The 42288-nt window shown below is 42.8% G+C and carries 41 protein-coding genes and 1 pseudogene; 27 read left to right on the top strand and 15 right to left on the bottom strand.

Going from position 1 to position 42288, the window contains the following annotated elements:
- Positions 1 to 158: 158 nt before the first annotated feature.
- The 3 genes from O9300_RS09090 to cpcB all read right to left on the bottom strand — a co-directional run bounded on the left by O9300_RS09090 (position 159) and on the right by cpcB (position 2167).
- Positions 159 to 974, bottom strand: a complete 816-nt coding sequence (locus O9300_RS09090) for a phycobilisome linker polypeptide (protein ID WP_287971350.1) — start codon at positions 972 to 974, stop codon at positions 159 to 161.
- Between the two features lie 119 nt (positions 975 to 1093).
- A complete protein-coding gene (cpcA, locus tag O9300_RS09085) occupies positions 1094 to 1582 on the bottom strand; it encodes a C-phycocyanin subunit alpha (RefSeq protein ID WP_287971348.1) in 489 nt (162 codons plus the stop codon).
- Positions 1583 to 1648: 66 nt separating this feature from the next.
- Positions 1649 to 2167 carry a C-phycocyanin subunit beta gene (gene cpcB, locus O9300_RS09080; protein WP_002771747.1) on the bottom strand — a complete coding sequence of 173 codons (519 nt, stop codon included), beginning with the start codon at positions 2165 to 2167 and terminating at the stop codon, positions 1649 to 1651.
- A gap of 706 nt (positions 2168 to 2873) precedes the next feature.
- Between cpcB and O9300_RS09075 the strand changes: the two genes are divergently transcribed.
- From O9300_RS09075 to psb34, 13 genes and pseudogenes are all read left to right on the top strand, one after another.
- Positions 2874 to 4097 carry a M20 metallopeptidase family protein gene (locus tag O9300_RS09075; RefSeq protein ID WP_287971346.1) on the top strand — a complete coding sequence of 408 codons (1224 nt, stop codon included), beginning with the start codon at positions 2874 to 2876 and terminating at the stop codon, positions 4095 to 4097.
- Positions 4098 to 4176: 79 nt separating this feature from the next.
- Positions 4177 to 5064 (top strand): acetylglutamate kinase, encoded by an 888-nt coding sequence (gene argB / locus O9300_RS09070; protein WP_287971344.1) that lies wholly within the window; start codon positions 4177 to 4179, stop codon positions 5062 to 5064.
- 168 nt (positions 5065 to 5232) lie between these two features.
- Complete coding sequence (locus O9300_RS09065; protein ID WP_002759020.1) at positions 5233 to 5454, top strand: DUF4327 family protein; 222 nt, start codon at positions 5233 to 5235, stop codon at positions 5452 to 5454.
- Between the two features lie 43 nt (positions 5455 to 5497).
- The gene (locus O9300_RS09060; RefSeq protein WP_287971341.1) at positions 5498 to 6718 is read left to right on the top strand and encodes an efflux RND transporter periplasmic adaptor subunit; all 1221 of its coding nucleotides are present in this window, start codon (positions 5498 to 5500) and stop codon (positions 6716 to 6718) included.
- 4 nt (positions 6719 to 6722) lie between these two features.
- Positions 6723 to 6900 (top strand): annotated as a pseudogene (locus O9300_RS09055) (type II toxin-antitoxin system HicB family antitoxin); the annotation flags it as partial.
- Positions 6901 to 7366: 466 nt separating this feature from the next.
- Complete coding sequence (locus O9300_RS09050; RefSeq protein WP_002796683.1) at positions 7367 to 7876, top strand: hypothetical protein; 510 nt, start codon at positions 7367 to 7369, stop codon at positions 7874 to 7876.
- Between the two features lie 71 nt (positions 7877 to 7947).
- Complete coding sequence (locus O9300_RS09045) at positions 7948 to 8727, top strand: photosystem II electron transport protein, Sll1252 family (RefSeq protein ID WP_061430251.1); 780 nt, start codon at positions 7948 to 7950, stop codon at positions 8725 to 8727.
- A gap of 43 nt (positions 8728 to 8770) precedes the next feature.
- The gene (locus tag O9300_RS09040) at positions 8771 to 10819 is read left to right on the top strand and encodes a DNA phosphorothioation-associated putative methyltransferase (RefSeq protein ID WP_287971338.1); all 2049 of its coding nucleotides are present in this window, start codon (positions 8771 to 8773) and stop codon (positions 10817 to 10819) included.
- A gap of 34 nt (positions 10820 to 10853) precedes the next feature.
- On the top strand, positions 10854 to 11474 hold the full coding sequence (locus tag O9300_RS09035; RefSeq protein ID WP_287731909.1) for a Uma2 family endonuclease: 621 nt from the start codon (positions 10854 to 10856) through the stop codon (positions 11472 to 11474).
- Positions 11475 to 11496: 22 nt separating this feature from the next.
- Complete coding sequence (locus tag O9300_RS09030) at positions 11497 to 12810, top strand: dolichyl-phosphate-mannose--protein mannosyltransferase (protein WP_287731929.1); 1314 nt, start codon at positions 11497 to 11499, stop codon at positions 12808 to 12810.
- Positions 12811 to 12870: 60 nt separating this feature from the next.
- On the top strand, positions 12871 to 13881 hold the full coding sequence (trpS, locus tag O9300_RS09025; RefSeq protein ID WP_287731931.1) for a tryptophan--tRNA ligase: 1011 nt from the start codon (positions 12871 to 12873) through the stop codon (positions 13879 to 13881).
- Between the two features lie 235 nt (positions 13882 to 14116).
- Positions 14117 to 15166 (top strand): DNA-methyltransferase, encoded by a 1050-nt coding sequence (locus O9300_RS09020; RefSeq protein ID WP_287971336.1) that lies wholly within the window; start codon positions 14117 to 14119, stop codon positions 15164 to 15166.
- 355 nt (positions 15167 to 15521) lie between these two features.
- Positions 15522 to 15701 carry a photosystem II assembly protein Psb34 gene (psb34, locus tag O9300_RS09015; protein WP_002732326.1) on the top strand — a complete coding sequence of 60 codons (180 nt, stop codon included), beginning with the start codon at positions 15522 to 15524 and terminating at the stop codon, positions 15699 to 15701.
- Positions 15702 to 15775: 74 nt separating this feature from the next.
- Here psb34 and O9300_RS09010 read toward each other — a convergent pair whose 3' ends face one another.
- Positions 15776 to 16558 carry a tetratricopeptide repeat protein gene (locus O9300_RS09010; RefSeq protein ID WP_287971333.1) on the bottom strand — a complete coding sequence of 261 codons (783 nt, stop codon included), beginning with the start codon at positions 16556 to 16558 and terminating at the stop codon, positions 15776 to 15778.
- A 62-nt stretch (positions 16559 to 16620) separates the two neighbouring features.
- Between O9300_RS09010 and psbP the strand changes: the two genes are divergently transcribed.
- The 4 genes from psbP (at position 16621) to ureG (ending at position 19518) form a co-directional block, all read left to right on the top strand.
- A complete protein-coding gene (psbP, locus tag O9300_RS09005) occupies positions 16621 to 17169 on the top strand; it encodes a photosystem II reaction center PsbP (RefSeq protein WP_190358493.1) in 549 nt (182 codons plus the stop codon).
- 467 nt (positions 17170 to 17636) lie between these two features.
- Complete coding sequence (locus tag O9300_RS09000) at positions 17637 to 18008, top strand: hypothetical protein (protein ID WP_287971353.1); 372 nt, start codon at positions 17637 to 17639, stop codon at positions 18006 to 18008.
- A 153-nt stretch (positions 18009 to 18161) separates the two neighbouring features.
- Entirely contained in the window at positions 18162 to 18749 is a 588-nt protein-coding gene (locus O9300_RS08995; RefSeq protein ID WP_190722393.1) for a Maf family protein, read from the top strand.
- 175 nt (positions 18750 to 18924) lie between these two features.
- Complete coding sequence (ureG, locus tag O9300_RS08990; RefSeq protein WP_287971330.1) at positions 18925 to 19518, top strand: urease accessory protein UreG; 594 nt, start codon at positions 18925 to 18927, stop codon at positions 19516 to 19518.
- A 9-nt stretch (positions 19519 to 19527) separates the two neighbouring features.
- Here the strand turns inward: ureG and O9300_RS08985 are convergent, their stop codons facing one another.
- From O9300_RS08985 to O9300_RS08975, 3 genes are all read right to left on the bottom strand, one after another.
- Complete coding sequence (locus tag O9300_RS08985; RefSeq protein ID WP_287971328.1) at positions 19528 to 20253, bottom strand: WecB/TagA/CpsF family glycosyltransferase; 726 nt, start codon at positions 20251 to 20253, stop codon at positions 19528 to 19530.
- 27 nt (positions 20254 to 20280) lie between these two features.
- Complete coding sequence (locus O9300_RS08980; RefSeq protein WP_287971326.1) at positions 20281 to 21696, bottom strand: ABC transporter substrate-binding protein; 1416 nt, start codon at positions 21694 to 21696, stop codon at positions 20281 to 20283.
- Between the two features lie 192 nt (positions 21697 to 21888).
- Complete coding sequence (locus O9300_RS08975; protein ID WP_287971324.1) at positions 21889 to 23490, bottom strand: B12-binding domain-containing radical SAM protein; 1602 nt, start codon at positions 23488 to 23490, stop codon at positions 21889 to 21891.
- Between the two features lie 500 nt (positions 23491 to 23990).
- Between O9300_RS08975 and O9300_RS08970 the strand changes: the two genes are divergently transcribed.
- Together O9300_RS08970 and O9300_RS08965 are read left to right on the top strand one after the other, a co-directional pair.
- Positions 23991 to 24167 carry a DUF4089 domain-containing protein gene (locus O9300_RS08970; RefSeq protein WP_002740449.1) on the top strand — a complete coding sequence of 59 codons (177 nt, stop codon included), beginning with the start codon at positions 23991 to 23993 and terminating at the stop codon, positions 24165 to 24167.
- Complete coding sequence (locus O9300_RS08965) at positions 24164 to 25495, top strand: AtzE family amidohydrolase (protein ID WP_287971321.1); 1332 nt, start codon at positions 24164 to 24166, stop codon at positions 25493 to 25495. The genes O9300_RS08970 and O9300_RS08965 overlap by 4 nt, the downstream gene beginning before the upstream one ends.
- 326 nt (positions 25496 to 25821) lie before the next feature.
- On the opposite strand, the gene O9300_RS08960 is transcribed toward O9300_RS08965, so the two are convergent.
- On the bottom strand, positions 25822 to 26991 hold the full coding sequence (locus O9300_RS08960) for a glycosyltransferase family protein (RefSeq protein WP_287739110.1): 1170 nt from the start codon (positions 26989 to 26991) through the stop codon (positions 25822 to 25824).
- A gap of 165 nt (positions 26992 to 27156) precedes the next feature.
- Between O9300_RS08960 and O9300_RS08955 the strand changes: the two genes are divergently transcribed.
- Positions 27157 to 28434: a glycosyltransferase gene (locus O9300_RS08955; protein ID WP_287971319.1), complete on the top strand. Its 1278-nt coding sequence runs from the start codon at positions 27157 to 27159 to the stop codon at positions 28432 to 28434.
- Positions 28421 to 29212 (top strand): MOSC domain-containing protein, encoded by a 792-nt coding sequence (locus tag O9300_RS08950; RefSeq protein WP_012265559.1) that lies wholly within the window; start codon positions 28421 to 28423, stop codon positions 29210 to 29212. The genes O9300_RS08955 and O9300_RS08950 overlap by 14 nt, the downstream gene beginning before the upstream one ends.
- An 82-nt stretch (positions 29213 to 29294) precedes the next feature.
- On the opposite strand, the gene O9300_RS08945 is transcribed toward O9300_RS08950, so the two are convergent.
- Positions 29295 to 29768: a hypothetical protein gene (locus O9300_RS08945; protein WP_287971316.1), complete on the bottom strand. Its 474-nt coding sequence runs from the start codon at positions 29766 to 29768 to the stop codon at positions 29295 to 29297.
- A 23-nt stretch (positions 29769 to 29791) separates the two neighbouring features.
- Complete coding sequence (locus O9300_RS08940) at positions 29792 to 30715, bottom strand: hypothetical protein (RefSeq protein ID WP_079207924.1); 924 nt, start codon at positions 30713 to 30715, stop codon at positions 29792 to 29794.
- Between the two features lie 219 nt (positions 30716 to 30934).
- On the opposite strand from O9300_RS08940, the gene O9300_RS08935 reads away from it, so the two are divergent.
- The 5 genes from O9300_RS08935 (at position 30935) to O9300_RS08915 (ending at position 36712) form a co-directional block, all read left to right on the top strand.
- Positions 30935 to 31996 carry an Mrp/NBP35 family ATP-binding protein gene (locus O9300_RS08935; RefSeq protein ID WP_002758983.1) on the top strand — a complete coding sequence of 354 codons (1062 nt, stop codon included), beginning with the start codon at positions 30935 to 30937 and terminating at the stop codon, positions 31994 to 31996.
- Between the two features lie 245 nt (positions 31997 to 32241).
- Positions 32242 to 33522, top strand: a complete 1281-nt coding sequence (rodA, locus tag O9300_RS08930) for a rod shape-determining protein RodA (RefSeq protein WP_287971315.1) — start codon at positions 32242 to 32244, stop codon at positions 33520 to 33522.
- A gap of 751 nt (positions 33523 to 34273) precedes the next feature.
- The gene (locus O9300_RS08925) at positions 34274 to 34426 is read left to right on the top strand and encodes a microviridin/marinostatin family tricyclic proteinase inhibitor (protein WP_071825016.1); all 153 of its coding nucleotides are present in this window, start codon (positions 34274 to 34276) and stop codon (positions 34424 to 34426) included.
- A 277-nt stretch (positions 34427 to 34703) separates the two neighbouring features.
- Complete coding sequence (locus O9300_RS08920) at positions 34704 to 35684, top strand: MvdC family ATP-grasp ribosomal peptide maturase (RefSeq protein WP_287971314.1); 981 nt, start codon at positions 34704 to 34706, stop codon at positions 35682 to 35684.
- A gap of 53 nt (positions 35685 to 35737) precedes the next feature.
- Positions 35738 to 36712 (top strand): MvdD family ATP-grasp ribosomal peptide maturase, encoded by a 975-nt coding sequence (locus tag O9300_RS08915; RefSeq protein WP_287971313.1) that lies wholly within the window; start codon positions 35738 to 35740, stop codon positions 36710 to 36712.
- Here O9300_RS08915 and O9300_RS08910 read toward each other — a convergent pair.
- The 5 genes from O9300_RS08910 to O9300_RS08890 form a co-directional block, all read right to left on the bottom strand.
- Positions 36707 to 36910: a hypothetical protein gene (locus tag O9300_RS08910; RefSeq protein ID WP_287971312.1), complete on the bottom strand. Its 204-nt coding sequence runs from the start codon at positions 36908 to 36910 to the stop codon at positions 36707 to 36709. The genes O9300_RS08915 and O9300_RS08910 overlap by 6 nt on opposite strands.
- A gap of 12 nt (positions 36911 to 36922) precedes the next feature.
- Entirely contained in the window at positions 36923 to 37456 is a 534-nt protein-coding gene (locus tag O9300_RS08905) for a GNAT family N-acetyltransferase (RefSeq protein WP_147073053.1), read from the bottom strand.
- A 172-nt stretch (positions 37457 to 37628) separates the two neighbouring features.
- Positions 37629 to 39692, bottom strand: a complete 2064-nt coding sequence (locus tag O9300_RS08900) for an ABC transporter ATP-binding protein/permease (RefSeq protein WP_287971311.1) — start codon at positions 39690 to 39692, stop codon at positions 37629 to 37631.
- Between the two features lie 233 nt (positions 39693 to 39925).
- Complete coding sequence (locus O9300_RS08895; protein WP_287971309.1) at positions 39926 to 40180, bottom strand: DUF7219 family protein; 255 nt, start codon at positions 40178 to 40180, stop codon at positions 39926 to 39928.
- 96 nt (positions 40181 to 40276) lie between these two features.
- On the bottom strand, positions 40277 to 41221 hold the full coding sequence (locus O9300_RS08890) for an NAD(P)/FAD-dependent oxidoreductase (protein ID WP_287971307.1): 945 nt from the start codon (positions 41219 to 41221) through the stop codon (positions 40277 to 40279).
- Between the two features lie 97 nt (positions 41222 to 41318).
- On the opposite strand from O9300_RS08890, the gene O9300_RS08885 reads away from it, so the two are divergent.
- A complete protein-coding gene (locus tag O9300_RS08885; protein WP_287971306.1) occupies positions 41319 to 42146 on the top strand; it encodes a YaaW family protein in 828 nt (275 codons plus the stop codon).
- The last annotated feature ends 142 nt before the right edge of the window (positions 42147 to 42288 follow it).

The raw sequence follows: 42288 nt of genomic DNA, 5'->3' as shown, positions 1-42288 counted from the left end.
TCTGAAATGGAGCGAAAGTCTGTGGACTTTGTGTAAGACAGTACATGGTTTTTTAACCGTGGTATGCAACGGTGGTTGAAGCAGAAACTTAAATCGTGAGGTTTAGGAATCGCCGCCCTAAAAGTGCGGCGAGGATGTCAATTTCTGACCGCTCAAAGCTAGGCGAGGATCAGTTCGATTACCTGGCCGCCTTGACGGTTGATTTCTTGCAATTTGTTCGATAGTTGCTCGTAGGCAACGAGATACTCGCTCACACTGCGACGCACACGGGTTTGTCGTCCCGCTTTTGCGCCACTCACCACGCGCAAGCGATAGAATTTGCCCCGATCGCCCCCAGCTAATCCGGTTAAGGATTGACCAGTTCCGTTAATATAAACGGGGGAAGCACTGTTATAGGCTAGTTCCCTGGTCAGTTTTCCCTCTTTTAACGGTGCGCGATCGCTGGTCGCATAACCGCGATAGACTTGGAACAGCCGACTAAAACCGACGGTTTTCTGACCCGTCTGGGTAGCGAAACCGCGATAGTAGGGGACAATGTTCTCACCGAAATGTTGGTTGTATTCGGGGGAATCGAAATAGGAATTAATTTCTGCTTCGTAACCCTGTTGATTGTAGAGATCGGTGTGGAAAGCGATCTCAGCTTGATCGTCGGGAGCGCGACCGAGCAGGTGTTTATAATTCAACTCGATAAAGCGATTTTGGGGATTGCTGTGGAAAAATTTCTGCCGATATAATTCTGATTGAGCGATCGCCCGAACAAAATCCCTGACGCTAATGGAACGATTGCGTAGGAGGGATTCTAGGCTGATCAGGCGCTCGCTGGACATCAGATGCTCGTTGCCCAAGATCTGTCGATAGGCCCCGCGGATCACCACTTCTACCTGTTCATCACTGTCGGTGGAGCGTAATTCCAAGCGGGGGGAACCGTTGTAGGGTTCAAATCCCAGTCTTTGGGCCGCTATCAAGCTAGTCATCGTCGATCCTCCTGAAACTAACCTTTAATGGATATAACAAGGTCTGGAAGAACAGGTGATTGCTAACCCTTTTGCTAACAACCTCCTGTCTTTCCAGACCAGCAGTTTTTTCGATCGGACTAGCTGAGAGCGTTGATAGCGTAGTCGATATAGGAGTTGGCTTCTACCGCAGGGTCGCCACTTAAACCATGGTTGGCTTTGATGTATTTGAGAGCTTCGATGTACCAGCTAGGAGACAGGTCGAAGGTGCGGTTGATTTCGTCGATACCAGCGATGAGGTACTCGTCCATCGGACCGGTTCCACCAGCAACTAAGCAGTAGGTCACCATGCGGAGGTAGTAACCGATGTCACGAGCGCATTTGTCTTTACCGCGTTGATCCGCCGCAAAGTTAGCCCCTTGCATTTGGGTGGTGTAGGGGTACTTGTTGTACACTGCTTGAGCGGCACCGGAGATTAAAGAATTAGCTCTTTCGGTTAAAGCTTTAGCGGCGGTGAGGCTGGCAGAAGCTTGACGAAAACGACCGAAAGCAACTTGGATTTCGGTGCTGCTTAAGAAACGACCTTGAGAATCAGCGGCTGCTACGGCTTCGGTAAGGGGGGTTTTCATTGTTTGGTATCTCCCAATAATCTTGCAATAAGTTTCCTACGGTTCAATTGAGACTAGCCCCAGGGACTAGGCGACAGCAGCGGCGGCGCGGTCGAAGTAGCTGGCAATTTCAGACATTAAAGCACTGCAATCGCCAGGGGTGACACCGTTGCGATCGTTAGCGATGGACAACGCAGCTTCTTTCATTTTGCTTACGCCAGCAGCTACGGAAGCTCCGGGTACTCCTAAAGCTACATAGGTTTCGCGCAGACCATTTAAGCAACGATCATCGAGAACACTGCCGTCGCCAGAGAAGGTAGCGTAGGTAACATAACGCAAGATGATTTCCATGTCGCGTAAGCAAGCGGCCATACGACGGCTGGTGTAGGCATTACCACCGGGGGTGATCAGTTGGGGCTGTTCAGCGAACAGGCTACGAGCGGCGTTGGCAACGATGGTGGAAGCGTTACTGGTGATCCGGTTAACAGAGTCCATCCGTTTGTTGCTGTCGGCAACCATGGCGCTCAGAGCGTCTAGTTGGGAAGAGCTTAAATATTCGCCGCGAGCATCAGCTTGGGATACTACCCGGGTGAATGCGTCAAACATTGTGACAATCTCCTAAATTTAAATGGGATTTGCTTGCAATTAAAAGGTTTTCCCTCTTAAGGGATTTCACGGTGAGCCTGGACGAGCCTTGACCGTGATTGTTGCGACCTACTTTAAGAAACCTGAAAAAACTTCATGGCTCTCTCATAAATCACCTAAGGAGGTTAAACAAGTATCCAGCTTAACTTTTGTCTGTTATCTTGGCCCCTCAAATTAAATTTATACACTGCTGTCGAAACTTTGTTTGTTACATATTATTAAGTTTTTTGCTGTCTTTTTGTAACAGTCACTTAACAATAACTCGATCGAGTTGGTCATCAATTCCTGACCATGGCTCAAAGCCTCTCACCGTCGGGAAATCAGAGACAGCAAGGCTTTAAGGGTATAAAGGGCAGCAAGATAAAAACTTTAAGTTTTTTTTAATATTTCCCCGCTTTCCCTTCCCCTATTACCCAAGAATTGCCCTTTCCAGCCCTCCAATTACGATGAAGTTTTGTAAAGAAGGGAGAGGGGAAGTGGGGTGTGGGGTGTGGGGTGTAGGGTGTGGGGTGTGGGGTGTGGGGTGTGGGGTGTGGGGAAGTAGGGTGTGGGAAGTATAAATAAAAATAATCTCCTGACGACCGACGACCGACGACCGACGACCGACGACCGACGACCGACGTTAAACTAGAAATCGGTGCTCAAAAAATCTAGCCGTCCGAACCCGATGATTTCCTCCTTTCCCGTTCCTAATAGCTTAAATTGCCCTCAAATTCGCCTTGCCATTCGTTCCCTGCAGCCGCAATTAGTCCACTGGCGCCGACAAATACACCAAAAACCAGAACTAGGCTTTCAAGAACATCTCACCGCCTCCTTAATCAGTCAAACCCTGACTAAATACGGAATTGACCATCAAACCGGCATCGCCGGCACCGGAATTGTCGCCACCATCGAAGGCAGTCAACCGGGGCCGGTTTTAGCCCTGCGGGCCGATATGGATGCACTACCGATCGCCGAAGAAAACCAAGTCCCCTATCGTTCCCAACATCGGGGCCAAATGCACGCCTGTGGTCACGATGGCCACACAGCGATCGCCCTCGGCACGGCAGTTTACATAGCACAAAACCGTCACGATGTCAAGGGGACAGTAAAAATTATTTTCCAACCCGCCGAAGAGGGGCCGGGGGGGGCGAAACCGATGATCGAAGCGGGAGTGCTGAAAAATCCCGACGTGGACGGAATTATCGGGCTGCATCTCTGGAATAATCTGCCTTTAGGGACAGTGGGCGTGAAAAATGGTCCCTTAATGGCGGCGGTGGAATGTTTCGATCTCCAGATTCAAGGCCGGGGCGGCCACGGGGCAATTCCCCATCAAACCGTCGATTCACTACTGGTGGCGGCCCAAATCGTCAACGCCTTGCAAACCATCGTCGCCCGCAACCTCAACCCCCTCGATGCTGCCGTGGTGACTGTGGGTAAATTAGCAGCGGGAACCGCTAGAAACGTGATCGCCGATAGTGCTAATCTCAGTGGGACGGTGCGCTATTTCAATCCCCAGTTAGGGGGCTATTTCCGACAACGGATGGAAGAAATTATCGCGGGCATCTGTCAAAGTCAGGGGGCTAGTTATCAATTCGATTACTGGCAATTGTATCCCCCGGTAATCAATCATGATCAGATGGCGGAATTAGTGGAATCAATCGCCGAACAAGTGGTGGAAACCCCGGCTGGAATCGTTCCCGAATGTCAAACCATGGGAGGGGAAGATATGTCATTCTTTTTACAGGAAGTACCGGGCTGTTATTTCTTCTTGGGGTCTGCCAATCCCGAATTAGGATTAGCCTATCCCCACCATCATCCCCGCTTTGATTTTGATGAATCTGTGTTAGCGATGGGAGTCGAGATTTTTGTCCGTTGCGTCGAAAAATTCTGCAACTCTAGGACTTTCTAGAAATCCGTTCAAGGTGAACAGTTTTTGTCAAACCTGAAACCGCTAAACTGATCACTGAATCAGACGAGTAAAAAAACGCATGAATAATAATATCCAGGAAAACGATGCCCAACGGGTGAAAATCCTCAGCGAGGCCCTACCCTATATACAAGAATTTCGCGGTCGTACCGTAGTGGTTAAATACGGTGGTGCGGCCATGAATAACAGCGATATCAAAGACACGGTCATGCGAGATATCGTTTTTCTCTCCTGTGTGGGGGTTCGTCCCGTTATTGTCCACGGCGGCGGTCCAGAAATCAATAGTTGGCTGGATAAATTAGGCATTGAACCCCAATTTAAAGACGGTTTACGCGTCACCGATGCCGACACCATGGATGTGGTAGAAATGGTGCTGGTGGGACGCGTCAATAAAGAAATTGTTGCCCTGATCAATCAAGCCGGCGGTAAAGCGGTAGGATTATGCGGTAAGGATGGCAATCTGATCACTGCTCGTCCCGTGGGTAAAGAGGGCATTGGTTTTGTTGGAGAAGTCAGCAGTGTCGATACTAGCGTCGTCGAATCCTTGGTCAATAGTGGCTATATTCCCGTGATTTCCAGTGTGGCCGCCGATGAAACCGGCCAAGCTCATAATATCAATGCCGATACGGTAGCCGGAGAAATAGCGGCGGCTTTAGGGGCAGCTAAACTGATTTTGATGACCGATACAGCCGGAATTTTAGAGAATTACAAGGATCCTTCCACTTTATTGGCTAAATTAGATATCCAACAGGCCCGGGAGTTGATTCAAAAAGGCATCGTTGCCGGCGGGATGATTCCCAAAGTTGGCTGCTGCGTGCGATCGCTAGCCCAGGGAGTTCAGGCTGCTCATATTATCGATGGTCGTCTTCCCCACGCCCTTTTACTGGAAATTTTCACCGATCGAGGCATCGGTTCCATGATTGTGGCCTCCGGTTATACTAATCTATAGTAGTAATTACCGTACTTTTGGTTAAAAAGACTTGCCTAAAACCAGAGATCTGGTGTACAAGTAAGTTAATAAATGCGCTTCTCGCTCCTTTGTAATGGCAAAAGTCTTAGTCTTGAGTTAGTTTAGCCGGGAAGCGCAAAATCCGAAGTTTTCATAGCAATTGAATTTATGACCAAACAAGCTGTAGCTCACCCGATGGTGAAGTTTCAACGCAAGGTTAGCAAGTGGATAGATGCAAAAGTAGTCAAACCTAGCGATAGTATCTGGAAACTGGCTCTTTTATACGGAGATGAGTGGGGATACTGGAAGCAAGAGTTGCTCGATTTCGGTTTCTCCATGCAAGACCCTCTCAGCGAAGTGGTAGCGGTAGAAGCTTGGGACGAGGAATAAGCGACCATCGACTCAAAAGCCGCTTTCTACCAAGATTATCGCCATGGGATCGACTCCGATTATCCTTTCCGCTCTGGTTATCTTATCCTTAAGCGCGAGTTGTTCTCCCGGGACCGAAACCCAACCACCGCCACCGGCGGCCCGTACTACTACCGTCAACGTCACCAGGGCTAAACCAGCAACCATCGAACGCAATCTCGATTACACAGGAACCACCCGACCTTTAAAAGTCGTTTCTCTGCGATCGCAAGCCACGGGTCAGTTACTCAATCTCCTCGTCGATGTGGGAGATGAGGTGCAATTAGGGCAAATCCTCGCCCGTGTTGATGATCGTCTCCTCGCCACCGTTGTCCTGCAAGAAAAAGCCGCCTTGTCGGCCTTAGAAGCGGAATTAGCCCGGGCGAGAATTGAAGTCAGTAACGCTGAAATTGAAGTGGAGCGCCTACAACTACAATACCAACAGACCAAAAATGATGCCGAGCGCCTGCAAAAATTAGCCCTAGAAGGGGCGATTCCCCTGCAACAGGGCGAAACAGCCCAAACCACGGCGGCAGTAGCTTTAAAAGCCGTTAATAGCGGGCGATCAAGAATTAAAGTCGAGGAGCAGGTAGTGGCGGCAATTATCGGGAGAATTGCCGCCCAAAAATCGGTCATCGCTCAGGAACAACAACGTCAGGCCTACGCTATTCTTAAATCACCCGCGACGGGGATAGTTATCGAAAAACTGAAAGAGCCGGGGGATTTAGTCAGTATCGGCGATGAAGTCCTCAAAATTGGCGATTTTCAACAGGTCAAGGTGGTAGTATTATTATCGGAATTGGATTTAAAAACGATTAATTTAGGACAAAAGGTTAATGTCAGCCTTGATGCTTTCGGTGATAGAAATTTTTCCGGTCGCATCACCAGGATTTTTCCCCTCAGCCAAGGCACGGCCCGGCGGATTCCCGTGGAGATTGCTCTACCCAATGGGGATGGTTTAATCAAAGGGGGATTATTGGCCCGGGTACGGTTTAATAATAATTCTGCCCCTCAGGTGATTGTTCCCGAAACAGCAATTGTCGGTCAAGGGGAATCCTCGGCAATTTTCGTCCTTTCCGAGTCTAACTCGCAAGTGGAAAAACGTCCCGTTCGTCTCGGTCAAGCGCTTGACGGTCAAGTAGAAATTATCACTGGACTCGAACCGGGGGAGCGTTTCGTCGTTAATAGTAGTAAACCTTTGCAAAATGGTGAAAAAGTCCGGGTCAGTATCCTCAGTAATCCTTGAGTAAACCATTGGAGATACCTTTGAAGAGGTTCAGGAAAATATTAAAGAAGCGATTGAACTTTACCTTGAAGTTTTGCAAGAACGCGGGGAAACCATTCCAGAACCCACAACTAAAGTCGGTGGTTGGAGTGGCTGCAGGAGGGTTCTTGCCGACTACCCAAAAACTGCTGGGGTTTCACTGACGAAGAACAAGGGCGACCTGATCAGCTACGATTGACAGGGCAATCGCACGGGTTGTCTTGCTCTTTTTTCTCACAAATTTAATTTTCGCACAGGTCTAAGTAGGGAGGCACAATTATTTGTAGGATGGGTTAGCGGTAGCGTAACATGAGCAGGCGTTGGGTTTCATGCTTCAACCCAACCTACGTTCATCTTATATTTAATTCCACCCACCCACTTAATTGGTCTATAGTAGTGATTGTGGCTGTCCTTCTAGGTTGAGCCAAAATGGGGGGGTTCTTTTTGGCGCCAAAAATGTCCTTAAAGATGATAACCATCTCCCTTGATCTTTAGGGTCAATTATTGCCAGAAATAACCAAAATAAAGTAATTTCTTGCCATCCCCTTGCATATTTTCTCGATCGAGCGGCTTTTCAGTCCCGAAAATCCTTACAATAGGAGATGAAGATAGCCTGAAAAGTTGGAGAATATGAATTATCTCATTGCCGTGTTAGCTGATCGCATAGAAGCAGAAGAAGCTGCCGTTGCCCTCGAAAAAGCGGGAATTCCCCAATCTCAAGTGACCATTCTCGGTCGCGGCTATAAAAGTGCCGATGAGTTCGGTTTGATCGATCCCTTCCAACAGGCCAAAAAACGGGCTACTCTCATGGCTTTTTGGCTAATTCCCTTCGGTTTTGCCGGTGGCTACCTTTTTAACCTGATTACGGGATTGCATACCTTTGATTGGGCCGGAGAACCGGGGAATCATATTGTTGGCGGCATTGCTGGGGCGATTGGGGGGGCGATGGGTAGTATTTTCGTCGGTGGTGGCGTGGGTTTGTCGTCCGGCAGTGGCGATGCACTTCCCTATCGCAATCGTCTCGGCGCCGGAAAATATATTATTGTCGTGCAGGGTTCCGAAAACTTGAAAAATCAAGCGACTCTTATCCTCCGTCAATTTAACCCCGAAAATCTGCAAGGATACGCCCTAGAACAGTGAACGGTTATCGGGAATAAGTTATCGGTCATTTGATTTTTTCCTAAGAATTTTTGATTAATTACCAGAAAACAATGTCACCAAGAGAAGAATTACTAAAGGGTGTCGAGAATCGCGAGGAGATAGCGAAAGTTATTGATAAAGCCGAACAAGCGATCAAGACTTGGGAAGTGACGGTGACAGACTTTCTTTCTCCCGCGGTTTTAGCGGAAGTAGAACGGGTTTTTCAGCGTTTAACCGATGTGTCAATGCAAAAATGGGGCGGTTATCCCCAAGCAGAAAGACAGCGCCTCGGTATTGCTAGAGTTGATCTACCTTTGACAGTAACAGATATTCCCCTATCTGCCCTTGATATTGCCGGTAATTTTCTTTTTGATACCGCTAACCACCGGGATTTTTTAGGGGCGATGTTGGGGACGGGTATCGTCCGGGAAAAAGTCGGCGATATAATCGTTTTAGGTGAGCGAGGAGCGCAGGCGATTGTAGTGCCTGAATTGGCAGATTTTTTATGTGCTAATTTACTACAAGTGCGTTCAGTTCCCGTGAAAACTAGCCCGATTCCTTTGACGGAATTAAAAGTTAGACCACCGCAAAAAAAAGAAATTAATACGGTGGAAGCTTCCTTGCGTTTAGATGCGATCGCCTCGGCGGGTTTTGGCATTTCTCGCAGTAAAATGGCCGAAGCAATTAGCGCTGGGGATGTGCGAGTTAACTGGAAAGATATCAGTCAATCTAGTTATAATGTTAAAACCGGTGATTTGATTTCTTTTCGGGGAAAAGGTCGTCTAGAAGTGGGTGAGGTTACTGTGACAAAAAAAGAGCGCTATCGGGTTCATTTAACTAGATTTATTTAGTTTTTTCTGTCTCTAGAATTTGTGATTAGACAGATTAATTGCCATGGCTGAGAATTTCGCCGTAATCGTGCAACTGTGTCAAGTTAGTCCCATCGGTAAACTATTACCGGGGGCGCTTTATGTTCATCGAGAAGCATTACATCAACTGGATCCTATCCTCCAGAATTACGAACAAAAAGCAAGAATTAATCAGCATTTATCCGAGGCAACAATAATTAAATTTAGCACCGATAAACCGAAAATATCCTATCTTTTTTATCCCGATTTTGATCGGGAACCTCACCCAGCTTTAACTAAAAGTTTAGTGGTAGATATGGGGACATTAATCTTAAGTGAATGGAATTATCAAAATGCCGATAATCCGCCCATTTTACACCGAAAAGAAACTTTTGTTACTAGGGACTATCCCCTTTATCAAGAATTCGAGCATCTCACAAAAATCGAGAGTGCTTTAGGACTTTTAAACAGTTCTTATCCCATCGGTACTAAACAGGAATGGCAACGGCTTTTAAGAAAGCATAACCTTGATTTTGCAGGAGATTATTTAGTTTGTAATCTAGAGGGAAAAAAGGAAAAATCGATAATAATTGATCGCCACAAAGCCGCTCTTGTTCGCAAAACCCTTTCTCGTCCGACAAGATTAGCATTAGCGGCGGGATTATTCCTTCCTGAAACCACTTTTTTTGATTACGGTTGTGGTTATGGAGGTGATATAGAACGCATAGCCGAACAGGGTTATCAAAGTGAAGGTTGGGATCCTTATTATCGTCCCGATAGTCCTTTAATTGAATCTGATATTGTTAATTTAGGCTATGTAATTAATGTTATTGAATCCGCCGAAGAACGGCAGGAAGCCTTATTAAAAGCTTGGCAACTAACCCGTCAAGTTTTAATTGTTTCGGCACAGATCCTAATTGATGATAGCGAACGGGGTTTAATGGCTTATGAAGATGGAATTATAACCCGTCGTAATACTTTTCAAAAATACTATCAACAGGAAGAACTAAAACAGTATATTGATAGCACTTTGGGGGTTGATTCTATTCCGATAACTTTGGGAGTTTATCTAGTTTTTCGAGAGGAAGAAAAAGCGGAAGCTTTTCGTTTATCCAGATGGCGTTCCCGCGCTACCACTCCTAAAATTAAAACCCATCTCAAATGCTTTGAAGATTACGAAGATTTATTGACTCCCCTGATGGAATTTTACACCCAGCAGGGACGTTTACCCGTCGCGGGAGAATTATTACAAGAGGAAGAAATTAAGGCAGAATTTGGCACTTTTAGACGAGCTTTTCAAGTGATTTTACAAGTAACAGAAGCGGAAGAATGGGAGATAATTGCCGATAAAAGACGCGCCGATCTTTTACTTTATTTAGCTTTAAGTCAATTTAGCCACTGTCCGAAAGTACGGGAATTATCTCCCGCTACCCGTGCCGATTTTAAAGCTTTATTTGGCAGTTATCGCAATGCTTGCGCTTTAGCAGAAGAAGTGTTAATAAGTGCGGGAAATCTGCCAGCGATCGCTTGTACTTGTGAAAATAGTTCTTTAGGCAAACTTTCCCGTTATTCCCTAACTATTCATATTAGCATTCTGGAAAAATTACCGATGTTATTACGCTTATATGAAGGTTGTGCTAGTCAAACTATCGGACGGTTAGAAAATGCTAATGTTATTCGTTTATCCTTTCGTCAACCCAAAATTTCCTATCTTTATTACCCCAATTTTGATACAGAAATACATCCGATTTTAGCTACTAGCATGGATGTATATTTAGGTTCGGCTGATTTTAGCTTTCGTGATTATCGGGATAGTCCTAATCCGCCAATTCTACACGAAAAAGAGCTTTTAGTAACGGCGGATTATCCTAACTATGATAAATTGCTTCAGTTAACTAAATTAGAAAAGGATTGGGGATTGTTAGAAGATCGAAAAGCGATCGAACGTTTACAGGGTTGGCAAAAATGTTTAGAGGAGCATTGTGCTATAATCAAAGGCTATCAGATTCTGTGGCGAAAAGATGCTGATCCCTATAAAGTTAGGATTTTACGCGCTAAAATTAACGCCAGAAGAAATCAAAATAAGTCTTCCTGAGTAATTAAGTAAAATAGACGAGGTAATTAATTTTATGATGACTACGATTCGGTTACAAGGATTAGAAGGTTTCGAGTTAAAAGCTAATGATCCTGAACAAAGAATGTTAATTTCTGGGGTGAATTGGCAACAGTACGAAACCCTCTTAAAACATTTAGAAGATAGTTCGAGTTATCGCATTACTTACTTAGATGGAATGGTAGAAATTATGGCTCCTAGTCGTCGTCACGAAGTTAGCAAAAAAAATATCGGTAGATTGGTAGAAGTTTATTTAGAATATGCTGAAATTGATTTCTGGGGATTAGGTTCCACCACTTTGCGAAAACAGGAAAAAGAAGCGGGAAAAGAACCAGATGAATGTTTTTGTTTATTCACAGAAAAAGAGTTTCCTGATTTGGCGATCGAAATAATTTTAACCAGTGGCAGCCTGAAAGTCTTGGAAGTTTATAAAAGATTGGGAACTCAAGAGGTTTGGTTTTGGCAAGATAATCTGTTAAAAATCTATTCTTGGCAAGAGAATGGCGAATATATTTTAATCCCTAAAAGTGCTTTATTACCGGATTTAAATTTAGAATTATTAGCCGAATATGTCAACCATCCTAATCCCCGTCTTGCTGTCAAAGAATTTCGCTCGCGTTTATCAGAAAATTCCTAGTTATAATAACTATTGTCTTTCCATGAATTCTCAAGTAAAATTTAACCTATCTATCCTAGCAATATTTTTATTTTCTCTGGCGATAAGATTCTGGAATCTCAGTCAATTTAATACTCTTGTTTTCGATGAAGTTTATTATGCTAAATACGGCAATGAATATCTAATCGGTAAAGAATTTTTCCAGTCTCATCCACCGTTAAGTCAATATTTAATTGCTATTAGTATCTGGATTGGTTCCCATTTTCCTGCCGATCCTGAAACCATTAATAATTTAACAGGTTCCCTGCGCTCAACTTTTAGTTATCGCTGGTTAAATGCTTTCACTGGTTCTTTTATTCCCCTAATTATTGGCGCAATTGCTTATCAATTAACTCGGAGAAAAACTGTATTTTTAATCACAACTTTCCTCGCCAGTTTAGACGGATTATTTCTGGTGGAATCCCGCTATGCTCTCAATAATATTTACTTAATTTTATTCGGTTTGTCTGGACAATTATTTTTTTTATTAGCACTCCAGAAAAATCAAAAACTCAATTGGCTATTCTTATCAGGAGTTTGTTTCGGTTTAGCGGCAAATATTAAATGGAATGGCTTAGGATTTTTACTGGGAATATTTATTTTTATCGGTATTGCTTGGTTAATAAAATTATTGAATCAAGAGCAGTCAAAAGATAATCTTTGGACAAAGGCAACTAACCTGAGATTAGAGTACATTTTTATCGCCTTAATTGTCTTTCCCCTAGTCACCTATAGTTTGCTGTGGATACCGCATCTTCTCGTCAACCATCAATATAATTTTTGGCAAGTACATCAAGAAATTTGGTCATTTCATCAGGGAATAAAAGGTAATCAATCTGATGTCCATCCCTATTGTTCTCCCTGGTATAGTTGGTTAGTAATGGGGCGACCTGTGGCTTATTATTTTAAGAGAGTAGGTGATAAAATTTATGATGTTCACGCTATGGGAAATCCGTTTTTATGGTGGTTTTCTACCGGAGCAATTCTAGTAGTTTTTAGTCGATTATTTAACCGAAAAGAGCGAGTAATTTCCGCCTATCTTATCTGTAACTATATTGCTAATCTGCTGCCTTGGTTAAAAATTAGTCGCTGCACCTTTCTCTATCATTATATGGCTGCCTATAGCTTCACTTTGATTGCTCTAGCTTGGCTCTTAGCCGATGGTTTAGAAAGTTCCAGTCCTATTTATAAAAATTGCTCGCGCTCGCTCATAATTTTGATAATTTTTGCTTTTATCCATTGGCTACCAATTTATTTAGGCATTCCCCTGTCAGTGCGGGATTATTATCTGAGAATGATTTTTTCCAATTGGATTTAGGATGAAATTAGCGGCAAAAACTGATACAATAAAATCATGAAAAAAGCGATCGCAGGAGTTATGGGTAAACAAAGAATCTTATCGGGTGTGCAACCAACCGGCAATTTACATTTAGGCAATTATCTCGGTGCGATCCGCAATTGGGTGGAGGGACAAAAAGACTACGATAATTTCTTTTGTGTGGTCGATTTACACGCGATCACCGTTCCCCATAATCCCGCCACTCTTGCGGAGGATACTTTAGCAATTGCCGCTTTATATTTAGCCTGCGGAATTGATTTAGAATATGCGACTATCTTTGTCCAATCCCACGTTAAGGCCCATACGGAATTAACTTGGTTATTGAATTGTATCACCCCTTTAAATTGGTTAACCGATATGATTCAATTTAAAGAAAAAGCGATTAAACAGGGGGAAAATGTTGGCACGGGGTTACTCGATTATCCCGTGCTGATGGCCGCCGATATCCTACTCTACGATGCCGATAAAGTACCCGTGGGAGAAGATCAAAAACAACATTTAGAATTAACCCGCGATATAGCTGTTAGAATTAATCATCTTTTTGGACAACCGAAACAACCAATTTTAAAACTTCCTGATCCGATGATCCGCAAGGAAGGAGCGCGGGTGATGAGTTTAACCGATGGCCGGAATAAAATGTCTAAATCCGATCCTTCCGAGATGAGTCGGATTAATATTCTCGATAGTCCTGATGTCATTGCCAAGAAAATTAAACGCTGTAAAACCGATCTAGTTAAGGGTTTAACTTTCGATGATCCGGAGCGTCCCGAATGCCATAATTTATTAACTCTCTATAGCATTTTATCGGGAAAAAGTCAAGAGGTAGTCGGGGGAGAATGTGCCGATTTAGGTTGGGGACAATTTAAACCGATGTTAACAGAAGTCACCATAGAATCTCTGAAACCTATTCAGGAAAAATACGCCGAAATTAGAGAGGATAAAGATTATTTAGGCACAGTTTTGCGGCAAGGTCGTCTCAAAGCAGAAGCGGTGGCCAATCAAACTCTCGATCGAGTCAAAAATGCCATGGGTTATTTACCACCATTTTAGGGATAATTTTCGGGTGCATCTGATAATTATCCAATCTACTCAGTTGAGATTTTTCAAGGAAAACTCGCTGCTTTATCAGTCAATCTTTAACTCTTGGTGGGGTTCTACCCCCCATCCAGGGTAAGGGAAGGAGAATGATTACAAAAGTTATTAAATTAAGCACAACTCCAGTGATATTTTGGTAAAATAAGGGCATAATTGAAACTATCAAAATACTTACCTGTCCTTTGAGATTATGGTTGTAGAGTCCCAGGGGAAACAAAAAAAACTATCGTCTAGGGAAGATAAGTCTCGTCCAATTGCCAGCAAGGAACAAAATTCTTATCTAGCAGAGGGAATTGTTGATCATCAATCAACTCAGATTGCTCCTTCCTCCTTACTACAGCCATTTTCTCCAGAGTTAGAAAAAGATAGAGCCAACAAATTTAATTCTCTTAAAGAAATTCTAGTTAGTCATCTTGGTCAACCTTTTTACTCGGACAACGGCTTTATTCTTTATCAAGGAGATGCCACAGACTTTTTGTCTAAACTATCTCATAGTGACATAAAAATTGACCTCACTGTTACATCACCACCTTATAATATTGGCAAAGAATATGAACGAGTTCTTTCAATCAATGACTATGTTGATTGGTGTGCTAATTGGCTAGGGCAAATTTATCAAATTACTCAAGATAACGGTGCTTTTTGGCTAAATGTTGGTTATTTAGAAGTACCAGAAAAGGGATTATGTGTTCCGATTCCCTATCTTCTTTGGGATAAGTCTCCCTTTTATCTTTTACAAGAAATTGTCTGGAAATATGGGGCAGGTGTTTCTACAAAAAATCGTCTTAGTCCTCGCAATGAAAAATGGCTTTTTTATCTAAAAAATTGCCAAGAATATACTTTTAACTTAGATAATATTCGTGACCCTAACGTTAAGTATCCCAATCAAAAGAAAAATGGTAAATATCGTTGTAATCCCCTCGGTAAAAATCCTTCTGATGTGTGGGAAGTTCCTAAAGTCACTACAGGAGAAAAGCGCAGTTCTAAGGAAAGAACCGGACATCCCGCACAATTTCCTTTAGCAATTGTCGAGAGAATTATACAAGCTTCATCTAATCCGGTAGAAATAATTCTTGATCCCTTTGCTGGTTCTTGTTCCACGGGAATAGCGGCCTTGGGATTAGGAAGAATTTTTGTGGGTTTTGAAATTCGACCAGACTATTGCGAGATAGCTGCAGAGAGATTTAAAAGATTTAAAAAAGAAAGAAGCAATACTTATATTCAAGGATCATTATTATAGTATTAAGTAGTCGGACATAAATTCTGTTGTCTATCTTAAGAAATGTAAATTGCCGCAATTCTTACTGACGACCGACTCCTGACGACCGACTCCTTACCCCACAGTTAACTTTACTTTTGTCCAACTACTTAAAAACGGATTTAGTATGATTAGCCTTTTTTAACTTGTTTTCGCAGTTTCAATCATTGGAAATGCGATCGCCAATAAAAATAGCAGAGTCCAGCAGTTACCCCAAGACTAAGAATTGTTATCCCCGTCGGAATTGCAAACATCTCCGACTCGGTTACTGATATGTTGTACTATTGTAACGGAAGGATTTTTTTCCTGAAAAATTGTCATATTTGAGGTTTTGATTATGCCTTATACAAATGAAGAAGGTGGACGCTTAAATAATTTCGCCGCCGAACCGAAAGTTTATCAAGCGGATCCCCCGACTAAATCGCAACAACGTAATTATCTTTTCTGGGGTGTTGCTGCGATCACACTTGTGGGTGGACTGTTAGCCGTCGCTTTTTACGCATCTCAAGCTGGCTAAAATTTAGTCCCTCGTAGTTGCGATTTAGCCTCTTTCACTCCTTTTTCCCGCTAAAATCACAACTACTCCCTATTTTAGGGCTTTTGACCCTGAATTAATGCCACTGCTGACTGAGACTTAGCCGCAGTCCCCTGTTTACCCTGAGATAACGCCAGACGAGCCGCCGCCTCTAAATCAGCGATCGCTTTTTCCCTGTTTCCCAATTTATAATGGGTTAAACCCCTGTTGTGGTACGCTTCGGCAAAATTAGCATTGATTTTCAGACTCTCATCATAGTCCCTTAAAGCCATTTCCTGCTGTCCGGCTCGGTTATAGGCTAGAGCGCGATTATATAAAATACGATCCTGTCCTCTAGTTCCCTGTAAACTCAAAGCTTTTGTGTAATCCTCGATCGCTTCTAGGTGTCTTCCCAAGTCATCCTTGGCATTACCGCGATAAATAAAGAAATCAGCAAAATTTCCGTTTAAAGCGATCGCTTTTGTGCAATCTTCCACCGCTGCCTCGTATTTTTTCGTCAGATAATGCACATAACAACGATTACCGAGAGCATTAACATAATTGGGGTTGATTGTCAAGGCCTGGGTATAATCTGCGATCGCTCGCTCGTACTGACCGAGAACTAATTCCGCATAGCCGCGATTATAATAAGCATCGGCATCCTTCGGTTCTAATTGTAGAGCTTGAGTAAAATCTGCGATCGCCCCTGAGTAATCCCCTGCGGTTAAACGATCCACCCCCCGATTATAAAATTCTACAGCCTTCACGGGGTTAGCGGTAGTTTGAGCGCTTAGGGGAGAGATAGTCAGTAAAAAAGTCGCTATAGCCATAATAATTGTCAATTTTTTCTTAATTTTCATAATCCGTTCACCTAAACAATTCAAGGTAAAATTAAACAGCCCTACTTACAGGTCAAAATATCATGATTAAATCTCTTTTGGCGACTTTCCTCCTAATTACCACCCTTCTCTTAACCGGTTGTGCAACTCCCATCGCTGGACTGCAAGGATACACCAGTGGCAGCCAAGGCTATCAATTTTTATATCCTAAGGGTTGGACGCAGGTGGATGTGAAAAAAGTTGCAGGAGTAGATGTGGTTTTTCATGACCTGATCGAAACGAGCGAAAATTTAAGCGTTATTATCAACCCCGTCCCCGACAATAAAACCTTAACAGATTTAGGGACTCCCTCGGAAGTTGGCTATCGTCTCCTGAAAAATAACAGTCTTAACCCCAATCTCGATAAGGAAGTAGAATTAATTCGCTCAGAATCCCATCAAATCGACGGTCAAGATTATTATATCCTCGAATATCAAGTTAAATTAGCCAACGGTCAAGAACGTCATAATCTGGCCAGCGTCACGGTTAATAATAATAAACTCTATTCTTTTAATCTTTCCACTTCCCAAAAACGTTGGACGCAAATTCAAGAACTCTTTGAAACTATCGTTGATTCTTTCTCGGTTAGTTAGGGAAATAGGCCACAGGCAATAGTAAAATGTAGGGTGCGTTAGACGGCAAAAATTCCTGTTTTGACTTAAAGGTAACAATCCGTCGTAACGCACCACCTATCATCAACTAGGTAGTAAAATGTAGGGTGCGTTAGACGGCAAAAATTCCTGTTTTGACTTAAAGGTAAAAATCCGTCGTAACGCACCACTGGCAATAGGCAATAGTAAAATGTAGGGTGCGTTAGACGGCAAAAATTCCTGTTTTGACTTAAAGGTAAAAATCCGTCGTAACGCACCACCTATCATCAACTAGGTAGCCGGTCACAATTAAAGATAAAATACTTACTTAATCAGTAATCAGTAATCAGTAAACAGTGAAAAGACAGTAGGAAACTTCTATTTAATACTGTCACCTAAAACTCAAATCTAATAACTGGTAACTGTTAACTGATAACTGATAACTGATAACTGATAACCGGTAAATGAATATGAGTAACTCGGAAGAAAATAGACTAGATAGACTCGAATCTCTTGCTGAAAATACCCTAACAGAACTACGGGAGATTAGATTAGGATTACAGGAGATTAAATTAGGACTACAGGAAACCAATCAGGGATTAAAAGAAACTATAGCGATCGCTAATTCTAACGCCAAATCGATCGAAGCGTTAACTAATAGTCTTGCTGAGTCTAAAAAAGAATGGGAAAAAGATAGACGGGGACTTTATCAACTGCTAGGACAATTAACTCGATCGAGGTCGGATTTTTATGAGGTTCAGTCGGATTTTTACAATCGATTTGACAAGGAAGAAAGACAATCCCGCATGGTTGAGATTTTAGATCGTTATTTTCCCCCCTAAAATCCTGCCAATTCCTAGCAGAAATAGCTAAAAATCTGATAACTGATGGTGGGTTACGGCAAATAGATAAATTGATAATTAAGTCTAATAATTTGCCATTGCCTAACCCACCCTACCTAACTTTTATCCTTTTGACTTTTTACTTTAAAAATTATGTCCATTCCCTTGATTCTTGCTTCCGCTTCTCCTGCGCGTAAAAAACTATTACAAATGGTCGGAATCGATCCGATTGTGCGGGTGAGTAACTTTGATGAATCGACAATTAATGCTGATGATACTCTCCATCTTGTCCAAACTTTAGCCCAATGTAAAGCACAAACGATCGCCCCCCAATTTGATTCAGGATTAATTCTTGGTTGTGATTCCGTCTTAGAAGTAGCGGGGGAAGTCTATGGCAAACCCAAGGATAAATCAGAAGCGATCGATCGTTGGCAAAAAATGCGCGGTCAGGTGGGTACACTCTATACAGGTCATGCTTTAATCGATCGAGTTAATAATCGAACTTTGACTCGTTGTGGGATCACTAAAGTTCACTTTGCCAATATCAGCGATGAAACAATTATTGCCTATGTTGACAGCGAAGAACCCCTCAAATGTGCTGGCTGTTTTGCCCTAGAAGGAAAGGGGGGTCTATTCGTGGAAAGATTGGAGGGATGTCACAGTAATGTTATCGGTTTAAGTTTGCCCCTATTTAGGCAGATGTTAACGGATTTTGGCTACCAAATCACTGACTTTTGGTGATCTTTTTGCCGATGATTTCCCCAAATTTATTGACAAAAAGACTTGACAAATTCTCAGATTTGTGTTAACCTTTTATTATAATGGGAATCCGTGTCGCCCTGCGAACCCCTCTTTTTTCTATCCGATAGCTCCAAAATTTTTAACCCTTTCCTTGTCACTTTTTCCCGAAAAAACTATGTCTTGCTTGCGCGTGGGAATTGCCGGTCCGGTGGGTTCAGGAAAAACAGCCCTGCTCGATGTCCTGTGTAAAAATTTGCGGGATCAATATCCGATCGCCGTAGTCACCAATGACATTTATACTCAAGAAGATGCCCAATTTTTAGTGCGATCACAAGCTTTAGCCCCGGAAAGAATTTTAGGAGTAGAAACGGGAGGATGTCCCCATACAGCTATTCGCGAGGATGCCTCAATTAACTTAGTTGCCATTGAACAGTTAGAGAGAAAATTTGCTAACTTAAAGTTAATTTTTCTGGAAAGTGGTGGTGACAATTTAGCGGCAACCTTTAGCCCCGAATTAGTAGATTTAACCATCTATGTGATTGACGTGGCAGCCGGAGATAAAATCCCTCGCAAAGGAGGACCAGGTATCACCAAATCGGATTTATTGGTAATTAATAAAATAGATTTAGCCCCGATGGTGGGGGCAGATTTAGGAGTGATGGATAGAGATGCAAAAAAAATGCGCGGGGATAAACCCTTTATCTTCACCAACTTGAAAACACGGGAAGGATTAGAGCGAGTGATTGCCTTTATCGAAAAGAATTTATAATAACTATTACTAGGAATAAAAAAGAGAGCGCCAGAAAAATTTAGGTAAAGCTAACATTCTTTTCCAACGCCAAGGTTCCTGATAGAGTCGATACAACCACTCTAAATTATTGTCACAGAAAAAGCGAGGGGCGCGGATTTTTGTCCCAGACCAGATATCAAAACTGCCCCCCACACCTACCCAGATAGCTTGGGGACAGAGATATCGATGTTCCCTAATCCAATATTCTTGTCGGGGTACTCCTAAACCAACTAAAATTAACCGCGGTTGTTGATCTTTTAATACCTCGATCCAATCGGACATTTCCTGGGAGGATAGATAACCGTGGTTAGCCAGAATGCGGATATTAGGTATCTTTTTTTGCCAATTACTTGCCGCTTTTTCAGTAATCCCCGGGTTACCACCAAAAAAAGCAATAGGAAAACTCTCTCCCTGCATTCCTAACTCAGTAATTAAGGATTCTGATAATTCAATACCGGGGCAGCGGGTTTGTTTTTTGCCCCTTAATTTTAAGTAAATAACAATCCCGGCGCCGTCGGGAATAACTAAATCTGCTTCCCGAATAACTTGGGCAACTTTAGCATCATTTTCCCCTAACATTGCCATTTCTGCATTAAGAGTGACAACGTGGGAACCAAAACCTTGATAGAGGCGATCAATTAACCAACGACTGTAGTTATCGAGAAGATGAACCGGTAAACCAAGAACAGAATATTTGGGGGGAGTTTCTAACATATAAGTCATCTTGATTTAGTTGTCATTTTATCGAGAAATTGGCACAAAATCCACCCCAAAACTAGAACGAGAACCGGGTTTAACTACCACTAATTGCACGGATTGATTGCGATCGCCAGACGGTAAAAATCGCACTGGATTAGTCGCCCCAGGCACAGAAAAATCACTGCTTCTTAACGCCTGTTGAACTCCCTCTCGGCTAGATTCTGCCTTAATGCCAGCGATTAAAGCCTGGGTAGCGTCATAGGCGGTAGCAGTGCGCCAATTTACGTCTCCTTGCCACAATTGGCGGGAATTATTCACAAAAGGACTATTCGGATTAGCCCCTAAATGCCAAGCGACAGCGACAATCATGCCAAGGGCATTTTTTCTGCCTACATCCAGAGTTTTGGGGCTATAAACGTCATCACCCGCCACAATCGGTAATTTTTGACCATTGATTTGAACCACCTGCAAAGCCTTATCTAGGGTACCACTATCCCCAAGAAGGGCGATTAGATTTGCTCCCTCTTGTTGAGCTTGTTGGAGACTTTTAGAAGGGGTAAAAGTGAGGGAAGATAGATCAAATTCACTCACCGCTTGACCTCCTCCTAATCCTAAAGCGGTGATAAATTCAGATTTTAGGGATTGACTATAATTGCTTTGGGAGTTAAAAAATACCACTGCCTTGACGTTAGGAATTTTTTGCAAGCTAGATTCGGCTAATGCCCGTGCCGCCACAAAATCACTGGGAACAGAACGAAAGATATAGTCACCAAAATTGGAGAGTTTAACTGAGGTACTGATGGGGGAAATCATTACTAATCCTGCTTTTTGATAGATAGCGGCCGCCGCTAAAGAGGTGTCACTGCTAGTGTGTCCTACTACTCCTAAAATGCTGTTATCAGCCGTTAATTTTTGGGCAATTTGAGCGGCAATTTCGGGATTATCAGCATCATCAGCAATGAGAACTTTTAAAGGAGTGCCATTAATTCCTCCAGTTTGATTGATTTGATTTTGAGATTGGGCAACTCCTCGTAAAACTTCTAGGGCGGTGTTGACATTGCTACCAATTGGCACGGAAACGGCGATAGTATAGGACTTAGCTTGACCAATACGGGCGTTATTTAAGTAGATGAGAGCTTCCGGATCATTTTGATTAGCTCGCAGGGATTTTTCTAGGAGGTAAACTGCTTGCTGAAAGTCTCCTTTCCCGATTGCCTGTATGGCAGCTTGTTTGTCAGAAGAAGCCCCTTCAACTATTAATAAGTTTTCCCCTTGACTAAATTTTGCTTGTGCCGATACCGATTTTTGCTCTGGTGATATTTTCTCGATTTCAGAAAGATTGTTTGGGTTATTTTTTCCTTGAAAACGATTGTATAACCACCAACTACCTGCCCCAAAAAATATTAGGGTAATCACCAGGGCTAAAAGCAGGGTAACGGTCTCATTTTTCTTGCTCATGGGCTGATCAACTAAGATTAAATTAATGGTTTAATCGAGATTTATAGTTAATAAAAGTAACATTTTTGGGTTTTTAATATGCTAATTCAAGTCTGAATGTCACCACTATCCGATCTACCTTGATAGAATACCTCATTTGGGGTCTGATAGTCAAGACATTGTTGAAATGCGTCTTAGCTTATTAGCGATACTTTACCTTTTTGTTTGGGAATCTTCTAAATGTTTTACCAAAACATTTGAGGATAAAGGACCGTGTAAATGACTCCAGGGTAAAACCTGTTCTAAACGCCATTGCTGATGGACGTAATAATCTAGAGGGGGAATTTGTCCTTTTAGTTCCTTAAAAGCCCGTTTATAACTGCCTAAAGAATCACCGTAGCCACGGGTTAATTCTAACAGGGAAGTTAAGCGGCGATCGCCCCTAGATAATAAAGCTTGAATCACTGACCAATTATAACTTTCTGGTCGAAATTCTATGCCCTGTTTACCTAATTGTTTCTCTAGATATTTTAATCTTTTTTCGGCCATTTTATTAACTCCAAACCACTGAAAAGGAGTATGGGATTTAGGCACAAAGGTGCTGCAACCGAAAGAGATTCGCAGTCCAGAGGCGGCTTTTTTTAAGGCTATTAACATTTCCACAGTCGCCGCAATATCTTCGGTTTCTTCTCCCGGTATTCCCACCATACCATAGAGTTTTATCCCTTTTAAACCGCCCGCTTTGGCATTAATAGCAGCTTGGATAATTTCATCATTGGCTAACTTTTTGTTGATAATTTCCCGCAAGCGATCGGAACCACTTTCTACGGCAATAGTAATTGATTTGGTGTCTCTTTGGGATAAAATTCTGGCTAATTTTTCCGTGACGGTATTAGTTCTAACTGAAGCGATCGAGAGTCTAACTCCCTCAAATTTTGGTTGAAAAAGATAATCGAGTAAGGTTTCAAATTCAGGATGTTGGCTGACGGAAGCACCTAATAAACCCAGGCGATCGGTCACTTTTAAACCTTTTTCAATGGCGGGAATCAGGGATTCTAAACTAGCGGTACGAAAGGGTAAAGTTAGATAACTAGCTAAACAAAAACGGCACATTTCTGGACAACTTCGCACCACCTCTACCATATAAATATTCTCCCATGCCGCTTGTTTTGTTACCACCGTAGAAGCAGCAAGAGTGTTACTGCGATAGGTTTGTTTACTAACAAAGGCAGCAACATTATTATCTATTGGTAGAATTGCTGTAATTTCACCTTCAGAACTATCATAATTAACGGTGTATAAACTAGGAACATACACCCCCGGAACCTGGGCCAAATGACGGAGTTTGGTCGGGCGATCGGCGTTTCTAACCTCTTGATAGGCATTAATAAAATCGGCAATTAAATTTTCACCATCTCCCAATAAAATTACATCAAAAAAAGCGGCAAAAGGTTCGGGATTAGCAGTTAAAACTGGTCCCCCTCCAAAAATTATCGCTTGCCGATCTTGCCGTTGATGACTGTGACAAGGAATTTCTAAAGATTCTAACAGCGAGAGGATATTAACATAGTCTAATTCCCAGGAAAAGGAAAAGCCGACTAATTCGGGATAACGGGGTAAAGATTCTTGAAAATCCGTAAATAAACGACTAACTTGTATATCCGATCGCAGGGCTAAAGTTGCCCAAACAATTTGATAACCTAAACTGGTTATACCCACAGAATACTGATTAGGAAAGGCAAAAATAGTTCTAAGGGCATCACTGTGGGGTATTGCGGGAGTAAAGAGGAGTTTTTCGTCTTGTAAGATGGTCATTTCAGTTATCAGTTATCAGTTATCAGTTATCAGTGACTACCAGCAGTCTTTAGTAGCTTTTAATTTTCATTCTCTTGAAAGGGGAGGCTTGTTACCTCTTGTTTTTGGTCATATAAGTAGGTGGGTGGAATTAAATATAAGATGAACGTAGGTTGGGTTGAAGAATGAAACCCAACGCCCGCATGGGTTACGCTACTGCTAACCCATCCTACAAATAATTGTGCCTCCCTACTTATAAGTTTAATTTAATCCGGAGGTGAAGGAGGGGAAAATATCTCAATATACAGTTCTATGAACATATCTAAGGTTATGATCCTGGGGAGTCGGGGGTCAAGAACAAATTCAAGTTATACTTCCTCCCTAGGGATAGCTATTGTATTTACAGGAGATTTTCTCTTATATCCTAGCAATTTTCACAGCTTAACTAGGTGTCGATTTTATTCCTGAGCGCTGCTTTCAAGCAACTCTTTATCTCCTTCACCCCAACCAGAACGAAATCTATGAATAACCCAGAAGAATACGTTATAATCATGGCGAAAATCCTAGATTTAACCATTCCCGATCGCTATTTAAATTCTGTGGTTGAAAACTGGCAACGCTTGCAAGAAATCGCCAGTTTAGTGACAGAATTTCCCTTAGAGGATGACGGGGAAAGCGCCCTCAGCTTTGAACCATGACTATTTCTGTGTGCAATTTAGCTCGATCGATCCAAAATCGTCAAACTAGAGCCTTAGAAGTTATTAGCCAGACTTTGGCGGAGATAGAGGCGAAAAATCGCCATTTAAATTGCTTTACCGACATTTTACAGCCTAGGGCGCTCGCTCAAGCCCAAAAAATCGATCAAGCGATCGCTAATGGGGAATCCGTCGGTGTCTTAGCAGGAGTCCCCTTCGCCGTCAAAAATCTCTTTGATATCGAGGGTATTGTCACCCTTGCCGGCTCCAAAATCAATCGAGATCACCCTGCCGCCGGACAAGATGCGATCGCTATACAAACCCTAGAAGCAGCCGGGGCGGTTTTGGTGGGGGCGACCAATATGGATGAGTACGCCTACGGTTTTGTCACCGAAAATGCCCATTATGGAGCCACTCCCAACCCCCGCGATCCTAGTCGCGTCTCGGGGGGATCCTCCGGCGGTTCCGCCGCTGCCGTTGCCGCTAATTTAGTCCCTCTCGCCCTCGGTTCCGACACTAATGGTTCCGTGAGGGTTCCCGCCGCTTGCTGTGGCGTGGTGGGGCTAAAACCCACCTTTGGGCGCGTATCCCGTCAGGGGCTATTTTTGTTCGTCAGTAGTTTAGACCATCCGGGATTTTTTAGCGGCAATGTGGCGGATATGGCGGCTATTTGGAGTCTTTTTGCCAAAAATAACCTTAAAGCTTCTTTAAATGGCTTAGAGGGCGTAAAAATAGCCCTTGCCGATGATTATTTTCAGCAGGGAGCCGAACCGGAAGTAATCGAGGCGGTGACAGCGATCGCCGAACGTTTAGGAGTTACCAAAAAAATCACCATTCCCGAAACCGTCCGCGCCAGGGCAGCCGCCTATATAATTACCGCTTCCGAGGGCGCAAATTGGCATTTACCGCGTTTACAGACCAGATTAGAGGATTTTGACCCCGCAACCCGGGATCGCTTCTTGGCAGGGGCATTAATTCCCTCTAGCTGGTATTTACAGGCTCAACGTTTTCGCCGTTGGTATCGCGATCGTCTGCGAGAGATCTTCACCGAAGTCGATATTATCCTCACCCCGACAATTCCCTGTATTGCGCCGCCGTTAGGAGTAGAAAAAATGATTATTGACGGGCAAGAGCTATTAATTAGACCCAATTTAGGCAGATTCACCCAACCTTTTTCTTTTATCGGTTTACCTGCCCTTTCGTTGCCGATTAAACGCCCATCCCGGCTACCGTTAGGTTTACAAATCATCGCCGCACCCGATCGCGAAGAGTTAATCCTAAGGGTAGCAAGGGTTTTAGAGGAAATGCTCATAGATATCCCGCACAAGTGAGATTTCAAGAGCTTACTTCCTCTTAAAATCCCTAATTTAGGCACTTATTAAGCGAAAAGGTTACTTTTATAGTCTGAGTAGGGTTGGCTGAATAAATGTGAAATATAGACGAGGTAAGGGGTTTGAGGGAATGTTTGGCGAAGCAGCTGCAAGATTTTCAAGCTAGTGGCTCAAAAACCTTGCATCTTGAGCGGCTGGCGTCCTGGTAGGTCTTCAAATAATATCTGTAGGGGCGAAGCATTCGGGCAATAACCTATCGCTGAAACCGTAGATTTTCTATCCGAATGCTTCGCCCCTACTTTTTCAGCATACCCTAAGTAAACAATCTACTGACTGGGAGACTCCTTTTCAATCACATCTAACCAAGCGGCAGCCGATCGCTCCCAAGTGTCAGTTAGGGCAATTTGACGACATCTTTCGCGCTCTTGGGCTAAAAGCTGGGGATTTTTCAGTAATTCGACAATTTTCCAGGCTATAGCTTCCTGAGTAGCCGGATCGGTTACTTCCCCCGCTACTTTCACACAGTAGTCTTTTTCTCGAAAAACGGCAAAATCCGTCACCACTGGCAGACAACCCACCACTGCCGACTCGCGCACAGAAATACAATCGATCTCACGATAGGTGCAACCGTAGTAATGAATAGCAGAGCGCGCTTTTTCCTCGATTAGTTGACGATAACCGATCATTCCGCGATCAACTACCCCCGCACTAGCTTTAATCAAAGCCATTAATTTATCCCGCCATTCCTTGCGATCGCCAATTTCATCCCGTTTAGTAAAACCATAGTAGAGATGTAACTCGGCTGCGGGAATTGCCGCCTTGATCATCGGCCAGCCATGCTTTAACATCGACTCTAGTCCGCGATAATAACGAGAGGCATAGACTAGACGATAGGGAAGATACTCACTTTCTGGCACCGTCTCGCTTACAGCCAAAAGGGAAGTATCGATACCATTAGGAACAATCGGACATTGATGATCGGGGCAGAAATCCAGTAAATCTCTTTGATATTGGCTTTTACAGAAAATTTTGTCGTATCTAGCCAAAATTTCGGGGGTATAGGAGGCTGCCGGCACTTTAATATCTTGCCAATCAAAAAAAATTCGTTCTGCCTTGGTACCCGGACGGCAATAGGTGGGATGACGAGAGATCACCAATGTCTCAAAGTGATCTTGCCAATTCATCTGGTAATAATTAACATAGCGAATACCGTCCTCTTCCCCTTCCATGCCCTCACAATTGCCAAAAATCGTCACTTTATAGCCGCGTTTCGTCCATTCCTGCGCTAAAAAAGCCACCGATGCCTGGGTACCACTGGCCCCCCGTTGCCAAATTTCCGCCGGAAGCATGGGACGATATTTTTCTGTGTAAATAACGATCGATTTTTTCGGCCAACGACGGGCACTCAAACGCTGTTTAATTTGAAATAGGGAAGGTGCGCTGGCTCGTAGCCATTTTTTGAGATTAGATTGTAGGGATGGAGTAGCTTGCGACACTCTTTTTCTCCAAGATCGAGGGAAAATAGGGGCGATGGGTGATAGAGTCTTAGTTTCTCGAATTTAACTCGATTTCTCAACTCAGTAGAACAATTCGAGCCTATCATATAATGGGTTCAAGTCAAAAATCAATCTTTTTATTGCCAGCTATCTGCAAGGAAATCTATGAAAATTGTCATCCCGATCGTGTTTTATCGCAAAGGAGGAGTAGAAAGAGTCATTATCTCTTTAATACCTAGCTTATTAGAATACGTCGAACAAATTATTATCGTCCTCCCTCCTAATGACATTGAATATTTTAAGTCTTTAATGCACGATTCCGATAAACTTATCTACGAAGATTTTAATTTTTACCCCCAGAGTTCTGAAACAAAATTAATCTATTTTTATGGTCTTCTAGCGAATTTTTACAAAACCCTAAGACTGAATTCTATTCATCGTCTTTTCTCTCGTAGAATTGAACTTTTACGCATCGAAGCAAGAATTAATCAGATTATCAAGCGTTACCAAGCTGATCACTGTTTGTATGGGATGACTAATCGGATTTCTCCCCCCAATGTTAACGTTACTTTAAGTGGCATTATTTATGATGTCTTTTGGGAATTTGCTCCCTTAACTTACTCAGAATCCTATCAAGAACCCTACAATGAAGTCTTAAAAGAATGGTTAGATAGGGCCGATCTACTGTTCACAATCTCCCAAAAAACTAAAGACGATGTTTTAAAAGTTTTTCCCAATGCTACCTATGCTAGTAAGTTAAAAGCTGTACCCTTAGCCGGATTTATCGATCAGTCTAATCCCAAGATTGATTTAGTCAAAAGTGAGCTAGTTACATTCTATTTTCCCTCCTCTTTTGGTATCTACAAAGATCATCTGACTTTGCTCAAGGCAGCAATTACACTAGCGAAAAAAGGTTTAAAATTTCAAATAGTTTTTATCGGGAAAGAAACCGATAATCTAGTTAATGGAAATCTGCAATTGTCTCAACAGTCCAAAACCCAAGAATATCAAGATTATCTCAAGGAATGTACCCGACTTTATCGGGAAAATCAAGAAATTTTCGAGAGTCATATCAAAGGATTAGGTTATCAAGACTATGAAACCTTGCAATTTTATTATCAAACCTGTTCCTGTGTGGTATTTCCCTCAAAATACGAAGGTTTTGGATTAGCAATAGCGGAAGCCATTTTACAAGGTATTCCCGTTATCGCTTCCGATTTAGAAGTGTTTCAAGAACAGGTGGAATTATATAATTGTCCTGAAAGAGTGCAATTCTATCCTAGGGGAGATGCGGACAGTTTAGCCAACTGTTTGGAACAATTTATCCTCAATCCAATTCCTCGCTTGTTACCCGAAGATATCCCCAATAAAATTAATCTCTGGACTTGGGAAGATGTGGCTAAAAAATATGTAGAACTACTGAAAGAAAATGCAGGTTACTGATCTCTATATCTACCCGATTAAATCCTGTCGAGGTATTCAATTATCCCAAGCTGAAGTGACTCCTAAGGGTTTACTCTGGGATCGAGAAATGATGTTAGTGGATGGCAAGGGTAAATTTATCACTCAAAGGGAATATCCGCAATTAGCCAGGGTTTCTGTCACGATGACAGGAGATAAATTTTCTCTAAAAACATCTCAAGATTCCCTGACTTTCCAGCCTAATTTCACAGGAGAAAAAAGAGCGGTTCAAATCTGGGAATCTCAAACCATAGCCATGGATCAAGGGGATGAAATCGCCGAATGGTTCGAGAAAATTCTCGACATTCCTTGTCGTTTAGTGCGACAATCTCCCGATTATCCACGTCCCGCGAATCCTCGCTATGCAGGGAATGATCATACTCCCGTCAGCTTTGCCGATGGTTATCCAATTTTATTAACTAATACTGCTTCTTTAGAGGACTTAAATCGGCGTTTAGTTGCACCGGTGCCGATGAATCGTTTTCGGCCTAATATTGTTATTAGTAGCGATCGAGCTTTTAGCGAAAGTAGTTGGCAAAAGATCACAATTGGAGAGATAAATTATGCCCTAGTTAAACCCTGTAGTCGCTGTATTATCACCACCACCGATCAAGAAACAGGTAGGAGAAATCCCCAGCAAGAACCTTTAAAAACCTTAAGCACTTTTCGCAGTTTCCCCGGGGGCATCATGTTCGGAGAAAATGTCATCCCCGAAAAGACAGGTACAATTAAAGTCGGCGATCCTATTACCGTAATCTAGAGATATAGGGGCAGCCCTTTCAAGGTCAGTCAAATAAAACCGGAAATACTGGCAACCAACTCTTGAAAAGCTAAAAATATGCCTAGAAATCAGCACCGGACTCTTGACGGAGGGAGCGCAGTATATCCGTCCCCAAAGTTGTCTCACCAGTTTGTACTAACCAACGTTCCAAGTTACGATTGGCATCGATAAACTTCTGGGATGAGTCTCCCTTGTATCCGACCACTAATCCATCCGAACAAACGATCCACTCGAATCCAGCGATCGCACCTCTGGGATTACTGAGGATCACCCCTCGATAACCCAAATTGCCACTAGGTTCACCAGCTTTGGTAGGGGACAAACGCTGCAGTCGTTGGAGTAGTTCCTGACTATCGCGCTCGTTAAGAGTCCAATGGGGATTGGGACGACCACTAAATATATCGAGTTCTACTTGCACGATCGCCTCCACTGTCTGAGTGTAAACTATTAGGCCGAGCAGGCAAAAGAGGGACATGGCGATCACCACAATGGCTGCCACCTTTCCCCTCCTTCCCTCAGGTTCTATCTTAGCCATCTAACTGACCTGAGTTGAAACGTTTAACGAATTTTTTGGCTCTTACAAGTATAGAAATAGCCGCAAAATTGCGTATAAATTCCGCGATTACAGGTTTGGGGATTTGTAATCACCCGGTTACTATTATCAACATTTCTGACCGGCGTGGAACCAGGTTTATGACTCCAGAAACCCTCTTTATTCAGTCGATACCAGTGGAAATCTCGTCCTGGAGCTATAACTAGGGCCACCAGATAGCGAGGGGCTTCGGAGGCGGGGAAACAATTATAACGCACGTGTAAGCCATCACACAGGGAAGCTCGGGTCACTTCCGCACAGGTGAGCGAGCGATACATACTACCACAACCGCGTCCGGGTTGGGCAAAGGTATCGGTGCGTTTGTTACTGGCGTAATTGTAGCAGTTATTGTTCCGCAGGATAGTTGCGTTGTTGTTCCAGAAATTGGGATTATAAGCTCCCAATTCGTATTGGCAGGCGGCCTTGGGGGTTTCGAGGGGGATTTCCACAGCTTCGGGGGATAATTCTAATCCTTCCGTATCGAGGAGCGTCAAGCGCTCACCTACATATAATTGTTCCTGCAAAAACCCCTGTAGATCTTCATCTAAAGATAGAGCTTCTTCTTCAGGGGTCATTCTGGTGGTTATTTCAGCACTATTGATTAAACCGACCAGTCTTTCGGCAATAGCATTGGCTTTAGAACTGGTAGCATACTGTCCAGCCGCTAGATAAATACTCTCTGGCAGATTGTAATTGCGGCCTACCTCATCGTTGAGGGGTTCTACTAAAAATCCCCGTAATCCTAGACCAGCGTTGGCTGGTGCCGATTTAGCGATGACACTAGCATTATTAGCGATTTCCCGCAGGGTAGCGCGAATTTCCTGTTCATCGCTGATAATCCACTCTGGATTCGCTCGTCCAGAATATAGATCCGCAGTAATTTTTAACATCTTTTTTCCCTTTGTTTGAAGTAAACAATCTTGTCTTAGGTGTTCAGTGACTTGTCCCACGAGTGTCAAATTTATGCACTCGCAAAAGTGACTTGCTCCCAGATGATCCCACTATACATTTAAGAAAATACGGGAGCATCTCTCTTAGGCCATAAGTAGAAATATCAAGGTTAAGATAAATAACCATAAGAACAATACTTGACTAGAGACACTGAAACCATGCCCCTTGATACCGCCTCGATTTTAGAAGTATTACGTCCCGTTCAAGATCCAGAACTGCAAAAAAGCCTAGTGGAATTGAACATGATCCGCAATGTGGCGATCGATGGCGGAAAAGTCAGCTTTACCCTAGTTTTGACCACTCCTGCCTGTCCTTTGCGCGAATTTATCGTGGAAGACTGCCAAAAAGCCGTTAAACAGCTGCCCGGGGTGGAAAGTGTCGCCGTGGCAGTAACTGCCGAAACCCCGCAACAAAAAGCTTTACCCGATCGCCAAGGTGTGGAGGGGGTTAAAAATATTATCGCCGTTTCCAGTGGTAAGGGCGGTGTGGGAAAAAGTACCGTGGCTGTCAATATCGCCGTCGCCTTGGCTCATTTAGGGGCAAAAGTGGGGCTATTAGACGCGGACATCTACGGCCCCAACGCCCCGACAATGTTGGGCTTAAATGACGCACAAGTGACGGTACAGGGCGCAAATGGCGAGATATTGGAACCCGCTTTCAACCATGGCATCAAAATGGTTTCCATGGGCTTTTTGATCAACCCCGATCAACCGGTAATCTGGCGCGGTCCGATGTTAAACGGCATTATCCGTCAGTTTCTCTATCAAGTCAATTGGGGCGATTTAGACTATTTAATCGTCGATATGCCTCCCGGTACCGGGGATGCACAATTAACTTTAATTCAATCGGTCCCCCTAGCGGGTGCGGTGATTGTCACCACTCCCCAGACGGTTTCTTTAATTGATGCGCGCCGGGGTTTAAAAATGTTCCAACAGCTAGGGGCGCGGGTTTTGGGTATCGTGGAAAATATGAGTTATTTTATCCCTCCCGATCAGCCCGATCGCTCCTATGATCTATTTGGGTCCGGTGGTGGGGAAAAAACCTCACAAGAATTGGGCATTCCTTTACTGGGATGTGTGCCTCTGGAGATAGCCCTACGGGAGGGCGGTGATACTGGTGTACCAGTGGTTTTGGGGCAACCGGAATCGGCCTCAGCTAAAGCCCTGATAGCGATCGCTCGTCAGGTGGCGGCGAAAGTATCCGTGGCAGCCTATAGTTAGGGTTTGCGGCAAAAAGTTTTTCGGTGGGGGCAGGGTGTGGCCCCCCCCAACCCCCCCGACATCGGGGGGGCAGGGTGTAGGGTGTAGGGTGTTACCCATTTTCAGGGAAAAAGTCCCTAAATTTTCCCCCCGATCACTCCAATGGCCGGTGCTTTTGGATTTCAAAAAGGTCTAAAAGTCTTATCGAACAATGTTTTTAGATTTATTCAGCAAACCCTAGTTAGTTAGTAAATTTGGGGAGAGAAATGGTGAGAAGACAGTCCCTTATTAGTAGGAAACTAAGCGGTTTTAATGAGCGGTTTAGCTTCATTTTCCGGGATATAGCCCAAATTGATTGGCTTTTGTTCGTTTTGGTGACGGGTTTAACCGTTTTCGGTGGTTTAATGATTCGTAGTGCCGAAAGACATACCACTGCTCTCGACTGGTGGCAACACTGGTTATTCGGGGCCGTGGGAGTGGCGATCGCTTTATTTCTGGCCCGTTGTCGTTACGAAAGTCTGCTCAAATGGCACTGGTTAACCTATCTTCTCACCAATCTCTCCCTAATTGCGGTAATTGTCCTAGGGGTGACGGCGAATGGGGCGCAAAGTTGGATTAATATCGGCAGTTTTAACGTGCAACCGTCGGAATTTGCCAAGGTAGGTTTAATTATCACCCTAGCAGCCCTCCTACATCATCGTCCCGCCGATAATCTTTTTGCGATCGCTCGTGTCTTTGTCGTCACTGCCATCCCCTGGGTGTTAATTATGGCGCAGCCGGACCTGGGGACAGGATTAGTCTTTGGGGCAATTACCCTAGGCATGATTTACTGGGCTAATGCGAAACTGCCTTGGATGATTATCCTCTTATCTCCCCTCGCATCGGTTTTTCTGTTTAATTTACTTTTTCCTGCTTGGATTGTTTTAGCAATTATCATCGCTGTGCTTGCTTGGTTTACCCTTCCCTACCGTTTTTTATCCACCTTCATCGTGGTGGCAACTAATCTGGCAGTGGGTAAATTAGGCGAGGTTTTTTGGGGTTTATTAAAAGAATATCAAAAAGATCGTTTAACCCTATTTCTTCACCCAGAAAAGAATCCTTTGGGGGGAGGTTATCAATTAATTCAATCCCGCATTGCCATCGGATCCGGAGAATTATTGGGACGGGGATTACACCAAGGCACCCAAACCCAATTAAATTTTATTCCCGAACAACACACCGATTTTATCTTCTCCGTAGTCGGGGAAGAATTCGGTTTTGTCGGCAGTATTCTAGTTTTAATAGCTTTCTGGTTAGTTTGTTGGCGTTTGTTAGTCATTGCTAATACTGCTAAAGAAAACTTTGGTTCTTTAATAGCGATCGGTGTTCTCTCGATGATCGCTTTTCAGGCAATTCTTAATATTAGCATGACCGTGGGATTAGCCCCGATTACAGGGATTCCTCTACCTTGGTTAAGTTATGGACGTTCATCTTTATTAACCAATTTTATCGCCTTGGGTTTAGTGGAATCCGTGGCTAATTATCGCCCCCGTAAGCGTTTGTACTAAGTAGTCGTGCAGCTATCAGTTATCAGATTTGAGTTTTAAGTGACAGAGTATGGCTCTTGTGGTTTCTGTGTGGCAACTAGGTCTATAATGATAGTTTCTACTGTCTTTTCACCGATCACTGATTACTGTTTACTGATCACTGATTACTGAGTACAAGATGCCTCCTGTTGATCTTGGGTACGGGGGAGCCAATAACCGACATTAAAAAACTTTCTTTCACCACAAAACTCAGAAGTGTTGAATGTTAAGATATTGAAGATCATGACCAAGTTATGTATTCGCTCTGATGATACCAAAAAGGACTGATTATTGACTCCATTCCCAATAGCGAATCTAATTTAGCACTGTAAAATACTGGTTTTGTGAAGTTTTATTGCCGGATTCAACACTTCTGCATAAAACTCTCGAATCGAAGGACTACAATTTAAATCATCCAATCTACTAATCTATTTATTTTTATCCAGTTGCCTTTTGCGTGAGTGCCTTTTGCATAAGTGCCTGTCCTCATAAATAGCCGATAATCAAAGGATTTAGTATGATTTAGCGGAAATTTTTCTTAAATTTTTCTTAAGTGCTTGACATTGGCCAGATTAGTGCTTACAATCTTTTCCATCACCCAAACAAAGGCAAATTATCTGCACAATCCCAATTCTGAAAGCCATGCACAGCAAAGCTTTCAAGGGTTAGTACAGGTTGTTAGTTTTGTCTGAGTGATTAAACCTATTCACTCGAAATTACCAGAGGAATAACAATGGCATATCCCAACGATCAACAAGGTAAAGCACTTCCTTTCTTTGCTCGTTTCTTGTCCGTAAGCAAAGAGGAATCTTCCATCAAGTCTCCTTCCCCTGAGCCTACCTTCGGGACCACCTTTAAATACCCTTCTGACTGGGAAGATTATTAAACTCAGATCACTTGAGTAATTACAGCACTTTTCTTGATTACACCGTACAGACAAAAAGCTAAAAGCTCCACTAAGCAAGGCTCGCAGCCAAAAAAACTGCACGTTGAGATCCTGAGAAGTGCTGTAAAGTAACTTTAGTAATTACTCAAGAAAAAACCAATACTGCAATAAGTCAAGCAAAAGCAAGACTTTTTGCCGCCTTTTATTGAGATTCTTCTCGATAAATATCCGCCCAAAAGCCTTAAAATGGGTTAAAATGTAAGGACTTGCAACTGATATGAAAGAATCGCCTAAAGTTGTTTTATTGTTGACCCATAGCGGCGATTTTTTCACGATTGACCGCGTGGCTGAGGCGATAGAAAAAAAAGGAGCCACACCTTTTCGCTTAGATACCGATAAATTTCCCTTAGAGGTTCAATTAGCAGCCCAATTTAATGGTAAAAAAAGTTTTTATCAATTAACCTATAACCATCAATCTATTGATAGTGAACAGGTGCAATCTGTTTGGACAAGACGTATTTGGCAACCTGAACTAACAGGAGATTTAGATCCTCAGTTTCGGGAGGTTTGTGTGCGAGAATCCCAGACGACTTTGGCCGGTTTTTGGGATAGTTTAAGGTCAGCGCGTTGGTTAGATAATTTAGCGCAAATTGAGAGGGCTAAAAATAAGTTATTACAACTTCGTTTGGCCTCAGAAGTTGGCTTAATTATTCCCCCTACCTTAGTGACCAATAATCCCGATGCTGCCAGGGAGTTTTTTTCCCAGGTTCAGGGACGAATGGTGAGTAAATTGTTAACTGCGATCGCCCGCAGTATGGAATCGCCGGAATTTTTTCTTTATACCAGTAGGGTGAAAGCAGAAGACCTTGAGGAAGCGGAATCTTTACGCTATTGTCCTATGGTTTTTCAAGCGGAAATTCCCAAACAATTAGAATTGAGAGTTGTCGTGGTTAATGGACAGACATTTGTGGGAGCTTTAGAATCTTCTCAGTATAATCATTCAGCCGTAGATTGGCGAAGACCGGGTATTGATCCGGGTGCTTGGCAACATCATACTTTACCTGATTCACTATTGCAGCAACTTCAGATTTTTATGGCTAATTTAGGGTTGAATTTTGGGGCGTTTGATTTTATCTTAACTCCTGGGGGAGAATACGTTTTTTTAGAAGTTAATCCTGTCGGTGAGTGGGGAATGTTAGAACGGGATTTAGATTTACCTATTTCTAATGCGATCGCTGATTTTTTAGTCTTCGGTTGATCGGCAAAGCTCGCGCTCAAAAAATTGTTAATCCTAAGTTTTCAAGGAGATTTATGACCGTTTTACTTGTTACTTTTAGCCGCGATAATGAAAGTATTCCTCTGGTAATCAAAGCCATAGAAGCCATGGGTAAAAAAGCCTTTCGTTTTGACACGGATCGCTTCCCTACAGAGGTGAAAGTTGATCTTTACTCAGACGATAAAAAAGGCGGAATTATTACCGATGGAGAACAAAAATTAGAGCTAAAAGAAGTTTCTGCTGTCTGGTATCGGCGCATGAGATACGGACAAAAATTACCCGATGGAATGGATAGTCAATTTCGCGAAGCTTCTCTTAAGGAATGTCGGTTAAGTATTCGAGGAATGATTGCTAGTTTATCTGGCTTTCATCTTGATCCAATTGCTAAGGTAGATCAGACCAATCATAAACAATTGCAGTTACAAGTAGCGCGACAATTAGGTTTATTAATTCCGGGGACTTTAACTTCTAATAATCCTGAAGCTGTCAAGCAATTTGCTCAGGAGTTTGAAGCGACGGGAATTGTGACTAAAATGCTTTCTCAATTTGCTATTTATGGAGACAAGCAAGAGGAAATGGTTGTTTTTACCAGTCCTGTTACAAAGGAAGACCTAGATAATTTGGAAGGTTTGCAATTTTGTCCAATGACTTTTCAGGAAAACATTCCTAAAGCTTTGGAATTACGCATCACTATCGTCGGTGAACAAATATTTACGGCGGCGATTAATTCCCAACAATTAGACGGCGCTATCTACGATTGGCGAAAAGAGGGAAGAGCGCTCCATCAACAATGGCAACCCTACGATTTACCGAAAACTATTGAAAAACAACTACTAGAATTAGTGAAATATTTCGGTCTTAATTATGGTGCAATTGATATGATTGTCACACCAGATGAACGTTATATCTTTTTAGAAATTAATCCCGTTGGCGAGTTTTTCTGGCTAGAACTTTATCCTCCTTATTTTCCTATCTCCCAGGCGATCGCTGAAATTCTCGTCAACTCATAAACCAACAAATACAGAGCCAGAGTATTTTATCGCATCGACGAGGCTCTGACTCCAGATTTCCCCCCCCGACTCCTGACTTGAAAGAGGGTGTAGGGTGTGGGGTGTGGGGTGTAGGGTGTGGGAAGTGGGGAAGTGGGGAGTTTTCTCAGTGAACTGATAACTGATAACTGATAACTGATAACTGACTCCTAACCCCACCAACAAACTTTTTCAGCAAACCCTACTTAATTTCCAGACCAAGACTTTCTCTCGCGCTTCTATCAGATCCATGCCTATTTTTTCTAAAACTCGCTTTGAAGCTATATTATCGGGAGCGCAGCCAGCGGTCACTGTTTGCATACCAGGTTGAGAAAGTGTCCAGTCCATCATTGCTTTTGTCGCCTCAGATGCGTAGCCTTGTCGTCGATATAACGGTGCTACTTGATAGCCAATTTCTACAGCATCTGTGGGTAAACCTGTGACATCAGGAATAATTTTGATCATCACATGACCAATAAGAGTATTTTCTGCTTGATGAATAATTAAACTCCCCCACCCCCACTCATTTTGTAAGGGGAATTGCAGCAAAATATTCGCAATATCAGGGAAAGCTTGAATCAATTCTTGTTCGGCCCAGTCAGCTGCAACTTTTACCCCCAAAATTGTTGCTAATTCATCGATACCTATAATTGCGGCCTTGAGAAGTTCAAGCTTTAAGGGGACTAAATATAATCGTTCCGTCACCAGTTTTTCCAGTGCTTTCATTTGATAAAACTCCTATACCAGTTATCAGTTAGTAGCTTGTTAATCAACTTACCCAGCAAAAACCTCATTCTCTAGTTCTCCTGAGAGGGGAAAGTCTGAAAAATTTTCCCTACCCCCTACACCCTACCCCCCACACCCTGTCTCAATTTCAATCTGTTTGTCACCCCATTAGCTATATTCTCACCCATTTTAAGGTTTTTGGGTCTTTATCGTAACGATAATTAAAACCATCTTTGGCAGTAATAATTTTACCTAAACTGGCACGACTCCGGACGTTACTTAAAGAATAATCAGTTAGAGACTGCATTTGTTGATGGGACAAACCTTCGGCTATTTCAGAAACTCCTGCAATTTCCGCATCATGCTCAGTTTTAACCTCAGACAAAGGCTCTATTTTTACCGCCGAGAAATTTTCTGATTTTTTTGACATCATCACTAGGTTATTCACTTTTTTGCGCTGATAATCTTCTACAGTTGACAGCTGCCAATGGGAATTTTCTGTTAACTCTAAGACCCATCGATGATAATTAAATAAACTTTCCCGATGACCAACACTAATAAAAGTGGTTTCACTTTCCTGTAATTGCTGATATAAGCTGGCTTCATTGGCCAAATCTAAAGCGCTGGTTGCTTCATCTAAGATAGTAAAAGTAGGTTTAGTGATTAATAGTCGAGCAAAAGCTAGTCTTTGCTGTTCTCCGAGGGATAAAATCTGTTCCCAGTTGACTTGTTTATCTAAGCTATTTTTGTCAGTTAATAAATGTTGCAGGTTGACTTTTTTTAAGATATTTTCTAATTCTTCATCGCTCACCTGATCATTGGTATGGGGATAAAGTAATTGCTGCCGTAAAGTGCCAAGGATAATATAAGGACGTTGGGGTAAAAATAACATTTTAGCTAAAGGAGGACGCACTAAACGACCGCTACCTGCTTTCCATAAACCGGCGATTGCTCGTAACAAGGAACTTTTTCCTCGACCACTGGGGCCAATAATGAGTAGGCTTTCTCCCAAAGGGACAGAAACCGATAAATTCTCCACAATTACCTTTTCATAATCGGGAGTTTGTAGGGTAAAATTTTCAAAAGCTAGACGATTATCTTCCAGGGTGGTAATACGACTTAAGTTTTTCGGCTCTTCACTGGCAACTTTTAAGGCATCTGTCAAGGTAGCTAACCGTTCAATATAACTTGAAACTTTACCCGATGTTCCCCATTCAGTAATTAATTGTCCCAAGGCATTAGAAAAAAGGAAACAGCATAAACTCGCTTGACTAATTTCCCCATAATCGATTTCATTTTTAATAAACATCGGGGTCAAAATAAACATTGAAAATACACTAATCGCTGACTGATAACCTCGATTAAAAAGATTATTAAACCGTTCCCAATTTATCAGTTTTTCCGAGCTTTGAATAACCCGTTCAAAACGGCCTTCAATGATTTTTTCTTCCTGCTCTTCTCCCTGAAAAAAAGCAATGGATTCGGCGTGGTTACGCACATGGGTTAAAGCATAATTATAATCAGCTTTATTATTAAGCTCCGATTGATTAATTTTGTTTAATTCTTGAGTTAGATAAATTGCTATTAAATTTCCTGCGATCGTATAAATTATTAGATAAACCGCAATTTGCCGAGAAATTGTCCAAAGAATAATTGCAAAAGTAATCATTTGTAACCCTTTTTCCATGAAGGTAATTAAAAACCTCAGGGTCATGGTCGTAATTGGTTCAATTTCTTGAGATAATCTTTGATCGGGATTTTTTAAAGCTGAGGTAAAATCAATGTTATAATAAGCGCGATAATTGAGATATTTTTTGACGGTTTGTTTCGTTAACCACTTATACCAATCCAATGCCACTTGACGACGAATAAATTGAGAAAAAGCAAATAACCCCGTTGTTCCTATAATCAACAAACTGGATAACCACAGCGTATTGAGATATTTAGAAAGGTCTCTATCTTCAATAATAATGTCGAGTACATAACGATTCCAGTAGCTACTAAAAGCTTCTACCCCCACCGTTGCCAAGATACTTAAAAGGATCAAAGCTGACATTCCCCAAGAAATGATCACATCTCCAAAGGCGCGTCCATTTAACTCCGTTGGATACCAATAGGGTTGAGCCACAATTTTTAGGCTTTCCCAAAATTGACCAAATAGTGAAAAGGGATTATTGGCGGACTGATCGGACACAACAGGGTTTTCCGTTGCTTGTTTAGTAGTATATTGAGGCATCTAGATCCAATTGGCAGTTCTTTTACTGTTCTCTTGACAACTCGCTATCATATTGTAGCGGGAGAATTACCCGCTTTTGTCTTTTGATAACATTTTTATCTAGAAGATGAAAGCCAGCTATGGCCAGAAAGCTCTGACTTGACTAAGAACTACTTTACCCACTTTTGTTACTGTGCCACTTTAGATACTGATTACTGTTTACTGTTTACTGATCACTGAAAAACCCCCATCTCTCAATCTCCGTGATCCTCAAAATGATTAGCTATCAGGAATTTTTGACTGGTATTCAACTCTTGCCAAAGCTGGTTAATTTTCTCGTAAGCTTCCGTGGAGGTAAGCTTTCCCCCAGTGTGTAAACCAGCGATAAAAGAGACTCTCAGGGCGAATTCCTGCAAATTAGCGTTAAAAACTAAATTTTGTGGCGTGAATAAACCCCTGTAGCTGGTTTTAGGGTAGAGAAAGTTATCTTTAGAATTGAATTTTTCCATTGTTACCGACCCCCAGTATAGGATACCTACATTATTATATGTTTAACCTTTTGTTAACCCAACCTTAACCTAAGAATTTAAAGTTGTCTCTAGATTCTAAGAGAGTAGCTGCTGAACTTGATTAGCCGCCGCTATCCCAGAAGTTAAGGCCGTTTCTAGGGAAGAATTTCTCGACAAATCTCCTCCTTGACACCAATCACCACAGGCAACTAGAGGTAAAGGACTATTAACACTTAAACAGGGTACAGCTAAACCCTGACGGACTAAAGCATAACGCCAACGGTGAATCCAGGACCAATCGGGGAGAGGCAAAGAAGCACGAGAGAGCAAATCTAGCTTAACTGCTTCTAAATCCTCGCTATCGAGATATTTAACCGCAAAATCTCCACTACTATGCACAACAAAGACATAATCAGGGGATGATTGGCGTTTACTGCTATCAAGTCCTAACCAAGCGATATCGGTGGAGGGAGCAACTGCGGGTAAAGAATCGCCATAACCCGCCATTACCGTTAAACAGGGATCGTAAACGATTGATCGCAATTCTGGCATAGTAGTTATATGAGAGTTTTCTAACAATAACGCTGCTTGCGGGGCGGGAATAGCTAAGACAATCACCGGAAACTCTCCCCGAATTTGACCGTTATTGTTTAAAACCCATTTTTCTTGACGATTTTCCAGACGAGTAACCAGAAAATCTCGTTCAATTTCTAAACCTTTAGCTAAAAATTTCGCCACGCTATTGATGCCAGAAGGAGCAACATAGCTAGAATCAAACCAAGAAGTAACTATATTCTCTCTCAGTAGATTATCAATTAAAGCCGCCGTTTTTTCGCCCTGAATAGTCAAAAAAGGCAAGCCATGATCCACAGCAATCACTTGATTGACTCGATTAACCCGTCGCGTGGCTAAACGACCACCAATGCCTCTAGACTTATCAAATAGCTTAACAGTATAACCTCGATCGCACAACTGACGAGCGCAGGTTAACCCGGCTAAACCCGCGCCAATGATCCCAACATTAATCGAAAAATTTGTCACTAGCCTTCCTAATCCTGTAAACCCTTGAGTTAATATTAGTAGTAATCAGCACTAGCGAAACTAAGTTGATTATTGGGGCTGAGGAGGACAAACCACATTGGACGAACTACGCACAGCTTTGGAGTTAGCCACCGAGGAGGAACTGCAGCAAATCACTAACATCCTCTTTTGCCGTCGTTTTAACCCTCTCGATTATCTACGAGCGCCGGACGCAATCGCCGTTCAAAGTCAAGATTGGGATAGTTGGTTAGATAGCGTCGAGGATCGTTTTCGTTACCTGGCTGCCGATGGTGTGACAGTATTAAAAGGTCAAACCGAAAAAGTTAGTTATCGTCAAATTCTCGTCCGTGTCTGTCATTTCCTCAAGGTTCCCTACTCTCAAAAAATGCCGACAACGGAAATTGAAGCGGAAATCTATCTTCACCTCGTTAACAAAGCTTGGAAACGTCTCCCCCCATCGGAACAAAAATCCCTCTCGATTCAAATTCAAAAAGCACTCGCGGATTCCCACACTCCCCAACCCTTACCCGTTCACCTACAACACAATCCCCTTGATATAGTCCTCAAAGGCAGTAGCGTCATCGCCATTAATTCTATCCTGAAACCGATTCTGCTCAAACATATCGCCGGGCAGTTCGCTCTCCATTTTGCCCGCTATCAAGGGGCAAAAACTGCCCTAGTCCAGGGTGGGGCAATTGCTAATCAATTAGCCCTACAAACGGCTAAACAGGGCATGACTAGGGCGGCGGCCCGGTACGGAGCGGTCAGAACCGTGTTAAGTTTGGTAGGACCGGCTCTATGGGGTTGGTTTATTGCTGATCTCGGTTGGAAAGCGATCGCCACCGATTACGGCCGGATTATCCCGACTATTTTTGCCATCGCCCAAATTCGTCTGACCCGTGACGATTGTTGGCAACCTGCATAGCTTGACATCCTCGCCGCCGTAAAACGGACGGCGATTCCCAAACCTCACGATTTGGGTTTCTGCTTCTGTCCCGAAGGATTTTTCGCACCTGCCTTAACAGATTTACTCTGTTCTGGTCATCAGGTCGCTCTACAGACTGACA

This window comes from Microcystis sp. LE19-195.1E (assembly GCF_027532095.1).
Classification (GTDB): Bacteria; Cyanobacteriota; Cyanobacteriia; order Cyanobacteriales; family Microcystaceae; genus Microcystis; species Microcystis aeruginosa.
The sequence above is the reverse complement of the archived record's forward strand: the minus strand, read 5'-3'. Positions and strand labels throughout refer to the sequence as shown.

Bases quoted from the DNA above. Each gene is read 5' to 3' on its own strand.
- O9300_RS09090 (WP_287971350.1), bottom strand. From the start codon at position 974: ATGACTAGCTTGATAGCGGCCCAAAGACTGGGATTTGAACCCTACAAC.
- cpcA (WP_287971348.1), bottom strand. From the start codon at position 1,582: ATGAAAACCCCCCTTACCGAAGCCGTAGCAGCCGCTGATTCTCAAGGT.
- cpcB (WP_002771747.1), bottom strand. From the start codon at position 2,167: ATGTTTGACGCATTCACCCGGGTAGTATCCCAAGCTGATGCTCGCGGC.
- O9300_RS09075 (WP_287971346.1), top strand. From the start codon at position 2,874: ATGATTTCCTCCTTTCCCGTTCCTAATAGCTTAAATTGCCCTCAAATT.
- argB (WP_287971344.1), top strand. From the start codon at position 4,177: ATGAATAATAATATCCAGGAAAACGATGCCCAACGGGTGAAAATCCTC.
- O9300_RS09065 (WP_002759020.1), top strand. From the start codon at position 5,233: ATGACCAAACAAGCTGTAGCTCACCCGATGGTGAAGTTTCAACGCAAG.
- O9300_RS09060 (WP_287971341.1), top strand. From the start codon at position 5,498: ATGGGATCGACTCCGATTATCCTTTCCGCTCTGGTTATCTTATCCTTA.
- O9300_RS09050 (WP_002796683.1), top strand. From the start codon at position 7,367: ATGAATTATCTCATTGCCGTGTTAGCTGATCGCATAGAAGCAGAAGAA.
- O9300_RS09045 (WP_061430251.1), top strand. From the start codon at position 7,948: ATGTCACCAAGAGAAGAATTACTAAAGGGTGTCGAGAATCGCGAGGAG.
- O9300_RS09040 (WP_287971338.1), top strand. From the start codon at position 8,771: ATGGCTGAGAATTTCGCCGTAATCGTGCAACTGTGTCAAGTTAGTCCC.
- O9300_RS09035 (WP_287731909.1), top strand. From the start codon at position 10,854: ATGATGACTACGATTCGGTTACAAGGATTAGAAGGTTTCGAGTTAAAA.
- O9300_RS09030 (WP_287731929.1), top strand. From the start codon at position 11,497: ATGAATTCTCAAGTAAAATTTAACCTATCTATCCTAGCAATATTTTTA.
- trpS (WP_287731931.1), top strand. From the start codon at position 12,871: ATGGGTAAACAAAGAATCTTATCGGGTGTGCAACCAACCGGCAATTTA.
- O9300_RS09020 (WP_287971336.1), top strand. From the start codon at position 14,117: ATGGTTGTAGAGTCCCAGGGGAAACAAAAAAAACTATCGTCTAGGGAA.
- psb34 (WP_002732326.1), top strand. From the start codon at position 15,522: ATGCCTTATACAAATGAAGAAGGTGGACGCTTAAATAATTTCGCCGCC.
- O9300_RS09010 (WP_287971333.1), bottom strand. From the start codon at position 16,558: ATGAAAATTAAGAAAAAATTGACAATTATTATGGCTATAGCGACTTTT.
- psbP (WP_190358493.1), top strand. From the start codon at position 16,621: ATGATTAAATCTCTTTTGGCGACTTTCCTCCTAATTACCACCCTTCTC.
- O9300_RS09000 (WP_287971353.1), top strand. From the start codon at position 17,637: ATGAGTAACTCGGAAGAAAATAGACTAGATAGACTCGAATCTCTTGCT.
- O9300_RS08995 (WP_190722393.1), top strand. From the start codon at position 18,162: ATGTCCATTCCCTTGATTCTTGCTTCCGCTTCTCCTGCGCGTAAAAAA.
- ureG (WP_287971330.1), top strand. From the start codon at position 18,925: ATGTCTTGCTTGCGCGTGGGAATTGCCGGTCCGGTGGGTTCAGGAAAA.
- O9300_RS08985 (WP_287971328.1), bottom strand. From the start codon at position 20,253: ATGTTAGAAACTCCCCCCAAATATTCTGTTCTTGGTTTACCGGTTCAT.
- O9300_RS08980 (WP_287971326.1), bottom strand. From the start codon at position 21,696: ATGAGCAAGAAAAATGAGACCGTTACCCTGCTTTTAGCCCTGGTGATT.
- O9300_RS08975 (WP_287971324.1), bottom strand. From the start codon at position 23,490: ATGACCATCTTACAAGACGAAAAACTCCTCTTTACTCCCGCAATACCC.
- O9300_RS08970 (WP_002740449.1), top strand. From the start codon at position 23,991: ATGAATAACCCAGAAGAATACGTTATAATCATGGCGAAAATCCTAGAT.
- O9300_RS08965 (WP_287971321.1), top strand. From the start codon at position 24,164: ATGACTATTTCTGTGTGCAATTTAGCTCGATCGATCCAAAATCGTCAA.
- O9300_RS08955 (WP_287971319.1), top strand. From the start codon at position 27,157: ATGAAAATTGTCATCCCGATCGTGTTTTATCGCAAAGGAGGAGTAGAA.
- O9300_RS08950 (WP_012265559.1), top strand. From the start codon at position 28,421: ATGCAGGTTACTGATCTCTATATCTACCCGATTAAATCCTGTCGAGGT.
- O9300_RS08945 (WP_287971316.1), bottom strand. From the start codon at position 29,768: ATGGCTAAGATAGAACCTGAGGGAAGGAGGGGAAAGGTGGCAGCCATT.
- O9300_RS08940 (WP_079207924.1), bottom strand. From the start codon at position 30,715: ATGTTAAAAATTACTGCGGATCTATATTCTGGACGAGCGAATCCAGAG.
- O9300_RS08935 (WP_002758983.1), top strand. From the start codon at position 30,935: ATGCCCCTTGATACCGCCTCGATTTTAGAAGTATTACGTCCCGTTCAA.
- rodA (WP_287971315.1), top strand. From the start codon at position 32,242: ATGGTGAGAAGACAGTCCCTTATTAGTAGGAAACTAAGCGGTTTTAAT.
- O9300_RS08925 (WP_071825016.1), top strand. From the start codon at position 34,274: ATGGCATATCCCAACGATCAACAAGGTAAAGCACTTCCTTTCTTTGCT.
- O9300_RS08920 (WP_287971314.1), top strand. From the start codon at position 34,704: ATGAAAGAATCGCCTAAAGTTGTTTTATTGTTGACCCATAGCGGCGAT.
- O9300_RS08915 (WP_287971313.1), top strand. From the start codon at position 35,738: ATGACCGTTTTACTTGTTACTTTTAGCCGCGATAATGAAAGTATTCCT.
- O9300_RS08905 (WP_147073053.1), bottom strand. From the start codon at position 37,456: ATGAAAGCACTGGAAAAACTGGTGACGGAACGATTATATTTAGTCCCC.
- O9300_RS08900 (WP_287971311.1), bottom strand. From the start codon at position 39,692: ATGCCTCAATATACTACTAAACAAGCAACGGAAAACCCTGTTGTGTCC.
- O9300_RS08895 (WP_287971309.1), bottom strand. From the start codon at position 40,180: ATGGAAAAATTCAATTCTAAAGATAACTTTCTCTACCCTAAAACCAGC.